At 27.4% G+C, this 57,671-nt stretch carries 53 protein-coding genes and 1 pseudogene; 17 read left to right on the top strand and 37 right to left on the bottom strand.

Features of this window, described 5'->3' with window-relative positions:
- Window positions 1-431: 431 nt before the first annotated feature.
- The 9 genes from BUB01_RS08940 to BUB01_RS08905 all read right to left on the bottom strand — a co-directional run bounded on the left by BUB01_RS08940 (window position 432) and on the right by BUB01_RS08905 (window position 10,068).
- Window positions 432-1,523, bottom strand: a complete 1,092-nt coding sequence (locus tag BUB01_RS08940) for a BMP family lipoprotein (RefSeq protein ID WP_072986367.1) — start codon at window positions 1,521-1,523, stop codon at window positions 432-434.
- Between the two features lie 535 nt (window positions 1,524-2,058).
- A complete protein-coding gene (locus BUB01_RS08935) occupies window positions 2,059-2,352 on the bottom strand; it encodes a peptide maturation system acyl carrier-related protein (RefSeq protein ID WP_072986366.1) in 294 nt (97 codons plus the stop codon).
- Between the two features lie 11 nt (window positions 2,353-2,363).
- Window positions 2,364-3,485 (bottom strand): TIGR04066 family peptide maturation system protein, encoded by a 1,122-nt coding sequence (locus BUB01_RS08930; protein ID WP_072986365.1) that lies wholly within the window; start codon window positions 3,483-3,485, stop codon window positions 2,364-2,366.
- Window positions 3,486-4,949 (bottom strand): Cys-rich peptide radical SAM maturase CcpM, encoded by a 1,464-nt coding sequence (gene ccpM / locus BUB01_RS08925; RefSeq protein WP_072986364.1) that lies wholly within the window; start codon window positions 4,947-4,949, stop codon window positions 3,486-3,488.
- A gap of 139 nt (window positions 4,950-5,088) precedes the next feature.
- Window positions 5,089-5,256, bottom strand: coding sequence for a hypothetical protein (locus tag BUB01_RS23150; RefSeq protein ID WP_159433222.1), 168 nt, complete (start codon window positions 5,254-5,256; stop codon window positions 5,089-5,091).
- Between the two features lie 21 nt (window positions 5,257-5,277).
- The gene (locus tag BUB01_RS08920; RefSeq protein ID WP_159433221.1) at window positions 5,278-5,460 is read right to left on the bottom strand and encodes a CLI_3235 family bacteriocin precursor; all 183 of its coding nucleotides are present in this window, start codon (window positions 5,458-5,460) and stop codon (window positions 5,278-5,280) included.
- Between the two features lie 128 nt (window positions 5,461-5,588).
- On the bottom strand, window positions 5,589-7,355 hold the full coding sequence (locus BUB01_RS08915; protein WP_072986362.1) for an ABC transporter ATP-binding protein: 1,767 nt from the start codon (window positions 7,353-7,355) through the stop codon (window positions 5,589-5,591).
- 601 nt (window positions 7,356-7,956) lie between these two features.
- The gene (locus BUB01_RS08910; protein ID WP_072986361.1) at window positions 7,957-9,360 is read right to left on the bottom strand and encodes a sensor histidine kinase; all 1,404 of its coding nucleotides are present in this window, start codon (window positions 9,358-9,360) and stop codon (window positions 7,957-7,959) included.
- Between the two features lie 9 nt (window positions 9,361-9,369).
- Window positions 9,370-10,068 (bottom strand): response regulator transcription factor, encoded by a 699-nt coding sequence (locus tag BUB01_RS08905; RefSeq protein WP_072986360.1) that lies wholly within the window; start codon window positions 10,066-10,068, stop codon window positions 9,370-9,372.
- Between the two features lie 164 nt (window positions 10,069-10,232).
- On the opposite strand from BUB01_RS08905, the gene BUB01_RS08900 reads away from it, so the two are divergent.
- The 3 genes from BUB01_RS08900 to BUB01_RS08890 are packed head-to-tail and all read left to right on the top strand — an operon-like array spanning window position 10,233 to window position 12,465.
- Complete coding sequence (locus tag BUB01_RS08900) at window positions 10,233-10,958, top strand: ABC transporter ATP-binding protein (protein WP_072986359.1); 726 nt, start codon at window positions 10,233-10,235, stop codon at window positions 10,956-10,958.
- Window positions 10,959-10,960: 2 nt separating this feature from the next.
- Window positions 10,961-11,719, top strand: coding sequence for an ABC-2 family transporter permease (locus BUB01_RS08895; protein WP_072986358.1), 759 nt, complete (start codon window positions 10,961-10,963; stop codon window positions 11,717-11,719).
- A gap of 2 nt (window positions 11,720-11,721) precedes the next feature.
- Entirely contained in the window at window positions 11,722-12,465 is a 744-nt protein-coding gene (locus tag BUB01_RS08890) for an ABC transporter permease (RefSeq protein ID WP_072986357.1), read from the top strand.
- A gap of 203 nt (window positions 12,466-12,668) precedes the next feature.
- On the opposite strand, the gene BUB01_RS23145 is transcribed toward BUB01_RS08890, so the two are convergent.
- The 6 genes from BUB01_RS23145 to BUB01_RS08865 form a co-directional block, all read right to left on the bottom strand.
- Window positions 12,669-12,839, bottom strand: coding sequence for a hypothetical protein (locus tag BUB01_RS23145; RefSeq protein WP_159433220.1), 171 nt, complete (start codon window positions 12,837-12,839; stop codon window positions 12,669-12,671).
- 17 nt (window positions 12,840-12,856) lie between these two features.
- Window positions 12,857-14,257 carry a HAMP domain-containing sensor histidine kinase gene (locus BUB01_RS08885; protein ID WP_072986356.1) on the bottom strand — a complete coding sequence of 467 codons (1,401 nt, stop codon included), beginning with the start codon at window positions 14,255-14,257 and terminating at the stop codon, window positions 12,857-12,859.
- 1 nt (window position 14,258) lies between these two features.
- Complete coding sequence (locus tag BUB01_RS08880; RefSeq protein ID WP_072986355.1) at window positions 14,259-14,978, bottom strand: response regulator transcription factor; 720 nt, start codon at window positions 14,976-14,978, stop codon at window positions 14,259-14,261.
- A 123-nt stretch (window positions 14,979-15,101) separates the two neighbouring features.
- Complete coding sequence (locus BUB01_RS08875; protein WP_072986354.1) at window positions 15,102-15,821, bottom strand: ABC transporter permease; 720 nt, start codon at window positions 15,819-15,821, stop codon at window positions 15,102-15,104.
- A 23-nt stretch (window positions 15,822-15,844) separates the two neighbouring features.
- Entirely contained in the window at window positions 15,845-16,579 is a 735-nt protein-coding gene (locus tag BUB01_RS08870; RefSeq protein ID WP_072986353.1) for an ABC transporter permease, read from the bottom strand.
- A complete protein-coding gene (locus BUB01_RS08865) occupies window positions 16,573-17,484 on the bottom strand; it encodes an ABC transporter ATP-binding protein (RefSeq protein ID WP_072986352.1) in 912 nt (303 codons plus the stop codon). Before BUB01_RS08865 ends, BUB01_RS08870 begins: the two co-directional genes overlap by 7 nt.
- A gap of 371 nt (window positions 17,485-17,855) precedes the next feature.
- Between BUB01_RS08865 and BUB01_RS08860 the strand changes: the two genes are divergently transcribed.
- A complete protein-coding gene (locus tag BUB01_RS08860) occupies window positions 17,856-18,326 on the top strand; it encodes an 8-oxo-dGTP diphosphatase (protein ID WP_242958387.1) in 471 nt (156 codons plus the stop codon).
- A gap of 215 nt (window positions 18,327-18,541) precedes the next feature.
- Here the strand turns inward: BUB01_RS08860 and BUB01_RS08855 are convergent, their stop codons facing one another.
- Window positions 18,542-19,057 (bottom strand): GNAT family N-acetyltransferase, encoded by a 516-nt coding sequence (locus BUB01_RS08855; RefSeq protein WP_072986351.1) that lies wholly within the window; start codon window positions 19,055-19,057, stop codon window positions 18,542-18,544.
- Between the two features lie 107 nt (window positions 19,058-19,164).
- A complete protein-coding gene (locus BUB01_RS08850; protein WP_072986350.1) occupies window positions 19,165-19,467 on the bottom strand; it encodes a hypothetical protein in 303 nt (100 codons plus the stop codon).
- A 306-nt stretch (window positions 19,468-19,773) separates the two neighbouring features.
- Here BUB01_RS08850 and BUB01_RS08845 point away from each other — a divergent pair, with 306 nt between their 5' ends.
- Window positions 19,774-20,310, top strand: coding sequence for a GNAT family N-acetyltransferase (locus tag BUB01_RS08845; RefSeq protein ID WP_072986349.1), 537 nt, complete (start codon window positions 19,774-19,776; stop codon window positions 20,308-20,310).
- A gap of 164 nt (window positions 20,311-20,474) precedes the next feature.
- On the opposite strand, the gene BUB01_RS08840 is transcribed toward BUB01_RS08845, so the two are convergent.
- Window positions 20,475-20,711, bottom strand: a complete 237-nt coding sequence (locus tag BUB01_RS08840; RefSeq protein WP_072986348.1) for a zinc ribbon domain-containing protein — start codon at window positions 20,709-20,711, stop codon at window positions 20,475-20,477.
- 15 nt (window positions 20,712-20,726) lie between these two features.
- Window positions 20,727-21,314 carry a TetR/AcrR family transcriptional regulator gene (locus BUB01_RS08835; RefSeq protein ID WP_072986347.1) on the bottom strand — a complete coding sequence of 196 codons (588 nt, stop codon included), beginning with the start codon at window positions 21,312-21,314 and terminating at the stop codon, window positions 20,727-20,729.
- Window positions 21,315-21,500: 186 nt separating this feature from the next.
- Between BUB01_RS08835 and BUB01_RS08830 the strand changes: the two genes are divergently transcribed.
- Window positions 21,501-22,094, top strand: coding sequence for a GrpB family protein (locus BUB01_RS08830; protein ID WP_072986346.1), 594 nt, complete (start codon window positions 21,501-21,503; stop codon window positions 22,092-22,094).
- A gap of 242 nt (window positions 22,095-22,336) precedes the next feature.
- Here BUB01_RS08830 and BUB01_RS23465 read toward each other — a convergent pair whose 3' ends face one another.
- Window positions 22,337-23,545, bottom strand: a complete 1,209-nt coding sequence (locus tag BUB01_RS23465; RefSeq protein WP_072986345.1) for a peptidoglycan-binding domain-containing protein — start codon at window positions 23,543-23,545, stop codon at window positions 22,337-22,339.
- A gap of 829 nt (window positions 23,546-24,374) precedes the next feature.
- On the opposite strand from BUB01_RS23465, the gene ctfA reads away from it, so the two are divergent.
- The 3 genes from ctfA to adc all read left to right on the top strand — a co-directional run bounded on the left by ctfA (window position 24,375) and on the right by adc (window position 26,511).
- Window positions 24,375-25,028 (top strand): butyrate--acetoacetate CoA-transferase subunit A, encoded by a 654-nt coding sequence (gene ctfA, locus BUB01_RS08820; protein ID WP_072986344.1) that lies wholly within the window; start codon window positions 24,375-24,377, stop codon window positions 25,026-25,028.
- Window positions 25,028-25,693 carry a butyrate--acetoacetate CoA-transferase subunit B gene (ctfB, locus tag BUB01_RS08815; RefSeq protein WP_072986343.1) on the top strand — a complete coding sequence of 222 codons (666 nt, stop codon included), beginning with the start codon at window positions 25,028-25,030 and terminating at the stop codon, window positions 25,691-25,693. Before ctfA ends, ctfB begins: the two co-directional genes overlap by 1 nt.
- 71 nt (window positions 25,694-25,764) lie before the next feature.
- Window positions 25,765-26,511 carry an acetoacetate decarboxylase gene (adc, locus tag BUB01_RS08810; RefSeq protein WP_072986342.1) on the top strand — a complete coding sequence of 249 codons (747 nt, stop codon included), beginning with the start codon at window positions 25,765-25,767 and terminating at the stop codon, window positions 26,509-26,511.
- Between the two features lie 244 nt (window positions 26,512-26,755).
- Here adc and BUB01_RS08805 read toward each other — a convergent pair whose 3' ends face one another.
- The 5 genes from BUB01_RS08805 to BUB01_RS08785 all read right to left on the bottom strand — a co-directional run bounded on the left by BUB01_RS08805 (window position 26,756) and on the right by BUB01_RS08785 (window position 32,251).
- On the bottom strand, window positions 26,756-27,736 hold the full coding sequence (locus BUB01_RS08805; RefSeq protein WP_072986341.1) for an NPCBM/NEW2 domain-containing protein: 981 nt from the start codon (window positions 27,734-27,736) through the stop codon (window positions 26,756-26,758).
- Between the two features lie 297 nt (window positions 27,737-28,033).
- Window positions 28,034-29,599 carry a DUF2207 domain-containing protein gene (locus BUB01_RS08800; RefSeq protein WP_072986340.1) on the bottom strand — a complete coding sequence of 522 codons (1,566 nt, stop codon included), beginning with the start codon at window positions 29,597-29,599 and terminating at the stop codon, window positions 28,034-28,036.
- A gap of 22 nt (window positions 29,600-29,621) precedes the next feature.
- The gene (locus BUB01_RS08795; RefSeq protein ID WP_072986339.1) at window positions 29,622-29,804 is read right to left on the bottom strand and encodes a hypothetical protein; all 183 of its coding nucleotides are present in this window, start codon (window positions 29,802-29,804) and stop codon (window positions 29,622-29,624) included.
- Between the two features lie 175 nt (window positions 29,805-29,979).
- The gene (locus tag BUB01_RS08790) at window positions 29,980-30,984 is read right to left on the bottom strand and encodes a WYL domain-containing protein (protein ID WP_072986338.1); all 1,005 of its coding nucleotides are present in this window, start codon (window positions 30,982-30,984) and stop codon (window positions 29,980-29,982) included.
- Complete coding sequence (locus tag BUB01_RS08785) at window positions 30,968-32,251, bottom strand: WYL domain-containing protein (RefSeq protein ID WP_072986337.1); 1,284 nt, start codon at window positions 32,249-32,251, stop codon at window positions 30,968-30,970. The genes BUB01_RS08790 and BUB01_RS08785 overlap by 17 nt, the downstream gene beginning before the upstream one ends.
- A 261-nt stretch (window positions 32,252-32,512) precedes the next feature.
- Between BUB01_RS08785 and BUB01_RS08780 the strand changes: the two genes are divergently transcribed.
- Window positions 32,513-33,109: a hypothetical protein gene (locus BUB01_RS08780; protein WP_072986336.1), complete on the top strand. Its 597-nt coding sequence runs from the start codon at window positions 32,513-32,515 to the stop codon at window positions 33,107-33,109.
- Between the two features lie 97 nt (window positions 33,110-33,206).
- Here the strand turns inward: BUB01_RS08780 and BUB01_RS08775 are convergent, their stop codons facing one another.
- The 3 genes from BUB01_RS08775 to BUB01_RS08765 all read right to left on the bottom strand — a co-directional run bounded on the left by BUB01_RS08775 (window position 33,207) and on the right by BUB01_RS08765 (window position 38,025).
- Window positions 33,207-34,427, bottom strand: a complete 1,221-nt coding sequence (locus BUB01_RS08775; RefSeq protein WP_072986335.1) for an RtcB family protein — start codon at window positions 34,425-34,427, stop codon at window positions 33,207-33,209.
- Window positions 34,428-35,001: 574 nt separating this feature from the next.
- Window positions 35,002-36,432, bottom strand: coding sequence for a TROVE domain-containing protein (locus tag BUB01_RS08770; RefSeq protein ID WP_072986334.1), 1,431 nt, complete (start codon window positions 36,430-36,432; stop codon window positions 35,002-35,004).
- Window positions 36,433-37,365: 933 nt separating this feature from the next.
- Window positions 37,366-38,025 (bottom strand): glycosyltransferase family protein, encoded by a 660-nt coding sequence (locus tag BUB01_RS08765; protein WP_072986333.1) that lies wholly within the window; start codon window positions 38,023-38,025, stop codon window positions 37,366-37,368.
- Window positions 38,026-38,414: 389 nt separating this feature from the next.
- Here BUB01_RS08765 and BUB01_RS08760 point away from each other — a divergent pair, with 389 nt between their 5' ends.
- From BUB01_RS08760 to BUB01_RS08745, 4 genes are read left to right on the top strand one after another with little or no spacing between them, the layout of a single operon-like run.
- Window positions 38,415-39,092, top strand: a complete 678-nt coding sequence (locus BUB01_RS08760; protein WP_072986332.1) for an amino acid ABC transporter permease — start codon at window positions 38,415-38,417, stop codon at window positions 39,090-39,092.
- The gene (locus BUB01_RS08755) at window positions 39,061-39,738 is read left to right on the top strand and encodes an amino acid ABC transporter permease (protein WP_072986331.1); all 678 of its coding nucleotides are present in this window, start codon (window positions 39,061-39,063) and stop codon (window positions 39,736-39,738) included. The genes BUB01_RS08760 and BUB01_RS08755 overlap by 32 nt, the downstream gene beginning before the upstream one ends.
- A 13-nt stretch (window positions 39,739-39,751) precedes the next feature.
- Window positions 39,752-40,504 (top strand): amino acid ABC transporter ATP-binding protein, encoded by a 753-nt coding sequence (locus tag BUB01_RS08750; RefSeq protein ID WP_072986330.1) that lies wholly within the window; start codon window positions 39,752-39,754, stop codon window positions 40,502-40,504.
- Window positions 40,505-40,532: 28 nt separating this feature from the next.
- Complete coding sequence (locus BUB01_RS08745; RefSeq protein WP_072986329.1) at window positions 40,533-41,405, top strand: cysteine ABC transporter substrate-binding protein; 873 nt, start codon at window positions 40,533-40,535, stop codon at window positions 41,403-41,405.
- Between the two features lie 163 nt (window positions 41,406-41,568).
- On the opposite strand, the gene BUB01_RS08740 is transcribed toward BUB01_RS08745, so the two are convergent.
- On the bottom strand, window positions 41,569-41,934 hold the full coding sequence (locus BUB01_RS08740) for a hypothetical protein (protein WP_072986328.1): 366 nt from the start codon (window positions 41,932-41,934) through the stop codon (window positions 41,569-41,571).
- Between the two features lie 357 nt (window positions 41,935-42,291).
- On the opposite strand from BUB01_RS08740, the gene BUB01_RS08735 reads away from it, so the two are divergent.
- Window positions 42,292-42,480 carry a YvrJ family protein gene (locus BUB01_RS08735; RefSeq protein ID WP_072986327.1) on the top strand — a complete coding sequence of 63 codons (189 nt, stop codon included), beginning with the start codon at window positions 42,292-42,294 and terminating at the stop codon, window positions 42,478-42,480.
- A 97-nt stretch (window positions 42,481-42,577) separates the two neighbouring features.
- On the opposite strand, the gene BUB01_RS08730 is transcribed toward BUB01_RS08735, so the two are convergent.
- The 6 genes from BUB01_RS08730 to BUB01_RS08705 form a co-directional block, all read right to left on the bottom strand.
- On the bottom strand, window positions 42,578-43,693 hold the full coding sequence (locus tag BUB01_RS08730; protein WP_072986326.1) for a 4-hydroxybutyrate dehydrogenase: 1,116 nt from the start codon (window positions 43,691-43,693) through the stop codon (window positions 42,578-42,580).
- 239 nt (window positions 43,694-43,932) lie between these two features.
- Window positions 43,933-45,168, bottom strand: a complete 1,236-nt coding sequence (locus BUB01_RS08725; protein ID WP_072986325.1) for an MFS transporter — start codon at window positions 45,166-45,168, stop codon at window positions 43,933-43,935.
- Between the two features lie 155 nt (window positions 45,169-45,323).
- Window positions 45,324-45,797 (bottom strand): MarR family transcriptional regulator, encoded by a 474-nt coding sequence (locus BUB01_RS08720; RefSeq protein ID WP_072986324.1) that lies wholly within the window; start codon window positions 45,795-45,797, stop codon window positions 45,324-45,326.
- A gap of 225 nt (window positions 45,798-46,022) precedes the next feature.
- Window positions 46,023-50,888, bottom strand: a complete 4,866-nt coding sequence (locus BUB01_RS08715; RefSeq protein ID WP_072986323.1) for a pullulanase X25 domain-containing protein — start codon at window positions 50,886-50,888, stop codon at window positions 46,023-46,025.
- A 692-nt stretch (window positions 50,889-51,580) separates the two neighbouring features.
- Window positions 51,581-52,648, bottom strand: a complete 1,068-nt coding sequence (locus BUB01_RS08710; protein ID WP_072986322.1) for a sugar ABC transporter substrate-binding protein — start codon at window positions 52,646-52,648, stop codon at window positions 51,581-51,583.
- A gap of 303 nt (window positions 52,649-52,951) precedes the next feature.
- Entirely contained in the window at window positions 52,952-54,178 is a 1,227-nt protein-coding gene (locus BUB01_RS08705) for a LysM peptidoglycan-binding domain-containing protein (protein ID WP_072986321.1), read from the bottom strand.
- A 224-nt stretch (window positions 54,179-54,402) separates the two neighbouring features.
- On the opposite strand from BUB01_RS08705, the gene BUB01_RS08700 reads away from it, so the two are divergent.
- The gene (locus BUB01_RS08700; RefSeq protein WP_072986320.1) at window positions 54,403-55,203 is read left to right on the top strand and encodes a M55 family metallopeptidase; all 801 of its coding nucleotides are present in this window, start codon (window positions 54,403-54,405) and stop codon (window positions 55,201-55,203) included.
- Between the two features lie 233 nt (window positions 55,204-55,436).
- Here BUB01_RS08700 and BUB01_RS08695 read toward each other — a convergent pair whose 3' ends face one another.
- Both BUB01_RS08695 and BUB01_RS08690 read right to left on the bottom strand, forming a co-directional pair.
- Window positions 55,437-55,841, bottom strand: coding sequence for a hypothetical protein (locus BUB01_RS08695; RefSeq protein ID WP_072986319.1), 405 nt, complete (start codon window positions 55,839-55,841; stop codon window positions 55,437-55,439).
- A gap of 233 nt (window positions 55,842-56,074) precedes the next feature.
- Window positions 56,075-56,551 carry a hypothetical protein gene (locus BUB01_RS08690; RefSeq protein WP_072986318.1) on the bottom strand — a complete coding sequence of 159 codons (477 nt, stop codon included), beginning with the start codon at window positions 56,549-56,551 and terminating at the stop codon, window positions 56,075-56,077.
- A gap of 269 nt (window positions 56,552-56,820) precedes the next feature.
- On the opposite strand from BUB01_RS08690, the pseudogene BUB01_RS08685 reads away from it, so the two are divergent.
- Window positions 56,821-57,671, top strand: a pseudogene (locus BUB01_RS08685) (hypothetical protein); the annotation flags it as partial.

Genomic DNA, 57,671 nt, shown 5'->3' with positions numbered 1-57,671 from the left:
CTTCTCATTCCATTCGAATGAGTAAGTTCGAATTACCAAATCTAAGATTTGGATTCTTACTTATATGTTCTTATATCATGGCTTAAATTATTCATATAATTTGTTTATTTTTAATAACATTATTAACTTTAATAGTGCTTATTGTAGAAAAAATCTCAAAAAAATAGTAGCCCCTACCGCAATTGAAAGCTACTATTTTTCTTATAAAATAAACATTAATTTTTAATATTTTATTTATTTTATCAAAAAAATACCTTTATTACATAACACCTCTCTGTAATATATATTTAATGATATCTTTATTATATTCAGATTCTTAATATTAAGTAACTTATCATAGATTTTATTGTTATAAAAATGACTAAATATACTCATGGTTATTTTAATAAGATTTATCATTAATTAAGATTTATATATAATTTTTATGTATTTTAGTCTAATAAATTTCCTTTTTCAGAAGATACTTTTATCTCTCCTACTTTTATTTTTTCATATATTTGATTAACTTTTTTTATTGTGTCTTCACTTAAATTTGGATTTTCTTTTGGTATACCTACCCCATCATTTTTAATACCATAAATTAAAGTTTTTCCACCTTGAAAATTACCTTGAGTAGCTGATTTAATAACATCATATGTTGCATTATCTAAATTTATAACAGCTGAAGTTAATACGATTGACTTCTTTCCTGCATATAGTCCACTTTCATATTGATCTTTATCATAACCAACTATCCAAACTTCTTTACCGGAAAAAGCTCTTTTCTTAGCTTCATTCATAACTCCAATGCCTGATTCACCAGCAGCAGTAAATATAGCTTTAACACCTTTATCATACATTTCGTCAGCTAACTTTGCACCTTGTTCGATGTTGTTGAAAGATCCTACATATCTAACATTCTCTGGTTTTAATTCTATCTTAGTACCTAAATTTTCATTTGCATAGTTTATACCTTGTTGGAATCCAAAGTTAAATCTTTGTATTGCTGGTATTCTTAATCCTCCTATAAAACCTACATTGCCCTCTTTTATTTGAAGAGCTGTTGCTACACCTGCTAAAAATCCAGCTTCATCTTCTGCAAATAAAATTGCAACTGTATTATCTGCAACCTGTATTTTCCCATATAGTGATTTAGGAGTAGCATCTACTAGTACAAATTTTACATCTTTATACTTTTCTTGAGCTTTTGCTATAGCTGTTTCAAATCTAACTCCTGGTGTCACTATAAGGTTGTACCTAGAGTCAACTAAATTATCAATTGCTTTAATATATTGTGTTTCTGTTGCTTCAATTGGTTTTAAATATGTGCTAACTAAGTTAAATTCTTTAGCTGCTCTTTCTACACCTTCCCAAGTAGCTTGGTTGAATGATTTATCATAAATAGTACCTGCATCTGTAACCATTCCTACCCTAATTCCTTCTAATTCTAAAGTGTGAGCTTTTGTATTCTTATAATGGTTAATTAATATACTGGTAACTACCAACATAGAAGCTATTTTAGCTATAACCCTTCTTCTATCCATATAAAATCCTCCTAAAAAATTGACTCTAATCACATATATAATTTATAAAATTATATAATTAATATTTAAGGTATACTTAAAGGAAACTCCTTCTCATTTCATTCGAATGAGTAAGTTCGAATTACCAAATCTAAGATTTGGATTCTTACTTATATGTTCTTATATCATGACTTAAATTATTCATATAAATTATATAATATAATTATTAAAGAGTAATTTTTATTAGTTAATTTATCAAATAGATGAATTCAAGCTATAAAATTAAGTTTTGTAGTTTTATTTAAAATTATAAATGACCTTACATAATTTTCGTCAGCTTAAATTATTCTCTAAAGCAAGAAAATCATATAAGACCATTCTTTAAATTATAGTATTATTAGGTATCAACATTAAACTTTTCTATTACATATTCATATATTTCATCAATGTTTATTTTTTCATTAAAACTAAAAAAAATCCTATACCAAATTTAGTATATTTACTATATAGTTTTTCATTTATTCCATCGTCAATGATAGCTATATGGATGTTTTTTTCATGCTGGTTCTGAAGATATATTGTTTAACTGCTTATTTATGATTTTAACAATATTATTAAAAGTTTTAAAATCCCCATTTATAATATTTTCTTCAGGTATTTTAATAAAAAATTTTTCTTCAACTTCGAAAAATAAATATACTAAATCTCTAGGCGTAAAGCGCCAAATATTGCCCAAAAGGTTACTATCATAATTTTTTTCCGTCATATAATTAGGATCAATGTTTAATGAATTTATAAAAATATCTTTTAACTTTATTTTAATATCTTCCTCTTTAAATATTTTATTCATATATACCTCCATTAAATTGATTCTATAGATGAGTTATCAGCTAGATTATCTAGTATTAAACTTCCTATTAACTCACTAGAATTGGGATTTAATACATTTAATATATTCTTATCTAAATTTGAAAAATTAGATATTTTTTTATCTATAAAAAATGAATCTAACATATTATATACTAATCTTCTTTGATCTTTAGAAGTTAGCCAATCAAGTTGTGTATTTGATTGGTTAAAACAAGTAACTTCAAATCCAAATTTGTATCTTATAGAATTTGAAATTTGCTCAAAGTATTCAGGATAATAATCTTCATATAATACACTAAAAACTGCTGCATCTGGCTTAATTCCTAGAGAAACTTCTAAGGCTAGTATTCCAAATTTATGAGTGAACATTTTATTTATTGGGAAAGTTCCTCCTGGTATACCTACAATTATTACATCTGGCTTTTCGGCTTGTTCAATATCTTTTATAAGATAGTTGAAAGATATAATTTTTTCATTCTCAGTAATATTTGGATCAAACATAAATCTTGGGAAAGAGTGAAAACCAAATATTTCGCAGTAATTTTTTGTTCCGATTTGGCTAACTTTATAACCTTCATTTAGAAATTTATCTCTTAAAGCAAGTTGTATATTAAATTTATTTGTTCTTTCAGTAATACCAAGAACAAAAATTACTGGGACATTGATTTCATAAATTTCTTCGCTTGTAATTTTACTATTATTTGAATTAAGATGAGGAAAGTTATATTTAAAAGATACATTATTTTCTCTACATCTAAGTTTTATTTTGCTTAAAATATCATTTTCAAGTTCAAGATTACAGATAATGTTCTTTCCTGCATCAATTGATTTTAAAATCTTAGGATATATAACTTTATTGAAATCTAACTTATTTTCAGATTCAATAAATATAACTGTATCGCATTTATCAAATAGGTTTTCTAATTTGTCATTAACAATTATACCAATGTTAGGACCACCATCAGCACTACTGGCATCTTTATTATTTAGTCCCCAACCTTTGGGCGAAACTACACCAATTATTTCATAATCATTTAAAAGGTGTCTATATCTTAGCAAAGGAGTACTTTGTATATCATAAGGATAAATTACTATTTTATTCTTTATCTTCATTTAAGCTTCCTCCATATTAACACTATTTGTAGTGGCAAATGTCTTATTATCAAAAACATATCCAAATTCATTTAACATTATAAAGTCTTTGAATAGTTCTTCTGTATTTAGTTTCACTTTAACACATTCAGCCTGTTTTTTATCTGAATTTAGTCCATTTAAATCATCAGCATAAGCAGCACACAAAGTGCAAAAATTAGTTGCCCAACAGTTTTTACAGCTTTTTTCTGTAAGAGTACCAATATTTAAAAGTTTTCTACATTTTTCTATTTCAAAACCATCTTTAATATTACCTATTTTCATCATTTTTGAATTTTCACTTACTTTTTCACAAGGGAACAAATTACCATTTACATCTACAAATAATCTATTAACGCCAGGAATACAAGGTCCACTATGATGTCCGTATTCAGGTAGCTTAGTAGTTGGTTTTCTATAATCAAACATATATTGCTTAATATGATTAAAATATTCTAAGGAAATTGCAGATACATATTTTTTATCAAGTCTTTTCAAAATATGTAGAAAAACCTTAAAGTCTTCATAACCTTTTTCCAAAATAAAGTTTTCGTTTGTGGTATGATTTTGGTTATTTGTATAAACAGTAGAAAGACTACTTACATTTTTAGTAGAATTTTTAATAGTTTCATATGTTGTAAAAAATTCATCAATACATTTAAAACTATTTTCGGTATTCATTACAACACTAAAGGTAATCCTTTTGTGAAACTCCGGATATTTTTCTTTTATTCTTTCAATATTCTGCATAACAGTATTAAAGGTTCCACATCCGTTACCTGCAAATTTTCTGCTTTTATCATGAACTTCTTTTGGACCATCTAAACTTATCATTAAATAAAAATTATGATCTATTAAGAATTCTACGATTTCATCAGTTAATAGTGTTCCATTTACAGTTATATTAAAGATAAATTCTTTACCTTCAGCATTTTCTTCTAAGTATTCTACACATTTCTTTATTAAATCAAACTGGAGTAGTGGTTCTCCGCCATAAAACCCCAGAGCTATATTAGAAGAATCTCTTGAATGCGAAATTAGAAAATCTATTGATCTTTTTGCCACTTCAAAAGTCATCTTTTTATTATTATGACCTCTATTTAAATATCCTCCTGAGTATACACAATACTCGCATCTAAGATTACATTGTTGAGTAACTTGAAGTGCCATTAGACTTAATTTATTATTATAATAATACTCAAGGGTTTCATCAGCCCAATGGGTTATATATTTAAATCTTCTTGATGAAAGAAAACCATTTTCTTCAAATCTTTTGATTTTTTTATTTACTATTTCATTAGTAGGGCTTTCATTATTATTTAATACATTTGATAAGTTATTAAAAACATCTATATCTGTTTTTAAAATTTTATTAGTATTTACATCATATATATAGTTTCCTCTTGGAGTTTTAAATAAATGAATATGTGGTTTTTCTTTTAACATATAAACCTCCTAATTAAGTTACATTGCAAAGAGTTCAAAACCCTCTGCAATGATTTTTATAAGCTTGTACAAGCATAACTGAATTAATAATGTTTCATATTAATTTAGTTACTTTTAAGGTTTTTATAATAAATAAGAATTACAAATTTCCTCTATTTACAGCTTTACCTTCTGAGTACATACCAGCTTGTGCAGAAGGTGAATTATAACAAATAGAGCAGCTACATCCACAACTATGTGTAGAAATAGAAGCATAAGCTTCAACTGTTTCTTCTATTTGATTAAATTTTTTACTTAATTTTTTCATAAATTATACCTCCGTTTTTTATTATAGTGGTATAACAGAATACCAACCACTAACTACAGCATTACCCTCTGAGCTCATACCAGCTTGTGCAGAAGGTGAATTGTAACAAATAGAGCAGCTACATCCACAACTGTGTGAAGAAATAGAAGCATAAGCTTCAACTGTTTCTTCTACTTGATTAATTTTTTTACCTAATTTTTTCATAAATATCTCCCCCATCTTTTTATTTTGTTTAACATAGAAAGCTCGCGATTTCTTTCTTTGTTATTTTAATTTATTAAAATCCATGCTTTTATCTCGAGAATTCAATTCATGGAATTTAATCTTAATTATTAAATAATATCTTCATTTCTAGTAATATCATTTATACTAATCATATCTCTATATAAAGTATTTCTGTTTAATAATTCATCGTGGGTGCCAATATCAACAATTCTTCCTTTATGAAGTAATAAAATTTTATCCATTTCTTTTAATATGTTTACTTTATGTGTTATTATAATTACCGTTTTATCCTTAAAGTTGGTTAATAAGAGCTTGTTTAATAAGGCTTCTGATTCATTATCAAAATTTGAAGTTGCTTCATCAAAAACTATTATTTTTGAATCTCTTGCGAAGGCTCGTGCAACTGCAATCTTTTGTTTTTCACCACCTGATAGGTTTGAGCCATCTTGTCCAACTACAGTATCAAATTTTAATGGGAGTTCAGAAATAAAATCTAATGCCCCACTTGAATTTGCTGCTTTGTACATTTTGCTTTCATTTTTTTTAGAAAATAAGGTTATATTATCTTTAATAGAAGTATTAAAAAGATATAAATCTTGACTTACAACGGAAATTAACTTTCTGAAATCCTTTAATTTAATTTTAGAAATATCCATATTATCTAGTAGTATTCTTCCTTTTTGGGGTTCATAAAACCTTAAAAGAAGATTTAATAATGTACTTTTTCCGGAACCGTTGTGACCAATAATTGCAAGTTTTTCACCTTTATTTAGAGTGAAGTTTATATTTGTTAAGGTTTTCTCTCTTTTTAAATAGGAAAAACAAACATTTTCAAATGTTATAGCACCTTTTATTGAAGTGGCATCTAAATTAATTGTTTTACAGTCTGTTAAATTAGATTCTGTTTCCATACCTAAAAAATTGAATAATCTTTTTGCCGCTGGAAGGATGCCAGACAAAGCATAGCCTATATTTAATATAGAAGAGATAGGGGTTGTTACATAAACGCTATAAGTAATAAAGGCAAAAAGTTCTCCTACTGTTATGCTATTTTGGATTATTAGATGAGCACCTAATATATATAGTGCATTTATAATGATTTGAAGGATTATGGATTCAGAAATTTCATTTATTTTATCTACAAATAGCAACTTAATATTTGTTTTAATTATATTTCTTTGTTTTTTTGTAAATATACTTATTTGAACTCTCTCTAAGTTCCAAAGTTTAATTTCTTTTATTCCACGTATAGTATCACCATACCAAGCAGAATAATCTTCATTATATTTCATGTATTCTTCAAAAGAAGTTCTTCTTTTTTTAGATAAAGATTTTACTAATATATAACGAATTGGAAGGAATAAAAAAACTATTATGGTTAATCTCCAATCTATAATTAAAAGTCCAATTGTTCCTCCAATCATTTTAAAGATTTCTGTTATTATATAAAACATACCTTTATCAGCTATTTTTGAAACATTACTTATATCAATTGAAATATTATTCATTGTTTGCGAAAAGTTAGTATTGTTAAAATATTGTAATTTTAGATTCATCAAATGTTTAAAAGCCTTGTTATTAAGAGTATAAGGTAACATTGAATTTATATATGCAAAATATTTTGTTTCTAATAACTCTAATAATTGTTGAAAAATTATAATTAGAAAACAGAGAGTTACAGTGGAAACAACAGTTTTAAAGTTTTTTCCTATTAAGCCATCATCCATAATCTTTTTGCCAAGCATTGGCATTATCATAGTTGCAATTGATGATATAATAATACAGACTAATATGACTAAAACTTTCTTTTTATATGGTTTAAGTAAGCCTATTAATTGTTTTATTAGATACTTGTCATTTGGGGGTATAAACATTGAATCACCTCAAGTTCTTAATTAATATTACAAGTTTATATGTATGAAACATAATATTATGTAAAGTGGATTATGTAAAGAATTTAAAGAAATATTTATTATAGAATAGAAAATTTAGAATTTAATATGTAGTTAATTAGAATATTTTAATAGTAATTTGGAAATGTTTTAAATTATACTCTTACTAAATATTACTATATAAGTAAAATGTTTTCAATATATTATTTGAAATCAATTTGTTATGCTAAGAGTTTAAAAACACTAAGCATCTTATGGATTCTTCTATTTTTCACATTGAATATAATTGCTTATATATTATTTAATTTTGATTCTAAAGTGAAATTAAAACTTCAGGAATTTTAAAATAATATTCTTATTAAAAAAGCTATATTCAAATTAATTTCTGTAGTTAATTTGAATATAGCTTTTTATTATTAATTTAGCTTTATATAATTTTTATGTATTTTAGTCTAATAAGTTTCAATTTGTATAGTTTATACCTTGTTTTAATCCAAAGTTAAATCTTTATATTGTTGGTATTCTTAATCCGCCTATAAAACCTACATTACCATCTTCTATTTGAAGAGCTGATACAAATATTTTATGGATTTGAATTTAAAAGTATTTCTAATCTTGTACCAACAGATACTTCACTTTTAATAGAGCATTTTCCTTTATGCAAATTAATAAGTTTATTTGCTATTGCCATTCCAAGTCCTGAACCATTAGGGTTACTAGTTGTATTTGTCCCTCTAAAATACTCTTCAAATATATTATCTAAATCTTCTTTAGTCATTCCTCGACCATTATCTTCTAAAGTTATTCTTATAAAGTATTCGCTTTTTAGTACATTAATAGATATTTTAGCATCTTTATCATTATAAATTAGAAAATTTATTATCAAATTAGATAATGCCCTTTTCATTAATTGAACATCTATAGAAGTTATAATTTCTTCGCTATTACTTGAAAAAGAAATAGATTGTCCTTCAAATTTAGGATCCGAAAGCAACTCATCAATGAGACTTTTTAGAAAAATTACAATGTTAGTATCTTTAAGGTTTAATTCAACAGCACTATTTTTTAGCTTATAACTAAAGTTTAAATCATTTATAAGGTCTTCCATATAGTTTGCTTTATCGTACATTATATTAGAATATTCTTTGATTTCATCTTGTGAAAAGCTATAATTATCATCTTTTAATAACTCAGCAAAACCTTTTATAGATGATAAAGGGGTTTTCATATCATGACTTACATATGAAATCCATTTTTCTCTTGATTTATCTAATAACTCTTTCTTTTCTTTATTTTCTTTTAATGTATCCCTTAAATTATCTAGACAATTAAATACTTCTTTATATAAGTTTTTTTTATCTATTTGAAAATTAAAATCTCCTTTAGATAGTGCAAAGATATAATCAATAATTTTTTGTATTGGTTTACCAAATTTCTTTGAAAAATACAAGTATGAAAATGCAAATATAATTATTAAGTTAATTATTAAAATAAATATAAGATTTCTAATCAAAGCTCTTACTGCAGTAGGGTTAAAGGTTATATTGTGTTTATTTACAATATCTGTTGGAAAGCCTAGAAAATATGAGTATCTTGAATTTTCTACTTGAGTTTCGAACATAAAAACTGTGCTTTTACCTACATCATTTTTATATGAATGTATGAAATTTATAGGAGTATACGAAGTAGGAATATCAGATGGTTTGTTAAAAGAATATACCTCATTTAAAGAATTATCTACAAATTGAATCCATAGATTATCTTTTTTAAGTAAGTCTTTCCCTTCTTCATTCAAAATAAGTTGTCCATTTTCCTTTTTTATGGTTTTATCAATAAACTTTCCATATGAATCAGTACTAAATGATAATTTAGAACTATTAAATAGGTTTGCAATTATAAACATATTAGGCAAGAATAAAATAAGTATTAATATTATTAAGCTTTTAATAAATATAGATGAGATTTTAATATAAGGTGCTTTATTCATATAATTCTCCTAAATGCTAAATTTATATCCTATGCCTTTAACTGTTTTTATATAATTAGGCGCTGAGGGGTCATTTTCTAGTTTTTCTCTAAGCTTTCTTATATGAACCATTAAGGTATTATCATATCCATCAAAGCTTTCTCCCCAAACCTTTTCTATAATCATATCCTTAGGCAATATGTTATTCTTGTTAGTTACAAGGAGTTTTATTAATTTTAGCTCTTTAGCCCTTAGTTCATATGTATTGTTTCCCTTAGTGATTTCTCCATTTTTAAAGTCAATAGTAAAGTCTTTTGTATGGAGTTTTTCATCATCATTATTTAAGGATTCTTTAATCCTTTCAACAATTCTTAAATGAGCTTTTATTCTAAAAGCTACTTCTTTAGGAGAAAATGGTTTAGTGATATAATCATCTGCTCCAAAGCCTAAACCTAATATTTTATCTACTTCATCAGACTTTGCAGATAAGAAAAGTATAGGAACGTCAGTAAATTTACGAATTTCACTAAAAACTTCAAACCCACTCATAGTAGGCATCATTATGTCTAAAATTATAATATCTGGTTTATATGATTTGCATACTTTTATAGAAGATATACTGTCATTTATGGCTTTTATATTATTGAAGCCTTCTTTGTTTAGAACAGCAGTTAATAGTGTTAATATAGCTTCTTCATCATCTACAATCATAATTTTTTTATTAGTCAAAGCCTATCCCTCCTCTTTCACACATTATAACATATTTTACCTAATAATCTTGTTATTGTTACATCTTTTTTATTTAAGGTTTAGATAAGGTTGGGGTTATTTAGAGCTAAGGTGTACTTGATATTATTAAGATACCAAATAAAAAGTTTAAAGGGAGGAAAATTATGATAAATAATGTGGTATCTATTAATAATTTAAATAAGTCATATAAAGGAAAAAAGGTTCTTGATAATGTAAGTTTAAATGTTAAAAAGGGAAGAATATATGGATTTTTGGGGCCAAATGGAGCTGGTAAGTCTACAACAATTAGAATTATTTTAGGACTGATAAAAAATTATACTGGTAATGTAGAAGTATTTAACTCTGATATAAAAAAGAATCAAACTAAGATTTTAAGTAAAATTGGTGCATTAGTTGAATCGCCTTCTTATTATGATCATTTATCTGCATATAAGAATTTAAAGATTTGGGCAACTATGAAAGGAGTAGACTATTCAAGAATTGATGAAGTACTTAAGATAGTAAATCTTGAGCGTGCTAGGGATAAAAAGGCATCAAAATTTTCTTTAGGTATGAAACAAAGATTAGGTATAGCTCAAGCTCTTATTGGAAATCCAGATTTTCTAATTTTAGATGAGCCAACTAATGGACTTGATCCCATGGGAATAAAAGAAATAAGAAATTTAATTATTACATTAGCAAAAGATTATAATAAAACTATTTTTATAAGTTCTCACCTACTTAGTGAAATGGAGCTTATGGTAGATGATGTTGGGATAATTAATAATGGAAGGTTATTGTATGAAGGATCATTAAAAGATTTAAGGAATAAATACCCTGATATGAATAATCTAGAAGATATATTTCTTCTTCTTGTAGAAAGGAGTTAATTATGAGTCTTTCAAAATATATAAAGTTAGAATTTATAAAAATAAAAAACAGCAATATAAAGTATATAGTTATATTGCCAATTATACTATCAACTTCTATGATTATTTCAGATATTATACTTAGAAAAAATATAATACTTTCTAAGTATAATCCTATAATAAATGATGGATTTCAAAGCCTTTTAGTAGAAAATCATTTAGCTTTGATTTGGCCAATTATACTAATGTTCTCGATTATTATAAACAGTATTTGTATTTTCTATATAGACTTAAAAAATAATTCGCTAACACATATACTTTCTTGTTTAGGGAGTAGGAGTAAGTATTATTTATCTAAACTAATCACTATATTAATAGTTGGAGTTATATCAATCTTATTAGAAGGGATAGTTCTTATAATATTAGGTTATTTATTTAAGTTATCACCTAATATAGATGTACCCTTAGTTATAAGATATATGTGGATGCAGCTATTTGCATTGTTAGCTCTTATAGCCTTACAGGTATTCTTGTTTAGCCTTACTAGAGATGCGATGTTTTTAACTACTATAAATATAGTAGCTATCTGTGTTTCAATAATAGTTATTAGATATAGCTCAATTAATGTTTTTATTCCATACCTTCAAATATCAAATTCTATGAGTCTTACTGTACAAGGAAGTACAATATTAAAATCAATGCTTTTTTCTTCTATAGAATTTATATTATTTACATCATTGGGATTAATTATATTTAATAGAATAGATATTAAGGGGGAATAGGTGTGGTAGAACTTATCAAATGTGAAATAAATAAGGTAAAAACTTTAAAGTCACTTGTTTTAGCTTTTATAATACCATTATTTATGACACTTTTAGGGCTTATAAATATATATAGAGGAATTGTTGAAACAAAGGATTTGTGGGATGCTGTTTATAATCAAACATTAATTTTATATTCAGCCTTAATACTTCCACTTTCAATAACAATAATAATTGCACTTCAATGGAGGGTAGAATATAAGCATAATAATATAATTAATTTATGCTCCTCCCCTATTAAATTAAAGAATATTTATATTAGTAAAATATTGACTACTTTAATAATAGTTTTTATCAATTTTCTTATATTGATTGGATTATTATTAATTTTTTCAAAGATATTAATTCCTAAAGAGAGCTTTAGACTATATATAATATATGCACCACTTATAGCATTTGTATGTTCTATCCCTTTTATCTGTCTTCAACATATATTTTCTATGAGTTTTAGAAATTTTATTTTAAGTATCTCTGTTGGAATACTAATTTCCTTTTCAGGATTTATATTAAGCCATACTACAATAGGGATATTAAACCCTAGTACTTATATAGTTTGTGGGAGTTTTGTAGGTGTAGCAAAATATGATATTTTAAAACTTTCACCTATAACATTTCCTTATACAGATTTACTAGTGCTTGTAGTACCAATTTTAAGTGCAATATTGTATTGTATTGGAGCTAGTATATTTAATGGAAGGGAATTTTAAATAATGATAAAAAAAGCTTATATTAAAAGATTAGATGTTTTTAATATAAGCTTTTACGCTTTTTAGTCTAATAAATTTCCTTTCAACTTTATAGGTAAAATTTAAATATTCGTTATTTGGCAGTATAGTATGTAACTATATTTATTTAATAATATACTAACCGAAGTTGTATTTGAAATATTTTACAATATTAATTAACAATTTTAATTTGAACAACAAAACAATAAAAAGCCCCAAATATACATAAATGTAATACAACATATTATTGTGTTAATTATAGTTGGTTTATCATTTTTTACTTTTTTTAATATAGCAACAGAATTTGTTACAAATACTATTATAGCGATAAATCCTAAGATAACATATATAGCCATTTATTTTAACACTCCCCTTATTTAAAAGCTATTACTATACTTGTAGCTTCATTTAATTTACTAGAAACATTTATTGTTCCACCGTGAATTTCTATTATTTCTTTACTTATAGCCATACCAAGTCCTGACCCTTTATGGCTTTCACCTGTATTACTTGCCCTATAATATCTATCAAATAAGCTTTTTAGATCTTCTTCACTTATTCCATTTCCGTTATCTTTTATTTCTAAAGTTATTCCATTCTTTTTATAAATATTTATATCTATTACAGTATCTTTCGGATTATGAACTAAAGCATTAAATAAGAAGTTGTTTAATGCTCTCTTTATATATCTTTTATCACAATTTAAAATTATATTTTCTTCATCATAGTCAATATTGATTTCCCTATCTTCATAAAGTGGATTGTTAAGTATATCTATTACGATATTCCTTACTACCTCCACAAGGTTTTCATTTTGAAGTTTTAATGGGACTACCTTGTTCTTAAACTTATATACTAATGAAAGATCGCTTATTAAATCCTCTATATAAGCAGCTTTGTCTGTTATTATTTCACCATATTTTATGATTTCAGCTTCAGATACAGTATAATCTTCATCCTTTAAAAGCTGAGCATATCCATTTATTGAAGCTAGTGGAGTTTTTAAATCATGAGCTATATTTGCTATCCATTCTTCTTTTTGCTTCATGGCATTTTCTCTTTCTTTTTTTACTTCAATTAATGTGTTTGCTAAATTGTTTAAATTATTGTTTACTTCTTTGTAAACACCATGTTTCTTCTTGAATTTAAGATTGTAATCCCCTTTTGCTAGAGATTTTATATCATCTATTATACTTGCTACAGGTTTAGCAAGTCGTCTACTAAATAGATATCCAGCTACTATTGTTAAAATAAATCCCAACCCTATTAAACCTATATAAAACTTAAAGCTTTCATTTGTAAAACCAAGGGTATAGCTCATAGTTTGGTTACCGGGAAAACCCATAATTAAGCTATATTTTTTATCATTTTTATCAAGGGTTCTAGCAACTATTGTAGAGCCTGTTGGCATCTCATGAGATGCCTTTGAATACCTAATTAAATCTGCAGCTAAGTATTCTGATGGTATTTCAGCTGGTTTATTTATAGTCTTAATTTCTTTGTTAGTATTATCTAGTATCTGAATCCAAATATTATTATCAGTTAAAACCTTTAAATCATCTTCATTTAAGTTAAAATTTTCATCACTTTTTTCAAAGCTTGTTTTATATTTTTCACATACTTTATGAGGACTAAAAGCAAAGTTATAAAAGTCTTTTGAAAAAGAAAAACCTCTTTGAACGCTTAGTATGTTTAATGAGAAAAATAAAAATTGAATTATATATAATACGATTATATTCCAAAATAAGAATTGAAGAGTTAATCTTTTTTTCATACTACTTAATTACAAGCTTATAGCCTAGTCCTTTCATAGTTTTTATATGGTTTGGACTACTTGGATTATCTTCAAGCTTTTCTCTTAGGTGTCTTATATGGACCATTATAGTATTATCGTAACCATCATAATCAAAGCCCCAAATATTAGAACAAAGAGAGGATTTGCTAAAAATTTTATTTGGATTTTTAGCTAAAAATAGAAGTAATTGATATTCCTTGGCGGTTAGGATTACTGCTTCTTTAGATTTTGTGACTTCTCCAGTATCTTCATTTATTACAATATTACTAAAACTTATGATTTTTCCTTTTGTATCTTCTACTGAAGGTATATAGCTATTTCTTCTAAGTTGAGCTTTTACTCTTAAAACTACTTCCTTTATATTGAAAGGCTTAGTTACGTAATCATCCCCGCCAGCTCCTAAGCCATTTAATTTATCATCATCATCACCTTTTGCGGTAAGAAATATTATAGGACAAAAAGAAAAGTTTCTTATTTTATCACAAACCATAAAGCCATCTATATCAGGCAAATTAACATCTAACAGGATTATATCTGGATTTATATCTTTGGAATTTAATAGTGCATCTACGCCAGTAGTTGCTGTATATATGTTTTTAAAGCCTTCTCTTTTTAGAACATCACTTAAAAGATTAAGTAACTCTTGTTCATCATCTACTAATAATATCTTTTTTTCTAATAAAGTATCTTCTGCTATCATTTAATATTCTCCTTGCATAATTTAAACATATTATATTTATAATAACATAAATTATGGAGTAAGTTTGCATAAAATATCGTTGTTGTAAATTAAGGGTGATTAGTTGAGAAGTAATATTTAATATTATATAATGTCTTTTTTGTTGAAGCTTATAATGTCAAAGGAGAAGATAATAAGAAACAATACTAGGCTAACAGTAAGTAATGGGAATATTTCTTTTGTAAAATTTAATCCTTCAGCACAAATACCCATAGCATATGTCCAAGGTGCATATATCCAATATTTTGATTGAACTATCATTAAAGAAGATAATGTGAATAGCATACCAATAACTAAAGGAATAGAAATAGAGTTAAATCTATTTGATAAGAAAAATAATAAAGCTATAAAAGGCTGAGCAGCTAAAAATACGTATGTTGTATTTATAAAGATATCTTTTGGGATAAAGCCTGTAGCTCCTAAAGTGTATGCTACTACTCCATATTGAACTAAGTAAGAAACTAGACAAATTACTAATAATGATATTAAAACCAGGTATTTAGTTATATAAAGGTCAATCTTTTTTATTGGCATACATAAGACCTGCTTCCAACAGTTATTTGTATTTTCGATTTTTCCCATAGTAACAGTAGCATATATTATAAACATAGGAAGTAAGATCCCTATAAAGAAAGTAGCAGAACCAGAATATAAACCTTCCCAAGGTGTTAAATTAGGTGCATTTTTTTTAATAACTCCAAAGAACTTTATGCCGATTAATATTGAAAGGGTTGGAATACATAACGCTAATGTAAAGATAGATGTATTTTTAAGTTTTAATAATTCCGATTTAAAAAGTTTCATGATAAAAGCCTCCAATTTATATTTTAATAACTTTCTTTTATACTAAAAAGTTTACAATTAATGATTAAGCCTACTATAAATAGAATTGTAGATATCAAAATTACTTGTAAAAGGTCTACACCTTGTACTATACAAGATGAAAAAGCAAAGGAGTAAGGATTATAACTGCTAAAGCTTAATAAGTTTTGAGATATAACGCAAAATACTCCAGCATATCCTATGGATACTAAGGTATTTTTGTATTTTAAGGCTAAAAATAAGTGTATAGCTATAATTGAAAGTGCTCCTGAAAGTTTCAGAAGAAAACTTTTTACTATTAAACTAAAACTAAAAGCCTCTGGAAATTTCATTAGAAGACCTATTGCGACTAAACCAAATGAGTTTATGATAAGCATAATTAACACAAAAATTATAGTAGTTATAGTTTTTGATAAAATTATATTTTTCTTTTTTATAGGTTCTGTTAAAGTTAGCGTCCATCCATTATTTTTATATTCAGTCTCAAATATAGAGCCTATTATTATAGCTACAAAAAGTGGTAAAAACTGATTAAAAAGCACCATCTTTTCTTCATTTAAAAGCATCTGCCAAGATGTCATTCCTTTACTTATGGCTACTCCATATAAATAATTTTTATATCTTATAAAGAAATCAATGCCTAAAAGCATGGTTGTTGCAATTGGAATTAGTATAACCATAAACATCAATATTGTTCTTTTTTGCTTAAATATATCATTTAAAATAAGATTTTTTAACATGCTTTGCCCTCCTTGGTTAAGCTTAAAAATATATCTTCTAATGATTTATCTTCTTCTGATAAATAATTTACATCGATACCTGCTAGAACTAATTCTCTACATAATTTACAAGCTGTTAAATTTTCAGCTTTTACTACTAGTTGATGGTTTTTTTCTAAAACTCTATAATTTCTCTTTTTTAATAAGTCCATAGTAAGGTTCTTATCTGAGACCTCAATTATAATATTACTTTGATTATTTCTTCTTAAGTTTTCTATACTTCCTTGATATATAAGTTCACCTTTTTTTATGATACCTACTTCATCTGCCATAAGTTCTATTTCACTTAGTATATGACTAGAAATTACAACTGTTATATTTTCTTTTTTTGCAAGGGATTTTATAAGTTCTCTTATTTCTTGGATACCTGAAGGATCTAATCCATTAGTTGGTTCGTCTAAGATTATAAGTTTTGGATTTCCAATTAAAGCTTGAGCTATACCAAGTCTTTGCTTCATACCAAGCGAAAATTCCTTAACTTTTTTGTCTTTAACTTTACTTAAGTCTACCAGATTCAAAACCCTAGTTATTTCAGCTGTATCAAGGTTTAGAATCCTTCTTGTAATATCTAAATTTTCGTAAGCTGTCAAATGACCATAGTAGGATGGACTTTCGATTAAAGCTCCTACATTTTTTAGTATTTCTTCTCTACTGTCCTTTATATTTTTTGAGAATATAAAGGCTTCTCCTTCGCTTGGTTTTATTAGACCAAGTAGCATTCTTAAGCTTGTAGATTTACCAGCACCATTTGGTCCTAAAAATCCATAAATAGTTCCTTCTTTGACTTTTAAATCAATACCTTTAACAGCAATAAAATCTTTAAAATCCTTTTTTAAATTTCTTGTTTCAACTATATATTTACTCATATTAACGCCTCCGTTTATTTAAGTGAAGTTTTAAATTTTTGATTTAGGTAACTGAAGTTGAGTAAGCAGCTAAATTTTGGATTTAATTAATACGAACTTACTCTGGTAGACTACTCCTATGAATGATAGTGAGTGGAAGTTTCATTTAACCTATGAGTAAAGTATATAATCTCTAATTTAATTCTAAATTCAGTTAACCTTAATTCTATCTTAATTAAAAAATGATAGTTTGGTTAAAACACAAATAATGTTTTAGCAAACTAAAATAGCTATTTAAGATTAACCATAAAAACTATATATAAACCTGTACTATTTATTGATATAATTAATAGTATTACGAATGAAACATATTTATATTTGGGGGTAAGTATATGATGAATAGATTTTCAAACGTACTATTATTTAATATGTGTATGATAGTTGATGAAGAAGCAAATAAGGTACTAGTTCAAGACAAAAAGGATGAGGAATGGGGGGGCATTACGTTTCCAGGTGGTCACGTAGAGAATGCAGAAAGCATTATTGCTTCTACTATTAGAGAAGTTAAAGAGGAAACAGGGCTAATTATTAAAAACTTAAAAAAATGCGGGCTTATTCATTGGTATAATTCTGACAATAATAAACGTTGGTTTATTTTTTTATTTAAAACTAAAGATTTTGCTGGAGAACTTATAAATGAGACAGAGGAAGGTAAAGTTTTTTGGGTAGATATCAATGAACTACCAAAGATGAATCTAGCTCCAGATTTTAGTGTATATTTGAAGTTATTTTTTGATGAAAATTTAAATGAGGCATATGGTACTTGGAATAGTGAGAGTTCAAATGAACTTACTATTTTATAAATAGATTAATAATGAGTATATATATGTAAGATATACAAAATATTAGTATACTTTTTTATTTATATTAATGTTTATAAAATACAAATATATATGTAAACAAATATGTTTGTGTAAGATATTCAGTGATTTATAAAAGAAGCAGCTAAAATATATAAATTTTAGTTGCTTCTTTTTTTTCTATAATCATACATATCGTCTTCTATGCAAATTGGTATCTATATACTATATTTATATCTACGAATTGGTCGCTCAACACCTTGATAGTTGGCCAGTCCTTCATATTCCATAGCAAAGCCACACTTATCCAATACTCTTTGTGATGCAATATTTTCGGCAAGGCAAATTCCATAAATATTTGATATTTTAAGTTGTTTCATTATCACTGGCAAAAAAGCAATTACTGCTTCTGTTGAATATCCATTGCCCGTATATGATTTAGATACATGATATCCAATTTCCCATCCATTTTTTATTTGCACTGCTTGCACATATCCAATGTTTTTTCCGTCTTTTAGCAGCATTGGATATACAAAAGGTCCTTCATTAGTTTGATAACAAGAAATAAGCCATTTTACAGTTTCACGTGTTTCATCAACCGTTTCAAATACCTCATCTGGCACAAAACGTCTATTATCATCATCTAATGAATTCAGATGTACGCTTTCTATCATACTTTCATTTAATTCAGTTATAAGTAATCTATCTGTTTCTATCAACATTTTATTATTCATTTATAATCTCCTATCTGAATACCTATCCGTTAAATTCATGTATACTGTATAAGTTAATGGCGTTACAAAATAGAAAAGCAATATTTATTAAAAGATTATATATAACTTTAATCTATTTTATAGATATAAACCCATTTATATTCAAAAGGTAAACTAAGTATTGGCATTTTATATAATTTTTTCATACCTCCATATGGCTCACCTAGTTTGCAACTGTATTTAATATTATCTATTCTTATTAATGGTTCCATTGATTCTTCTATAATTACTAAATTTATATTTTCATTATTTGCATATCTAAATAATTCATTAGTAAAATCGTTAGAATTTATTATAGGCTCAACTGGTTCAAAATATAAATCGTAATTAGGGTCTAATAATTTCATTGTATTAGGATTAAATAATTTCATTATAAATTCCCCATTTCATGTTATAATTAACCTTATGTACATATTTTTTAAAATTATACCATGGATAAGCCAAAATTACTATATTTTAATGATGGTTGTACTTATTTGAAAATTAAAAATATATAGTGTTTTCTTATATTAATAAAAATATTTGATTAGGTATAACTATATATCCTTTTACTTTATATAAAAAAATGAATTTACAAATATAATACAATTGTGAAAATATTTGAGAAGTGATTGTAACATAGTATAATAAGCTAATGAATAATAAAAGTTTATACCTAAGCAAAGGGGGAAATGAAATTGATAGATTTTTGTATAGAAACACCTAATTTGATTCTTAGAAAGTTTTCAGAATTTGATACAAAGGATATAGTACATTATAGTCAGCAACCTAAAGTAGCATATTGGATGGCTGATATGGTATTAAATAATGAAGAGAAGGCACTTTCTTGGATAAGTCGAGTAAATAAAAGATTTAACTCTGGTGAACCTTTTATAATATTAGCAATTGAACATAAAATAGAAGGTATATGTATTGGTGTTGTTGGTGTTATTCCGAAAGATGAACTAGAGGATGAATTTGAAATCTTTTATGGTATTTCTGATGAGTATCAAAGGAAAGGATATGCAACTGAAGCATGTAAAACATTTATTCAGTGGGTTTTTGAGAATACTAAAATAAAGTCATTAACTGCAATGGTAAAACCAGAAAACATAGCATCTAAACTTGCAATTGAAAAGTTTGGTTTTAAATATTTTGATTCTAAAGTAATACCGTATAATGGTGGGGTGTGTAAGTTTAATTATTATAAATTATATAATAACTCAGTAAAATAAGCTATTTTATTTAATATTGAGATATATGTTTTCTCTATATTTATGGTAAACTCAAAGTGAACTACTCCCCTATTTATTTAATAGGGGAAGTTCAAGGCATCAATAGCTTATTTTAATTTGTGTTTTAAGTTGCTATTTTACCAAAAATAGTTTTGATAAAAACTTTAGTTTTTCCAAGCAGGAAGCTTAGAAAGCATTTCTTTAGCAACATTTTTAGCGACATCTTTATCTAAGCCTTGAGTTTTAATAATAAACCCCGCCATAGATTCTAATTTTTCTTCATAAGATTGCATTGTACCATCTGGTTTTGCACAATGAATGCAATAATCCTTAGTTTCATCTCCCATAGCAAATTCCTCTTTAGTTTTCATTGGCATTCCACAAGCTATACATGTTTTCATAATATTACTCCTTTCTTAGTTAGCAATTAGATTTAAATAATGATTAATTAGTTTATCTCCGTAGGTTTTTAAAACTGAGTTTTCTTTAGTAAATAAATCACTGTTTATTAAATAGTGATGTACTAAACCTATCCATGTGTTGAAAAGTAAATCAACAGGCATTTCTCGTATTTTACCCTCTTTCATTTCTCTTTCAGCAACTTGAATAATATGAAATGATACAGCGGATTGAATCATTATTATTGAATTACGAGCATCTTCATTTAATAGACGACTTTCTAAAATTAATCTTGTATAAAATTCTTCATATTCACTAATACCTTGTAAATGAGCCTGAAGAACTTCTTTCATCTCACAATTGCTACTAACTAGCTCATGAAGTCTACTAGTAATACGTCTGCCAAATTCTTCGATAACTTCTCCTAAAAGTATTTCTCGTGTTTCAAAATGAGCAAATATAGTACCATGAGATACTTTTGCTATAGATGCAATATCAGCTGTACGAGTAGTGGTTAGTCCATCTTTTGCAAATTGCTTTAGAGCTACTTCAATAATATTATTTTTTGTTTTAAGTTTTTGTTTTTGTCTTTGTGATTCTAACATTTCATTGACTCCTAACTCATTGAGTATGTACTCATTGTAATTCTTTTAACTATGAATGTCAATAAAATTATTGAATATTTTACAGTTTTACAATAGGAATATTGAAAATAAGTAAAGTTAAGGTGAAATATGTATATTGAATAATGTATAATAAATATTATTTATACTTTGTGAATGGAGGTATATATGGGAAAAGAATTATCAGAAATGACTTTGGAGGAATTATGGGAGCTATTCCCTATAATATTAAAAGAACATAATAAGGATTATAAAGATTGGTATGAGATTGAAAAACAAAGACTTTTAAGTTGTATCGATAAAAAAGATATTATAAGAATTAATCATATAGGAAGTTCTGCTGTTGAAGGATTGATTTCTAAACCAACAGTGGATATTTTATTAGAAATAGCTAATGAAACTAATATTGAACAATTAACAAATACACTATTGCATAATGATTGGCTACTAATGTCATCTGTGAAAAGTCCATATATGAAAATGGCATTCAATAAGGGTTATACAAAAAATGGATTTGAAGAGAAGGTATATCATTTACATGTTCGTTATAATGGTAATTGGAATGAATTGTATTTTAGAGATTATCTCATTGAACATGAGGATGTTTCTAAAGAATATGGTGAATTAAAGTTAAAATTAATAAAAGAATATGAACATAACCGGGATGGTTATACAAATTCTAAATCTGATTTTATTTTAAAATATACGGAAAAGGCAAAGAAAGAATATGATGACAAGTATAATCCCAAAAAACGATTATAATATAAAGTAAAATCAATGTAAAACCTAGTATATCTTTATATTAATAAGTAAATTAAATTGAAATATAGATTTTAAGGTGTGAATATCAAAAGCTTACTTTAATATAGATAAATAAAAAAGGATGTATTAAAATTTGATACATCCTTTTCTAAATAAGCATTCAAAAATTAATTTGAATATTAGGATAAAATTTTTTATTGTTTTATTAAAATTAATAGATTTCTTGAATGTGATTGCTATAGTTATTTAAATAAAGCATTCCAAGTTTGAGGACCTACAATTCCATCTTGATCTAAACTATGAGCCTTTTGAAATCTGATTACAGCTGCTTTTGTGTTATTTCCAAAATATCCATCAGCAGTACCTGCATTATAGCCTAAGGAATTTAATTTTTCTTGTAGTATTTTTACGTTTGAATCATATTTATTAACAAGAGCTGTGCTTAATAGATATCCTGGATAAGGTACAGTAGTTGGAGTAGAGCCGCCTGCTTTTCTAAACCCTATATAACCTTTACTACTTAATTGGGAAGAAGACCATGAAGTTACCATAGCTTTATAAGGAGTTTGTTCATAGCAAGTGAAGTTGCTACCATTCCTAGATGCGATTAAAAAAGTATGCTCTGCGCCACTGGTATTTGTTACTACCCCATCACCAGCAGTTAAATCGCTTATATTTACCCTTGAAAGAGTACTTCCTATTTCTTCTTCTAATTGCCAGGTATTATGTCTGCTTAATCCATATGCAAAGCTAACAAAACCAGAACAATCACTTCCGTATCTTGGCATAGATCTACCATTACTTGAGACAGTGCTGTAAAAATCACTATATCCTAGGGCGGCAATAAATGAATTTTCATCTGTTTGAGTCCATTGACTATAAGGGATACCTGTTTGCTGTTGATTTGCTTTAAAAACGTAATTTCCCCTCCAACCAACTAAATCTTGTCTTGGTGTCCATCTTACATTTATCATAGCTTCTGCTTTTCTTAAAATATCACTTGGTTGAAGACTTCTAGGTTGTCTAGTTATAGTGTTATTATTATTAACTTTGACTTTTATTGTTTTTTCAAAACCATCGCTTTTTAATGTAATAGTGCTTTCACCAATACCTACAGCTAAAAATCTTCCTTGCTCTTCAATAGGTAATATTACATTTTTATTGGAAGATTCTAAAGTTAGTTTTTGAGGTTTATTCTTTGTTAATATCTCATCTACAAATTTTGATTCTCCTACGTTTTGAATAACTATATTAGATTGAATATCTTTAGATGCTTCTTTAGTTAATGAAAGGTCCTTTGTATTGCTAGATAAAGTTAAACTACTGGTGTTAGTATAGCCAGTGCTATCTACATTTAGCTTGTCCATAGTTGAAGCTTGAACATTAGCACTGCTTAATGCTCCACTTAATATAACTGTTGATAATAAAATAGTTAAACTTGTTTTTTTCATAAATACCCCTCCATATAAATTAATAATATATTAAAAAGTTATTTTTAAAACTTTTTATATCATATATGGCACAATAGAAAATTGATTTTATCAACTATTAAAATACTTTTATTTAAATATATAACATTAAATACAATTTAATACAAAGTAAATGTTACTGTAAATGAATTCATAAAAAATTTAACATTGTTTAACATAATCTTTTTAAAACTGTAGCATTAAATTACCAATTTAATTAAAAATAAATATAAGTTTTTAAATTTAAATTAGTTATCATTAGTTTAAGTTGTCTAATTATTATATATTTTAATAAAAAAGGTTTCTGAAATTAATTCAGAATCTTTTTTATTGAAATTCTATTCTTCTTGTAATGGATAGATTGCTAATATAACTGAAAACCCTTTAATTATGTAAAGATATATTTTTCAATTCTTTTAATTTTTAGAGAATTAAACCTATAAATCTTTTTAGGGATTATAGAATAAAAATAGATTTTATTTACTTAATTTGGTAACGTTGTAAATACTTGTAGTTAATTTTCTCGTGGGTATATGTTTTTTTGCCTTAAATTAGTGGTAATATTCTATTTGTACAACATCAAAGAATCTTATTTACTAGAGAATAGTTAGCGTAAAATAAATTACGTTTCTTAATGTTGATTAAATTTTGTAATTAAGGAGGAAAAGTATGAGAAAAGATTTATTAATGGTATCATAAACAGAAGATTTAATGTAATAACGAATGTCAAAAAAATTATAATCGCATTGATTTAGTGACTAACTACATTCCTATCAAAAAATTTTATATTATTTAGAAAGGAGATATTAATATGAATAAAATGGTTAAACTGGAAGAATTGAAATCTATTTTTAAAGATGGAATGACAATTATGATTGGTGGTTTTTTAGATTGTGGATCACCTGATACTATAATTGATATGTTGGTTGATTTAAATATAAGGGATTTAACTGTAATTGCAAATGATACAGGTTTTCCTGATAAAGGTATAGGAAAATTGGTTACAAATGGGCAAGTGAAGAAGTTAATTGCTTCATATATTGGAGCTAATCCCGAGACTGGAAGAAAAATGAGTACTGGCGAAATGAAAGTAGAGCTTTCGCCACAAGGAACATTAATTGAAAGAATTCGTGCAGCTGGATCTGGTCTAGGTGGTGTACTAACACAAACCGGGTTGGGTACTACTGTAGAAAATGGGAAAAAAAGAATTACTGTTAGTAATAAAGATTACTTGTTAGAACTTCCTTTAGAGGCAGATGTTTCAATCATAAAAGGTAGTATAGTAGATGAATTTGGTAATACCTGCTATAAAGAAACTACAAAAAATTTTAATCCTTATGTTGCAATGGCTGCAAAAACAGTAATAATAGAAGCTGAGAATTTAGTAAAATGTGAAGAATTAAGAAAAGAAGATATAATGACTCCTGGTGTACTTGTAGATTATATTGTAAAGGAGGCAATCTAATGATTACAGATAGTAAGTTAGCAAAAGAAATTATTGCAAAAAGAGTTGCAAAAGAATTGAAAGATGGCCAACTTGTAAATCTTGGTATAGGACTTCCGACTTTGGTGGCAAGCTATGTGCCTGAGGAAATGAAAATCACTTTTCAATCAGAAAATGGCATGGTTGGCATGGGACCAAAGGCAAGACTAGATGAGGAAGATACAGATTTAGTTAATGCTGGGGGACAGTGCGTAACAGTCCTTCCAGAGGGGTCTTTTTTTGATAGTTCTATGTCTTTTGCACTTATTAGAGGTGGGCATGTTGATGTTACTGTGCTTGGAGCTTTAGAAGTAGATGAAGAAGGAAATTTAGCTAATTGGATTGTTCCAGGGAAAATGGTACCTGGAATGGGCGGTGCTATGGATTTAGCAATAGGTGCAAAGTTAGTAATTATAGCCATGCAACATACTGGAAAAGGAAAACCTAAAATTCTTAAAAAGTGTAGACTACCACTTACTGCAAAATCTCAAGTAAATTTAATAGTTACAGAACTTTGTGTAATAGAAGTAACAACTAAAGGTCTACTTTTAAAAGAAATACACAAAGATACAACAATTGAGGAAATTAAATCTGTAACAGAAGCAGATTTAATTATTTCAGATGATATAAAGATTATGGATGTATAGATATATATTTAAAAATTCATTAATATAAAAATTTATTTATGATAAAAAATAAGAAAAGAGAGTGAATATTTATGTTAAAAAGTGAAATATCTAAACAAATTACAACACCACTTACTGCTCCAGCATTCCCAAAAGGACCGTATAAGTTTCATAATAGAGAGTATTTAAATATAATGTATCGTACTGATTTAGAAGCTGTTAGAAAAATGATACCAGAACCATTAGAATTAGATGAAGATGAACCTTTTGTTAGGTTTGAAGTGATGGCTATGCCTGATGTAACTGGATTGGGATCTTACACTGAATGCGGACAGGTTATTCCAATAAAGTATAATGGAATTAAAGGTGATTATCTCCACATGATGTACTTAGACAATCATCCAGCCATTGCTGTTGGAAGAGAGCTTAGCGCTTATCCTAAGAAACTTGGTACTCCAAAGCTATTTGTTGATTCAGATACCTTGGTTGGTACATTAAACTATGGTTCATTAAGAGTTGCTACTGCTACAATGGGATATAAACATGAACCTTTAGACATTAAAGAAGCATATAATCAGATTTCTCGTCCTAGTTTCATGCTGAAAATTGTACAGGGGTATGATGGAAAGCCAAGAATTTGTGAGATTATATGTACACAGAACAAGGATATTACTATACATGGAGCATGGACCGGTTGTGCACGCTTGCAATTATTTAGCCATGCGTTAGCTCCTTTAGCGGATTTACCAGTCTTAGAAGTTGTAGCTTCATCACATATTCTTACAGATTTAACTCTTTCACCAGCCCATGTTGTGTATGACTATCTTACAAATAATTAAAAAAGATAATTTCATGATATTTAGATATGACCAAGTATAAAAAAGTGGTAGTATCAAAATAAATTTGATACTAGAGAATAAAAAAAGAGGACTCACTAAAATAAAATGGAATCCTCCTTTTTGAACAGAATATCTATATGAAAAAAAGTTATAAATGTTAATAAAATAGTATTAACAATAATTTTTTTATATTATACCTAAAAGTATACTTAGGATAATTGTATAGGCATATATAAGAATGTTTTTAATTTATAACCCTAGCATTAGCCCAATCAGCATGATCATTATTTAAACCATCTCCAGCATCAGTAACTACAAGCTTTAACTTTTTAACGCCAGTTACATCTACGCTTATTGGTTTAGCTGTTGTAGCGCCAGTCATAACTCCGCTGTCATAAAGTTTAACGTTATCTCCAAATACTTGGAATACTACACTACCGTTATTTCCAACCTCGCTATCAACTCCTATAGTAGATCTGAAAATCGAGAATTGTGCAGAAAGGTCATAAATAGTTTCACTTACAGTATGTGTACCAATTCCTTTTGTGTAAGTCTTCCCATTAAGTGTAATTGGTTGTGAGTATACACTTTTATCCTTTTGTGTTGGAAGTGCAGGAAAAGTTGTGCTCGCGGAGTCCCAATCAGTATCACTTAGATAGGTAGAGGTATTGTATAATCTAGCATTAGCCCAATCAGCATGATCGTTATTTATACCGTCTCCACCATCAGTTACAACTAATTTAAGTTGTTTAATTCCAGTTACATTTAATCTTACTGTTTTAGCTGTTGTAGCCCCAGTCATAACTCCACTGTCATAAAGTTTAATACCATCTCCAAAAACTTGGAAAATTACACTGCCGTTATTACCAACTTCACTATCAACTCCTATATCAGTTTCAAAGTTTGTGAAGTTTTTTCCAAGGGTATAAATAGTTTCACTTGAAGCATGTGTACCAATTCCTTTTGCATAGGTTTTTCCATTAAGTGTAATTGGAAGTGAATATACGCTTTTATCTTTTTGTGTTGGAAGTGAAGGGAAAGTTGTGTTTGCAGAGTCCCAGTTTATATCACTTAAATAGGTTAAATCAGTAAAAGCATTTACGCCTGAAGAAGTTGATGGTGGAGCTGCTTTTACAGATAGTGGTGGAGTCATTACAAAAGCTCCACAAAATAACGTAGATGTAATTAGAGACGTAGCAAGTAATGTTTTTAATTTTTTGCTCATTTAATTCCCCTTTTAATTTTCATTTATTTACATGAAAAAGTATATAATTATTTACATTAAATGTCAATAAGCATATTGAATAAAAATTTGTTTAATATTTAGTTAAGTAGTAACTTAAGATTTATATATACTTTGATAATGATATATTGTGGTATTATTACCCTTATTTTATAGATATTTCTAATGTACCTATTAACATTTTACTTTATTATAAAGAAAATATTTTACAGAAATTATGTAAACATAAAGAAAAAAGTATCCGTATTAATTTTTAAAGTTAATACAGATACTTAATTATTAGAAGGCTCCAGAGCCTCCACCGCCACCACAATCTCCGCCTGAGGAGGTAAAGGTGCTTGTGCTTGAAGTATTAGGTGATACTCTTCTATCGATATCATTATATACATCTTGATGATATATAGTCATTAGAGCTATACCATTTAAAAAGCTATAATCTTCAGGAAGATTTATATTTATAAAACTTTCTTCTAAATCAAAGGCTACTATATAGTTTATATATTCTTTACAAAAGTTTAAATCTACTTCAGTGCTAGTTTTCTTTATTATATATTTTTTAAAAGCTTTCAAGCGTAGTTTTTGATCATAGCTTTTATTATCTAATATTCTACGTCTAACTATAATTACATAATTAATAAGATTCTCACCTTCATCAATTACTAAGCTAGTCCATTCATTGAATTTATTTTTAAAGTTTTTAGCATCACTATAGTCTTTTGTATTTTTTTCTATATCATATATAGAAAAACTACCATTCTTACCATACTCACTAAACCATTTTATTATAAACCTTTCGTACTTCAAAAGATTAGTAAAGTTATTAGAATTTATAGTGAATTTAAAGTTCTTTTTATCATCTTCATTTTCTCCAACCGTATAGGTTAATGCCCCTTTATTTACTAAGTCTAGAAGTGTTACCATTAAGCATTTATTATCTATATCTTCATTTAATATATAATAAGCAAGGGTAGCATTTAAATCTCCAGGCTTTTCTTCTAAGTAAGGCTTATTGAAGATAGCATATTTAGCTCTATACTCTTTAAGTTCTTTATTATATTTTTTCTTATCATTAAATATAAAGCCACCTATTAAACCAATTAATATTACTACAAGTGGAATTGCATAAAAAAGTTCTTTATAACTATTTTTATATAAATTATCTTGGACATTTCTATCTTCAATTTCAGAAACACCAGTTAAATAATTAGAATCAAAGGAAAGTTTTGATCCAAATAATTCATTTTTATTTAGGTTTTTTACTTTAAATAAAAAGGTATTATTATTTAGAGATTCTGCACTACCATTTTCAGGACCTACCCCCAAATATTTAACTTCTCCATTTAGCTCATCTTTGAATACCAAATTAAGACTTAAATTAGTTATGTTTACATCATTAGTATTTTTATAAAATATCCATTTAAGATTACCTTGATTGTTAGCTTTATAAGCAGCATCTATTATTTTATACTTTATGGTAAACTTAGTTTTACAATCTTTATTTCTAGAATAAATTTTTAGGTTTTTAGAGTTATTTGGATTTTTTAACTCAAAGGTATTTTCGTCTTTGTTATCATTAATTTTGAAGCTTATGGTGTCATTTTTTATAACCTCAATACCTTCTACATCTTTTGCTCCATTGTAATCAATATCTCTAGTTATGCCATTAAAGCTTCCCTGAAAGTTGTAATAGTAATCTTCAGTTACAGAAAGATTACCATCTTTATCTAAGATAGCATTAATTTTTAGCTCATCTATAGAGTATTTTTTTTCGCTTGCAAGTACAGTAAAAGTATTTAGAAGTATTATACATAGTGTTACTAAAATTAAAGATAAAAATTTTTTCATAATACACCTCTTATTCATTAAATCATTTGTTTTTTCTATAAATCTTTATTTTATCAATTATTATATCTACAAGTAGACTACCTAGGCCCATAAGTAATATTTTTATAATTGTAAAATGTAAAGATTTAAAAAGAGCACCCATTGTAAAAAATACAAAAAATATAATAATATACTTTACTATACGTTCTTTAGTAGAAATATTCATTTTAAGTAAGCTCCTTTATTGTAATTTTTTAATATTATGACTATTACTAAAATTAAATATAAATTGCATCCTTTTTATAAAGTATAAGGGGAAAATTAACTTAAGAGAATTGAAATTTTTTAAAAACATAATTTTAGTCATCAAGATGTCATAAATAGGAGTTTAAATATCATTTTTATAGCTCTAAAGCTAGTACCAATCTATCTATTATTTTTTTCCTAATTCTTGCAGGTTCTATAACTTTAACAAAATGTCCAAGGCTTAATATTCTTCTTATAACTTCATCTTCATCAAAAGTATAGTAATAAATCTTTATTTCATAAAGATTTTCACCTATTACCCTAGCTGTTCTTTCAAAGGAGGAAAAGCTCATAAAACATCTTTCCATAGCTTCCTTTTCATCTTTTAATTCAAATACTATAGGCTCAGTGCAATATTTCTTATCCTTTAAGCTTTTGAATATTTCTAATTTTGTTAAATTACATTCTTTATCTTCTTTGATTTTTATATTAGATAAAGTATGTAGGTTTATCATTACAGGTCTATTTTCTTCAATAAAATATAAGGATATTCTTATTATTTCATCTTTCATACAATGCTCTATCTTTAGGGGAAGGCCTCTTAAACCTTTATATTCATTACCAAATTTATCTTTATTATCATAAACTATTTCTTTATCTTCTTTTATTGCATTAAGAATTTTAAGAAAATTATTATAGTAACCTTCATTTAAATGATTATTATTTCTCTTTACTACATTAGTTTTTTCAATTATGGAAGTCATATTCATATCTTTTAATTCTTCTAGTTCTGTATCTAAAATCACACAAATTTTATCACCTAAAAGATTTCTAAAATTTGAATCCTTTAAAAGTTCTTTCAACCATTGTTTTTCTATATTAGTAAATCTAATAGGTACTGGATTAAATCCATTTTTACCTATTACAGGATAATATTTTTTATTTTCAAGCTTAAGTAAGTTCAAATTATTTTCTTTAGTATATTTATTTAATAATAACCCTTCAAAGGATTCAAAATCCTTTCCTATAAGCTTTTCCTCATATTCACCATCTGCAATTAAAATTTTAAGATCACTTTCATTTAAGCCATTACTTGCTAAGTTAAGTATTTTTGAAACTAAGGAAAAATATCTGTTTTTATTTTCATGAAATAACTCCATAGTTTTTTAATACCTCCTTTAAATCCTTATCTAATCGTCTTTTTAAGTATGTTGGAGAATTTACTTTTATATAGCCTGTATATTCTCTAAGCCAAGGTATCATTTCAACACCATCATTTACTTTAGTACTAAAAATATATAGATCATTTTCTTTATATACTTCATAGTTCTTTAGTTCGCATTTTATTTTATCTATTATGTATAAATCTTTAGTATCTTTTATAATTACTGAAAAGTTAATATTCTCTGGCTCTCTTTCTCCATTTAAAGGGACTGCTGACCAACTATAATTCATAGTTTTTTCGTATAATTCGTCTAAGAAATTTAAAGATTTATTTGATTTCTTACTTTTTAAGTTTGAGATTCTATCTAATCTTGTATTGATACATTTTCCGTTAGTAGTAAAGGAAATAAGATAAAGTCTTCCGTATTTCAAATCATATCTTATCCTATAAGGAAAAAGTTCTTCAATTTTTCTAGAATTTCTTCTTTTAATTTCAGAATCATAATTTATGGTATGTCCATTATTTATGGCCTTAATAATATCCCAAACTAAATCTTCATCAATTACAGGATGAAAATGAAGACCTTTATATTGAAATATATCCTTATAATCTAATTTTAAGTTTCTTTCAAAATCTATGTAACTTTTTAATGTCTCAGAGAAATAATGCCCTACAACTGTTGGCATAGCAATATTTTTATATAAATCTATAATATACAAAAGATGTTCTACCTCAAAATCTTCTAAATCCTTTAAAATATCTTTAGAAATTTCATAACACTTGCTTCTTTTGGGTTTTGATACATCTAAAATTCCTAATTCTAGACTCATCTCTTTAAGTTTTCTTTCAATAGTTTTACTAGATATATTTAAAAGACTAAAATTTTCGTTAATCATTAAAAAATCTTCAAGCTCATTTAAACACAAAGGCTTTTCGTTAAAGTTAAGAGCTAGAAGTATGTAAAAGTATAGAATCAAATCTGCTTTAGTAAAGCTTTTATTATAATAAGTATTAACTAGAAAATTATTAGGATTAGAAATAGGATCATAACTTAAATTTAAAAGTTTATTTCTACCGTCTTTATCAACTTTTACAAAATCTTTTTCAAGATATTGTTGAATTCTTCTGATTTCATAGCTTATTTTTCTAGAACTCAGAGAAGTTTTCCCTTCTAAAGCTTCTCTAGAAAAGCAGCCATATAAAAATACATTTCTTAAAATATCTCTAATATTATCATAATGTTTAATAAAGTCACTAAACAAAAAATCACCTCATCTCTATTTCATAATATTATAAAATCAAAAAAATAAGCCGTATAATTTATAAGATGTAGTATTATAAATTATATCTTATAAAGTTATAAATTTTAATATAAATATAGATTTTAAATTTAAATATATAAATACTAATAAAAATTTATGATGTTAACAAAATGTAAAAAATGTAAAAAATGTAATTATAGGAAGGAAAAGTTAAATTTAAAGTGAATATATTAAAAGAAAAATTTTTATGGAGGCGAGAAAATGAAAAAATATCTATTAAAAACAATGACATTTTTAGTTTTGGCAGTATTGTTAGTATTTCCACCAGTTAGTGCAAAGGCTTTAGATCTTAATGCTCTTCCATCAGTTATTGGCGGAGGTCATATGCAAGATTTTGGCTGGGAAAGTATAAGCTATAATACTGTAGGAGGACGTGATGATTCTAAAAGATTAGAAGCTATAAAATTAAATACCCCAGGAGAGTTTAGCAATAAATATCATATAAATTATAAGATGTATGTGCCAAGGTTTGGTGGATGGTTACCTTGGGTTTCTAGTGATGTTCAATTTGATGCAAACAATACTAATACTTATGCAGGAACAACAGGACAGTCAGCAGAAGCTAAAGGTGTACAGCTAGAAATCCGTGATAATAATGGTAATTTAGTAACTGATAGAGCTGTTATAATATATAGAGTAAAATTAAATAATGGACAATGGTTAGATTGGGTTAGTACACCTTCTAACTATAAAAACATTAATTATGATGGTACTTGGATAGATGGTGATTATTATGCAGGCTCAATAAGAAGTGCAAATTATATAACAGCATTCCAAGCTAAAATATTAATACATTAATTACATTTTTATAAAATAGCTATATTCATGTTAAATATTAAAACTTTAACATGATACAGCTATTTTTATTTTTTGTAAGTAGTTTTTTTACCATAATTTAGTTAGCTTTAAAGTTATATATAGGTTTTATTATTTTGATATTATCAACTGTTTCTCCTATATATTTTAATATTTCATTTATAGGTTTATAAGCCATTGGTGCTTCATCTATAGTCGCATCATTTATAGAAGTTGTATATATTCCCTCCATAGATTTTTTAAAAGCTTCTAAGGTTAAAGTTTCTTTAGCTTTCCTTCTACTCATTAGTCTTCCAGCTCCATGTGGTGCAGAGTAATTCCACTCTTCATTTCCCATACCAGTACATAAAATACTTCCATCTCTCATGTTAATTGGAATAAGTAGCTTTTCATTTTTATAAGCTGATATACTACCCTTTCTTATAATATTATCTTTAAAGTTTATATAGTTATGGGTTGTATGAAAAAAGCTATATTCCTCTAAATCTTTAGAAAACATTTTATTTAATATAATCTTTGCCATAGTTTCTCTATTAAGAAGTGCATATTCTTGACAAATATTCATATCTTTCAAATACATTTCTCTATACTTACCTGTTAAATAGCATAAGTCTTTTGGGTACTTGGGTTGAAGCATATCATAAGATTTCTTTAATTTTTTTAGTTCAGTTTCTATTTCTTTTCTTCTACCAGCAGCTTTATACTCTTTTATTAATGCTTCTTTCTCATCAAAAAACTTTTCTTTACCACTACAAATATCTATTGCAAGTGTTTGATAATATTCAGCAACTTGTTTTCCTAAGTTTCTACTTCCAGAATGTATTATTAAATAATGATTACCTTCTTCGTCCTTATCAATTTCTATAAAATGATTTCCTCCACCTAAGGTACCGATACTTCTTTCAATTCTTTTAGTTTGTTTAAGTACTCTATAGCAATTTAATTCTTGAAGTTTATCAAAACGAACTATTCTACCAGAGTGAGTGTTCTTACCTGATGGAACATATTCATTTATAATTTTATCTAACTTTTCTAAATCTAAATAGTCTTTTCCAATTTCTACAGTAAGCATTCCACAACCTATATCAACACCAACTATATTAGGTATAACCTTATCGCCTAAATCGGCAGTAAAGCCTATAACACAGCTAGCTCCAGCGTGAGTATCAGGCATTATCCTAACTTTACAATCTTTGCTAAAGCTTTGATTACATAAATCAGATATCTGAGCAAGAGCTTCTTCTTCTATATTATCAGTAAATATTTTTGCGTTAGTATATTTTCCATTGACCTCTATCATTTAAGTTCAACCCCTTTTAATTCAATATTTTGTAATTATATTTTAGAATATATTTTCTATAAGTTACAGACAAAATATTTGCAATAAAGAAAAAAAGATAATTTAAATAAGTGTTTTAATTATATGGGGTATTATTTGTTTACTTCGTTTTTTCTATAATCATCTGTATCATTTATTTGAACGTCTATATCTATAAGTTCTTTTTTTTCTGTTTTGACCTTAATATCCATTATAAAATAGTAAAAAATCAGTAAAGCTTGCTACTGATTTTTTTATAATAGGGAGAAAAACTATTTAAGCATAAGCAATAAGTGCTCTACCAACTGAGCTATTACGCTAAATCTTAACGTAAGCTGGAATTGAACCAGCGACACCTTCGTTTCAATCGATGCAACTTAAATATACACTACCCTATAACTATTCAAATAAGATTTTTATTCACTATCTTTTTATAGGCTGAAATTTGAGTTATCCAAAGTTAAGTCCTTCTCATGTTCATTTGAAGTTAAAGGAAACTCCTTCTCATATTCATTCGAATGAGTAAGTTCGAATACCCAAATTAAAATTTGGATTCTCACTTAAAGTGATAGCTTTCAATTGATTTTTGTAAGGTATCTGTACCTTGTTCTGCTTTTGGTATAAAATCTAGTACCTTTTCATTCCAACCTGCTATGATATTTGTTTTAGGACCTTTAAATTGTTGAGTACCATAACCCATTAAATCTATAGCATGAACCCATACATCCTTATTTATCTTCTTTCTGTATGACTCTATTAGATTTTGGCATACTCTATCATAACCATGGTTGATTTCATTATCTGAAAGAATTATTATTCTATCTACTTTTACATTATTGTTAAGTAAATATTGTATAGGTAAACCTAGGTTTGTACCTCCCCCTGTAACTCTTACAGAATTTGCATTTGTAATTATGCCACCTTCACTAGCCATAGGAACTGATTCTAACTTAAAATCAAAGGTAACAGTTATAGCATCTTCGCAAATATGATTTGCCATAGCCATTAATAGTATTGCAATTTCACCGCAGGTTGTATCACCATTTCGGCTTAAGGAAGAATTCATAGAGCCAGATACATCAGCTGCTATTAAAGTTGTTCCTTTTAAGGTTTCTATATTTTTAGTGGATGCTTTTATAGCTTTTTCTAAAGAACTATATGGCTTTGAAGATATAAACCCTTCATTCTTTAAGGCTTTATATGCTGTATAATATCTAAAAGGCAATTGTTTGCTTTTTAGGACTCTATTTTCATCACTTATTATATCATAGACCTTATCTATATTATTAGGCTGCACTTTAGCTATATTTCTAAGATTACGAAGCATAGCCATATAGCCAAGTTTACCATTTTGTATAAGATATTCCCAAGTTTCCTTAGTATTTCCGTGAGCAGAAAGCTGAGTCTCCCAAGTTATTGGTGTTTCTAACTTATCTTCTAAAACTCTTTTAAATAAGTGTTCTTGATCTTTATTTTTTGGTTTAGGATGAGTTAAACATAAAATATCTTTTAGTTTAATAGCACCTTGTCTATTATATTTTGCTAAAGAGTATTCATCAAAAGTAAGAAATTTATCTGCTAATCCCTTTTTTAAAGAGTTAGGGATTGGCTTTCCATAGTTATTAATATAACAAGCAAGTATTTCATTCATATCATCTACTCTTTCAACTATATTATTAACTACTTCTCTCACATAAGGTTTACCCTTGTTTGATTTAGCTAATTCAGATACTAATACATGAGAGATACTTCTTAAATGAAATTCCTTTCTTACATATATACAAAGGTTAGCTACGAATTTTGGATCTTCTTCAATAGCTTGTCTAACATCCTTTAATATATCTTCTGAGTTATCGCCATAAAATTTCTTTTCATTAAACAAACTAGTTAAAACCTCTGTTACTAGCTTTTCCTTCAAAGTCATTTTATAAGCTACATGACCTGATTTATTTTTAGTTAAACCAAGCTTTAAATTAAATTTCCCCATTTTCATAGCCTCCATTCTTTTAAATTTATAGGGAGAAAAACGATAAGTGTAACGCTCAAAAACTTGAGCCTTGCAGATTTGAACTGCCAAAACTAAACTAATTAAAGTCTAATTTTCCTAAGCCAATATAGAAGTAACACTTATCTGCACTACCCTTTTTAAAGGAAATTCCTATTTACTATCGTTCATAGGAGTAGTTTATATTAATCAAATTAAAATTTGGATGATATTTAAATAAACTCCTTCTTATATACAATCGAATGAGTAAGTTCTAATACCCAAATTAAAATTTGGATTCTCACTTATAGGGAGAAAAGCTATTTAAGAACACAATGCTCTATCCTGACTGAGCTATTCTTAAAGGTACTTAAACCTTTAAGAAGCTGGATTCGAACCAGCGACCTTTCGTTTGGAAGACGAAGTAGCTTAAATATGCACTGCCCTATATGTAAATCTTTATCTTACAATACTTAGTATAATAACCAGTAGTTAAATATTACAGACAAAAAGTTTGCAATATTAAAAATAAAAGGAAGTCAATTTGGACTTCCTTTTTTGATGGCATTATTATTGGATTTTTAAATTTACAAATTAAATGAAAATTAACAACACTGTAAGTTATAATATCTACCATATCATTCAAAAAATAAAATATTACAATTTTAATTATATCTTTTATATATATTATTTTGCAAAATTTTTAGTATTCTTATTTTTACATTTAAACCTAAAATTTTACAGAAACCATTTAAATTCTACTTCATTATATAAGGAAGATGTTTATAAGAATGGGATTTCAAAAAGCTAAAGTATTTGTTTACTTATTAACTGACAATTCAAAACTCACAAGGAAATCTTCAATATAATCATTACGTTTTAGAGTTTGATTTAGACGATATTATTAAGGCTGAAAATTTTCCGCTATTGATATATTTATTTTTTATAAGTTTCTATAAATAATTCTCTATTTTCTTCATACCCATTTGTTACATTAACTATTCCGCAATCATGAATACACCAACATACTTGTTGATTTGGAACAACAACTTTATAACCCTTTTTTCTAAATTCCATACACTGGGATAAATCATAAAAATGCCATCCTTTAAAGACATCCTCTCTCCAAGGAATATCGTATTGAGTTATCATTATTAAACCATCAACACCTTCAACTTCCTCAAATTCTCCATCTATATTATTAAAGTTTAATAAGGAAAGATTTCCAGTGTGACTATCATATACTTTGCCTACTAATCTAGGACTTTCCCACCATATGCCATTATCAGGAATAGATGTAGCACCACACATACCTATAAGCCCTATATTAATATCTAAATTAAATAAATTTATTATATCATTTATAAAATTGGGATTTATTATGAATACATCTTGATGAAGATATACTTTATATTTGCCATTGGATTTATTCATACCAAGGTTATATGCATTAGTTAAAGAAATGGCATTTCTTATAGGAATTATCTCTACTTCAAAGTTATCAGGCTTTATTATCTTATTGATATGGACACTACATTTATTAAAATCTATTTCATTATTAACAGCAACAATAAAGCTTATTTTATTAGGATTCATATTTTCACCACCTTATAATATCTTGTTTACAAGTATTTACATGAAATATATTTCTAAATTATCGAATACTACATTCTATATTATTTAAGGCTGATTTAGCACAAAATTTTATTAATATATTATCTTTCAGAAAATACTTCTATTATTCATTCAAATGAGTAAATTTTTGTTACTAAAATCTAAGATTTAGATAATCACCTATTACTAAATTAAATCTTAAAAACAATTATTTAGGATTAGATTAGATATTATTTTTTATACCAAATTATATGTAAAGAAGATATTGACAAGTAAATAATTTTAAATTAATATTAATACATACTATTCCTATAAGAATTATATGAATAGTTAAAGCTTTTAAGTTTTAGACAAAAGAGGTGATTTAGTTTATGAATATTAATTTTGAATTTATTAAAGAAAATATACCCTTATATCAAAAAGCAGCTTTAATTACTTTAAATTTAGCTTTTTGGAGTATATTGTTTTCTATATTACTTGGAATTGTATGTAGTCTAATACAGTATCATAAAATTAAAATTTTGAGAAATGTAGTACAAGTCTATATAGAGTTATCTCGTAACACACCACTGCTTATTCAGTTATTTTTCTTATATTATGGCTTAACTAAGTTTGGCTTGAAACTAAATGAAAATACCTGTGCTATTGTAGGACTGACTTTTTTAGGTGGTAGTTATATGGCTGAATCTTTTAGAAGTGGAATAGAAGCTGTTAGTAAAACCCAAATTGAAGCAGGTCTTAGTATAGGACTTTCTAAGATACAACTTACAAGGTATATAATAATGCCCCAGGCTTTTTCAATAAGTATTCCAGCTATAAGTGCTAACTGTATTTTTTTATTAAAAGAAACTTCTATTGTGGGAGCAATATCAATTTTGGAACTTATGAATGTAACAAAGGACCTAATAGGTATGTATTATCAAACTACTGAAGCATTACTAATGCTTGTAGTATCATATTTTATATTAATTTTACCTTTATCAGTTCTTCTTACATTTATAGAAAGGAAGGTACGTTATGCAGAGTTTGGACATAAAAATGCTTTTTGATGGATTAAATCTCCAAAGATTACTTTCTGGTTTATGGGTAACTGCCGCAATCTCTTTTTCTTCAATCTTTATAGGTACTTTTTTAGGTATTATTTTTGGAATTATTAGAACATCAAAATCAAAATTTATAGCAATTATTAGTCGTTTATATTTAGAACTTTTTAGAATAATTCCTATTTTAGTTTGGCTATTTGTTGTATATTTTGAAGTTACCACAGCCCTAAATCTACAGTTAAGTGGAGAAATAGTTTCAGTTATAGTGTTTAGCCTTTGGGGAGCTGCTGAAATGGGAGATATAGTTAGAGGTGCTTTAGAATCTTTACCTAAGCATCAAATTGAATCAGGGAAAGCTATTGGTCTTTCAAGGCTTAATATTTATAGATATATTCTTATACCACAAGCAATAAGAAGAATGTTACCTTCAGCTATAAATTTAGCTACAAGAATGATTAAAACTAGTTCTTTAGTTGTTCTAATAGGAGTTATAGATGTTGTTAAGGTAGGTCAACAGATTATAGAACTTTCTCGTTTTAAGGTTCCTACTGCATCCTTTTGGATTTATGGTTTTATATTTATGCTATATTTTATAATTTGTTATCCCCTATCAAAGTTATCAAAAAAACTAGAGAAAAAGTGGCAAGTATAAGGAGGTTTTGGTTATGGAAAGTAATGTTTTAATTGAAATAAAAGATTTACAAAAACAATTTGGAGATAAAAAAATACTAAATGGAATAAACCTTGATGTCCATAAGGGTGAAGTAGTTGTTATATTAGGGCCTTCTGGTTGTGGTAAGAGTACTTTTCTTAGATGTTTAAATGGACTTGAAAGTGTACAAGGTGGACATATCAATTTTTATGATAAGGATCTTACAGAAAAAAATGTTAATTGGGGAGAGATTCGTCAAAGAATAGGAATGGTTTTTCAAAGCTATGACCTTTTCCCTCATATGACTGTTATAGAAAATATACTTTTAGGACCAGTAAAGGTTCAAAAAAGGGCTAAAGATGAAGTGCTAAGGGAAGCTGAAGAATTATTAGATAAAGTTGGATTATTAGAACGCAAAAATGCCTATCCAAGGGAGCTTTCAGGAGGTCAAAAGCAAAGAATTGCTATAGTAAGAGCATTATGTATGAAGCCTGAAATAATGCTTTTTGATGAGGTGACAGCTTCGTTAGATCCTGAAATGGTTAGAGAGGTTTTAGAGGTTATATTAAATTTAGCTAATCAAGGCATGACTATGGTAATCGTAACTCACGAAATGAGTTTTGCTAAAGCTGTCGCAGATAAAGTTATCTTTATAGATGGAGGAAATGTAGCTGAAGCAGGAACTCCACAAGAATTTTTTTCAAATCCTAAAACTGAAAGAGCTAAAAGATTTTTAAATATGTTTGAATATGAGAATTTAGCCTAAATATTAATTTTAGAAAGGAAGATATATTATGAAGAATGTAAAAAAAATATTAACATCATTAATTGTTGTAAGTTTAATAGGCGGAGTATTAATAGGTTGTGGATCTTCAAATACAGCTAAAACAGATACTAAAAAAGAAACAGCTAAAAGCTCAGTTGAAGAAATCAAAAAAAGAGGGACTATAAAGATAGGTGTATTTAGTGATAAGGCTCCCTTTGGCTATTTAGATGCAAATGGTAAAAATCAAGGTTTTGACGTATATATCGCTAAAAGATTTGCTAAGGATCTTCTAGGTGATGAATCAAAAGTAGAGTTTGTACTTGTAGATGCTTCGAGCAGGGTTGCTTATTTAGAATCAAATAAAGTTGATATAATAATGGCAAACTTTACTGTTACAGATGAAAGAAAGAAAAAGGTTGATTTTGCAAATCCTTATATGAATGTTTCTCTTGGAGTAGTATCTCCAGATGGAGCTAAGATAACATCAGTGGATGGGTTAAAAGGTAAAAAGATTATAGTAGCTAAAGGAACTACTGCTGAAACTTATTTTACTAAAAACCTTCCTGATATACAACTAGTAAAATATGATCAATATTCAGAAATATTTGAGGCTTTAAAAGATAAACGTGGAGATGCTATAGCTAATGATAATACAGAAGTTATAGCATGGGCAAAGAAGACTCCAGGGTTTACAGTTGGAATTCCTGAGCTAGGAAGCAAGGATACCATAGCCCCTGCCGTAGCTAAAGGTAATAAAGATCTTCTTGACTGGATCAATAATGAACTTGAAAGTTTAGGAAAAGAAAACTTTATTCATAAGGATTATGATGAAACATTAAAAGACACTTATGGAGAAGAATTCAAAGATAGCCTTGTAATTGAAGGTGGAAAAGTAAAATAGTTTAATAAATATAAGTGTAAATTATAATTAATAAAGGAAATTCCTATTCATTTCATTCATATGAGTAAGTTCGAATTAATCAAATTAAAATTTGGATTCTTACTTAAAGAAGCCCACTGTGAAATGTATTTTCACAGTGGGCTAATTCAATATAATAAAATATTTACACCAGCTCTACGTCACTAAGCTCACGATGTAATACATTATTTGCTTGTCCAATTACAAATGGTAGAGCAGTTAATCCGTAACAATTAAATATTATATCATTATCAAAGGTATATACAAACCTTATTTCATAAAAAGATACACTACTTAAACTAGCTGTAATATTTTGGAAGGTATCTGGCAAAATTATCACAGGATTTGGTATAGATGTTGTTAATTGAACAGGAGAACCTGAAGTCCAATCAAAAACAAATACTGATACATTTGCTGAATCATCTGAGTCAACATTAACTAAAGTTATTCCTGCTAAGGTTGTGGTAACATCTTTTGCAAGAACTCCAGTAGATAATTTTTTTATAGTCATATATGACACTTCCTTTTAAAATTAAATAAATAATAATTGTCTAGTATAATATATGAATTTATATTTAATTCTGTTACATTTATTAAATGTATAAATTTTATTTAAGAGTATTAATTTTTAATTATATAATAATAAAGACTCAAATTGAATTCCAATTATCTAGTCAATCCCTTCATTAAAGTATACTAATAATATATTTGCTGTTCTTGTAATTTATAAATATATGCAATATAACTTTGTAGGATTTTCTAAAATACATATTTAAATTTTATAATTAATAAAATTTCTAAAAAAACACTTTAAATCTAAAAAATACCCTAACTATTGTATATATAGAGAAAGAAGGGGGTGGATAAAATGGAGGTTAAGGATTTTGTTAATTTAGTAGCTAATGTTGGCTTTCCTGTTACTATAAGTGCTTATCTTCTTATAAGGCTAGAAAAGCAAATAGTAAGTTTAGCAGCATCTATAAATCGGCTTAACACTATAATATCTACAAAACTTGGAGTAGTAATTGATACTACGGATAATTTTAAGGCTTCTTAAAAACATATGAAAAAATAGACTCGGAACTAAATAATAACCAAAAATATAGACACAAAAAAATTTATTTTTTGTGTCTATATTTTTTATATGAATTAAACTAAAATAAAGAAGTATATATGTTTTTTATATCCTCTCTAGTCATATCTACATAGTTGTTTTGTAAAAGTCTTTGTTGAGTTTCTATAACACTATCAGTAAATAGCTCAATTTCTTCTTTCTTCATACCATAGGTGTTTAAATTTTTTCTTACTATTAAGTTATTTAGAAGTTCTTCTAATGATTCATATACTTTATCCTCTGAAACATTAAGTATGTTAGCCATGAATGTATTTACCTTTTTAATTTTTCCATCTGGATTCATTTTTTTATAGAACTTAAATACTTCTATAAAAAACGCATAATTTGCTTCACCATGAGGTACGTGATATTTTCCACCTAAAGGATATGATAAGGCATGAACTGCTCCAACACCAGTGTTTTGAAATGCTATACCAGCATAGTTACTAGCAATAAGAAAATCTTCTATTATTTTTTTTCGATAATTAGTACCTTTTTCTATTATGGCTTTATATCCGTTTATTATAGTTTTAATAGCTTCAAAACTAAACATCTCTGTATATGCATTGGCTTTTGGAGAAACTAATGATTCTATTGCATGTATAAATGCATCTATTGAACTATACACGAAAAATTCATAAGGAAGTTCTCTTACAAGTTCAGGAATTAATACTGCATAATCAGCAAAAAGTTCTTCTGTAGCAAGTCCCATCTTTGTTCTTTTTGCTTTTATTTCTGTTATAGATATATTAGTAACTTCGCTTCCTGTGCCGCAAGTTGTAGGAATTATTATAAGAGTTTTTTCTTTTATTACAGGTATTTTTCTTTCAAATAATTCTTTAGTAGATATTACATTCTTTAATACAAGAATTTTAGCAATATCTATTATAGATCCGCCACCAATAGCAATAACTCTATCTATATCCTTATATTTTATTTCACTTAGTATTTTATCTATTATGTCATCTGATGGCTCTTTTAAATTATAATCCTCTTGAAATATGTAGTTACAATTTATATCTAAACTTTTAAGAAATCTTTCATATAAAAATTTATTTGTAAATATTAAATCCTTATTGTTTAATTTAAATTCATTTTTAAATTCTAAACAGTCATTAAACTTAAAGATTTGAGGTCTTAATTCTAAAAGTTTCATTATATACTCCTCCTTGAGCTTCTATTTATTTAGTTTATTTAACTATACTATTCCAATATAATCTTGTATGTCAATATTTCTCCTTTTTCATGGCATTAAATTTACTCTGAAAATATTTTAAACAGGATTGCATAATTTATGTCTAGGTTCAAAAATCCTATTATTATATGTTATTAAAATAACTTTTCATAGAAAGCTTCTAGAGGATATTAAAAAAGCTCAAGAACAAAGTAGTTAGTTTATATATTTACATAAGTACCCTTATATAAAACGACTATTGCTGCTACTATAAGTATCATCCCCATAAAAGCAGGTGCAGCATGTCCAAGTGATATATAAATTTGACCTCCAATGACAGGCCCAATCATTCTTGCTAAAGCCTGAATAGATTGACTACCTCCTTGAATCCTTCCTTGTTCACTAGAATCGACAGACTTGGAGAGCATCCCATTAAATGAAGGGCCAAAGATCGAATCACCAAAGCCAAATATAAACATTCCAGCTATAAAAAGAGGATAGAATGTGAACAAAGCCGATGCTGCAATAAGACTGTAGCCTATAATCTCCGAAAACATTCCAAGAATTGCTATCTGCTTATCGCTAAGTTTTATCAAAAGCTTTGGCATTATGAACCCTTGTGAAATGATATCTTGGAAGCCAATAATTGAAAACATAAGTCCGATTAGTGCCGGCTGAAAGCTGAAAGTATCCATTATAAGTTGTGGAAAAATTGCCTGTAAAGATCCATTGGGTATCCAAAGTAAAAAAGCTGAGACAAGTAGCATTTTTAAGCTTTTCATGGAAAGTATGTTTGCAAGCTGTGTAAATGGATTCAGTCTTACAAAAGTAATTTCTTTCAGTCTATTGTTCTTGTCAAGACTTTCAGGCATAAAAAAGAATCCATAAACAACATTCAATAAAGTTATTATTGCTCCAAAATACATAGGTACAGAATAACCAACCTTGGCAAGCAATCCTCCTAGAGTTGGTCCAATGACAGTGCCTACACCTACAACCGCACTCGCCCACCCAAAGTATTTGGTTCTCTGCTTTGGAGGAATTATGTCTGCAAAATATGCTAAGATAGTGCTTATGTCCCCGCCTGTTATACCATCTATTATGCGCCCAGCAAATAGTATCCATATAGCTCCGCCCATACCCAAAACTAAGTATCCAATTGCAGAACCAAGAAGGCATACTAATAGTATTGGACGACGGCCATATTTGTCGCTCAAGGTTCCAAGTACTGGGGCTGCAAAAAACACGCAGACTGCATAAATGGAGGTAAGCAGCGTAACAACTATAGCTTGTTCTCCAGGAGTTCTTGTATAAGGCTGAACTAAGAATGGGACTACAGGTGCTACAATAGTGAAGCCTAATCCGCAAAGAAACATAGATACAATACCAAATATTAAAGCCTTCTTATCTACGGTTTCTTCTATGTTCTGTTCATTGTGTGATCTAAATTTGAACATTTAAATTTCTCCTCAAAAATCATATTTTACTTCCGTGGAAGCAAAAATATCATATCATCATTTTGCTTCCTTGTCAACAAAATAATAGCGATAAAAAAAGCAGCCTTTTCTCAATAGAGTTTGGCTACTTATGGTTTCATTTTCATTATTCAAATTTATTCCGACTTAATATCTATATCTAGTTTCTTTATTTCTGCATCTAAATGATTACTATACTTTTCTACGAAGCTAAGCATACTATCAAATTGTTCTTCGCTTACCTGATCAAATATTACTTTATCCCGCTCTTGAAACTCTTTGTGCAAATCTTCATGAATTTTATAAATTACTTTGCCTTGCGAAGTCAAGCGAAAATAGATTTCTTTCTTGTTATCAGGCTTCTTGTAGCTTTCGATAATGCCTTTTTTTATGAGCTTCTTAGTTAATTTGGTTATGGCACCTGTAGTCATATAAAAGGACGCCGCAAGTTTTGTTACGTTGGAATCTACATTTTTTTCAATGTATTCAATGCAATGTACTTCAGAAGATTTATAATCTTTAAGACTATCTTCCATCTTAAACTTATTAAGCCAAACCATCTTGTTGTATACGTCCCTAAAACCCCTTATGACCTGTTCTGCTTTGTTCATGACCTGTCCTCCCACACGTTGATACATTAACAATAGTATATTAAATTTTTGTTTCTATTTCAACAATATTAAAATAATTATTTTAGAAATTGAATTATACTTGAAAAAAGAGAGGCAAAAGCGTCTAAGTACCGAGTAAATAGACGCTAGTTATCTAAATAAGATTGAGATAGTTATTTGTAACTAAGTTACTCTACTTGGCTAGTGGTTAGCTTATAACATTGTTTAATTTAGCTTCTTTTTTCTTCTAACAATAACTACTCCTGTAGCAAGAAGCAATATAGAAACTATAATGCAAGTTGTAGCAGATACGCCACCAAGCTTAGCTATATTTCCTTTATTAGCATTTGATTTATTTTCTTCTATTTTATTAGTAGAGTTATTTGTATTGCTCGGATTAACAGGTTTAGATGGATCTACTGGTTTATTTGGATCTACTGGGATTGGGTCAGTAGGTTTAACATTAGCAGAATCAACTTTAAGAATTTTATCTGTAATAAAGTAATCACTAAAGTGATCTACTTCAAAGTCGATAAAACCATTTTCATCAATAATACAGTCAGCTATTTTAGTTGCTTTACCATCGTTTGCTAGATAATAAACATAGACTTGTTTAGAAGCTATATCCTTATTAATTAGAACCTTTATATTAATCTTTCCACCAAAATCTATATTTTCAAAACCATCTACATTAAAATTGTATTTTGATAAAAATTTTATACCTTCATTAGCCTTTTGTAGGGCTTTAAGACTAGACTCGTTTTTTAAAGTGTTAGTAGATAGTAGCCTAAAATCGAAGATACCTAAAGATTTCAATTTATCATAAACTGCTGGGTCTTCAAAAATAAATACTGTACCATTTTCAGCCTTCACAGATAAAACCACTTTATTTTCTTTTAAAACATCAAGTACTGGTCTTGATATAGATTCATTACCTGTTAAAGAGATTTCTATCTTTTTATTTTGATTATCTTTTATTTCTTTAATTAGATCTGCTTCTGGTTTTGGAATATTTCTATCCTTAACTATACCTTCTTTATCATAAATATCTTTTAATGGAGAATAGTTTGGAGTTACCTCAATATAATTTTTAACAAGTATCAATCCATTTAATGGGTCTACAGCTACAGTAACTTTACCATCTTTAACAGTATATTTATTAGAGTTATTTAAAGCGTCTGTCAAAATAGTACCATCTTTAATATCGCTAACACTAATAGAAACATTAGTTAGTTTTTCAACTTTTCTATTTGCAATTATAAGTGCATAGTCATCTTTATTTGATCTTTCAAAGGCTAATACATCATTTTGTATATCTTTATCTAAAGTTATAAAATTAGTACTACCTGTTTTTAAAACTTCATATTTATTTCTTGTTGTTCCAAGTAAAGAATACCATAGAGCTAATTCTTTATTACCTTTTCCCCAAATCATACCACGTCTATTATCTGGATCATCGCAGCCAGGGGTACCAGCTTCATCACCATAATAGATTGTTGGAGCACCTTCTAGCGTCATCTGAAGAAATGGTATTAATCTCATTTTATTCAAAGCTTCCTTAGATGGATCATTTGCAAAACCTCTTTGATTCTTTTTTACGCCATCTAAAGCAGATATTATTCTTTGAGTATCATGAGAACCTACAAGATTCATCATTGCATCTAGTGCTTCCTGTGGATATTGTTCCCTCATTTTCTCAAGTTCTTTAGTCGCATCTAGTGCTGTATAAGAACCCTCTTGACCATCTAAAGTCTTTCCATTAACAAAGTTTCCTATAGCACCTCTAAATCTGTAGTTCATTACCGAGTCATACATATCTCCAAGTATATATTTAGAAGCATCAGTCCATATCTCTCCAACTATTGCATTGTCTTTATTTTCTTCTTTAACTGCAGTTCTAAAGTGCTGCCAAGTCTCATCTGAAACTTCGTTAGCTACATCAAGTCTCCATCCATTACTTCCATTTCTAAGCCATTTTCTTGTAACAGAATCTTTACCATCTATTATTTCATTTGCCCAGGAGTTAACTTTATATTCTGAACCGTTTAAGGCCTTGATAACTGGCATTGAATCATAGCCCCACCAGCCTTCATAATAATAATGTTCTTTATCCTTAGGTAATGGTTTATTATCTTTATCCTTAGTAGCCCATACATTTTCAACATTAAACCAATCTTTGTAGTGTAAATCAGTTATTTTAAGTGCTTTAAAATGTTCTACTGCTTTAGCCTCAGCATCAGATTGATTTATATTTTCTTTTTTCATTGTATCATATACATATTCCCAGTACTTATAAGCCCCTAATGGCTTTTCCGGAGTCATGAATTTACCATATCTATCAAAATATATTGAATCATCAGAAACATGATTAAATACACCATCAAGAATTATATGCATATTTCTTTTTTTAGCTTCATTAACAAGGTTTACAAAGTCGTCCATGTGGCCTAATAATGGATCTACATTATTATAATCTGAGGTATCATATCTGTGGTTTGAAATAGACTGTCCAATTGGGTTAAAGTAAAGAATAGTAACACCTAAGCCTTGAAGGTAATCAAGTTTCTTTTGGACCCCTATTAAATCTCCCCCATACATTTCATTTGCCCATATACCATCGCCCTTTGTCCCAGCGTATTTGCCTCCATCAGAAAGCTCTAAATCAGGATTTTCAGTAGTATTATACCAACTCTTGTAGAACTCGTAGGCTACATCTCCCCTAGCATATTTTTGAGAATAGTCATTTAAGCTGTCCCCGTTAAAGAATCTGTCAGGAAAGATTTGATAGATTATACCTTGTTTTAACCAATCTGGAGTCTTAAAGTTCTTATCAAATACGTTAAATTCATAATTTTTAACCTTTCCAAGGTCATTACAAATTCCAGGGCCAAAGAAACCATCATCATCTCCATAAGCTTTTACATCAGAACCATTACTTATTACAAAATAATAGCTATAAGTTCCAATAGTAGAAGGTTTTAAATTTAATGTCCATTTATCATTGCCATCATCAAAAGAACCATTCTTATTCATTTCTAGCTTCTGAACTCCACTTGCTTCAGTAAGGATCATTTTAACTTGAGAAGCCATATCCTTCTTTATTTTCAAATTAAAATCTACTGAAGCATCTGTTTTAATAGCTCCAAAAACAGATTTGTATTCTTTCTTTTTTGAATCATAGCTTATGCCATTAATATCTAATTTATTGTCTGAAGAATCATTAAAAACAAACTCTGTAGCAGGATCGTAGCTTATCTTTACTGATTTATCTTGAGAAAGTTCTATTTTTCCTACAGGAACTTCTTTTGAAGCATCTCCTTCTTTTACAGTTAAGCTTAAGTCATCATAAGCTCCTTTCTTCATATCTAATGTAGCAGAATAAATACCTGTTAAATTTGTATCAGTTAATTTTGTAGATGTTATACTTTTTCCATGTAGATTTATATCTAAAGCTTTATAATTAATATTATCCACCACCCTATGAGAATCATCATTATATAAAAATGTTATATCTTGCTTTTTAGGTATAGTTATAGGTATATTAGACCCATGCTCTACACCATTTAAGCCATAATTTTCAGGTTCCCATTTGAAATTTATAGCTATTTTATATTCATAAGAACCAGGGGAGGCTCCTTTAAGAACATATTTATATAAACCATTACCTAAATAAGAAAATTGAAAATCCTTATCTGCTGGTTCCCATGCAGTTTTTCCTATAGCAGTTTGTATAGAGCCAGGAAGTGTTATTGCTCTTCCATTAAAACCATTAAATTTTATTATAGAATTTTCTCCATTTGGATTTTCATTATTTGGATCCTGATACATTTTTCCATCTACTAAAAATTTATATTCTATATTTTGAGGCTTATCACCTATTCTAGTTATAAGACTCCAGATTCCCTCATCCTTATCTTCTAAAATCATTTGTCTTTTACTAGTTTGTGAGTTAGTTATATTACCTACTAAAAAGACGTCTTTAGCTTCCTTATTTTTATACATAAATTTAATTGTTCCATTATCTAATACTGTAGCGCCCTTTACTTCTATAGGTTTTTTTGTAAACCCTAGAATTTCACAAACTTTATTATAATCATTTGCACTATCATATAACTTCTTATTTGAAAGATCTAAGATAAATACTACATATTTATTATCTTCTTCTATAGTTAAACTTTTATTATCACTAGGATAAGATTCTGACCAATCATAATTTATACAAGCTTTATAAGAATAATTTCCTTTTTTAAATAGCCCAGTATAAGCAAAAACTCCATTGCTATTCAAAGGATAGAACTCCCAACCTTTAACATTTTGCTCCCAATCTTTTTCACCTCTTAAGGTACCTATAAGAGATGGAATCTTATTTGTATTAAGAGAATTTATTGAATCTGTAGCAGAGTTTTGAAGGTAATTACTTAAGAAGGAGATTTTTTTAGTATTTGCAGGAATTTTACAAGTTATATCGTTTCCTACTTCTCCGTTATTCCATTCACCATTATAAGCAATTTTATAATTAAGATCATATTGTTTTTTAGATGCAGTTTCTTTTATGTCAAAAGTACGTGAATAGAAGCCACCACCTATATAATTAAGGGCTTGTTTATCATCTTTAGGATTCCAATCAGAAGCATTTTCTATTAGATTTCCTATAGTTCCAACTAATGTGGCTTTACTCTTAAATTGCTCTGGATTGTTTACAGAATCATAAACCTTTTTGTTTAAATAATCTAATCTAAAATAAACTTTACTTTTATTTGTAAGTTTTAATGATATATTGTTACCTGAATTTCCATAACTTTCATCCCAAGTACCATTTATAGCTATTTTATATTCATAATTTTTGGGCTCAAGTTCTAAAAATGTTTCATAAATACCTTTCGAATATGTTTTCATTAAACCTTTTAAGTTGTCTGGCTTCCAGTCTAATTTATCATTACCAAAGAAATTACCTACTACTACAGCATAGTTATTAATATTCGGCTCTTGGGATGAAGCTTTTGCTATAGTTGAGGTGTTAACATTAATTAAAGAAAAGATAAAGAATATTGAGATAAATAGGCTTAATACTTTTGAAGCGTTCTTTCTCATAATTTCCCCCCTACTTATATTAAAGCAATCGTTTGCAATAAGTGCTATACTTACACTTAAAAATTAAACGACTGTATGTACTATTAAAGATAATCTTTAATAGATTTTATTTGCATTAATTAATATATTTTATGACGATAGATTGTTAAATATTAATAATCTATTACGTGTATATGAAATTTAAAATTGTTTATAAGTTGTCTTTTTTATATAACTAAGAAATTATAAAATTTATAGAATAATAATTTGAAACTAATATAAAATTAGCTATATTAAGAAACTTTATAGTTTTCAAAGGAGAACTATATTTATATAAACCTATAAAAATAAGTTCAAAAAGATAAATCTAAGATTTAGATTATTTTCTTGAATTTAAATTTATATATTCACTTAAACACTAATAGACTTTTGGGATATCCCAAAAGTCTTATATTAAAAAAGGGATACTTATAGAAATTTTTTTACTACGTAGCAAGCTCCAAGTCGTCAAAAATTTCTATTAGCCCCCTTCGAATTTTAAAAGGAAGCGCCTATTCATTATAATCAGGATATTATTACTTAATAATGTATAGCCATAGTTTATTCATTCCTTTAATATATATTACATTTACATAATATATATACATAAATTTCAAAAACTTTTAAACTTATTCTAAACATAAAAAGTAATCTTAATAAAATCTTTAATTTATCTATTTTAGGTAATACTCCTTGCTGTAAACTTCGTTTAGCTTTAAATATCCACTATCTACAATTATATCTCTAATATTATTTTTATCTACAGCTATTGGTTCAAGGATGACTGAAGGTACATCTATTTTACCATTGTTTATATAATTAGTTGTATATATAGGCTCGTTATTAGCTAATTTTATTGCAAGATCTATAGCTGTTTTAGCTTCTTCTCTGACATCCTTAAATACTGTCATTGATTGGGTTCCTCCAATTATTCTTTGAATAGCATCTAAGTAAGCATTTTGTCCTGTTACTGCTACCTTACCTGCCAAACCTTCTTCTTTCAATGCTTCAACTACACCAGATGCTATACTATCATTTGGTGCTAATATAGCATCAATTTTATTATTAGTATTTAAAATATCTTTCACTATATTATAAGCAATCTTTGGATCCCAATGTTGTACTGCTTTATCTGCAACTATCTTTATATTGCCTATATCAGCTAGAGGTTTTATATACTTCATTGCACCATCTTTATATATCTTAGAATTAAAATTTCCTGGATCTCCAGAAAGAATAATATAATTTCCCTTTGGAATTTTTTTTGTAAGATACTGCCCTTGAAGTTCACCAACTTTAGTTCCATTAAAAGAAATATACGCATCTATATCACTATTTGGTATAAGAACATCATAGGCTATTACCTTAATTCCTGCTTTGTGAGCCTTTTCAACTAAATCGGCTCCAACTAAAAAATCTACAGGTACTAAAATTAATACATCTATACCCTGTGATATTAGTTTATCCACTTGTTCAGCTTGTTTAACTATGTCAGCATCATCAATTTCCATCTTAAGTGTAACTCCATTTGATTTGGCGTATTCTTCTATGAATTTGCTATCTATAATCCATCTTGGACTTATTCGATCAGGTAAAGATACACCTATTACTAAATCCTTTCTTTCTATAGTTTTGTCTATTGAATTATTATAAAATTTGTATTCTTGTATTTTTATTTCTAATATATGTTTTTCTGCATAATAAACTGGTACTAAAAAAATATTAGGTATTGATAGATACATATTTACCACCTATTAATTATTCATATAATATATAATACATAATACATAAAATATTCATAATAAATATATTTATTTATAATTAATTTATATTGTGGTTTTTATTATTGTTTTAGTAGAAACTTCCACAAACTCATATACTGTAATTTGTGGAAGAACAATTTAATATAATTTATTATATCTTAAAATTATCTTTATATATTATGTTGCAATTTAAAATCTACATTTATATCAATATATATGTCAAAGCCAAAATAAAGGCAAAATTAAATTTAATTTGTAGAAATCATATTGCAATATATATATTTAAATTTTTAAAACTTGGCCAGGATATATTAAATCAGGGTTGCTTATATTATTAATTTCAGCTAAATGTTGCCAAGTAGTTCCGTACATCTCTGCTATGCCTGATAAAGTATCACCAGATCTTACGGTGTAGGTACTTTGAGAACCAGTACCTATAATTAAAACTTGGCCAGGATATATTAAATTAGGATTACTTATATTGTTGATTGAAGCTAGATGTTGCCAAGTAGTTCCATACATCTCTGCTATGCCTGATAGGGTGTCACCAGATTTTACAGTGTAGGTATTTTGTGAATCAGTACCTATAATTAAAACCTGACCAGGATATATTAAATTAGGATTACTTATATTATTGATTGAAGCTAGATGTTGCCAGGTAGTCCCATACATCTGGGCTATGCCTGATAAGGTGTCACCAGATTTTACTGTATAGGTATTTTGCGAACCAGTATCTATAATTAAAACTTGACCAGGATATATTAAATCAGGGTTGCTTAAATTATTGATTTCAGCTAAATGTTGCCAAGTAGTTCCATACATTTGAGCTATACTAGATAAGGTATCGCCAGGTTTTACTGTATAGGTGTTCTGAGGATCTGGTGGTGGAGTTGGCGGAGTTGGAGTACCATCCAAAAGGATTCCGTCCATAAATACATCTAAGTCACAATTACCATCTATACCATTTACATGCCCAGTATCTGAATATTGAAATCCAACCCAACTATCCCATATTGGATTATCATCAGGAGCATCAACTTCATAATGTGCTATCCATAACGGATAAACTGAAAGTATTGTTGTTAGGTTATTTTGAGCAAAATTAGTATAGGTGTAAACTACAACACCTTTTCCAGATAATTTTTCTACTTCTTGTAAAAATTCTACACACATATTAGACAATAAATCTGGGTCACATCCTTCATTCTCTTCTATATCTAAAGCTAATCTACACTCAATAGTTTTTCCATATATATTATCGACGAAAAATTGTGCTTGAGCTTTTGGATCTATATTGGCCTTAAAATAATGATAAAAACCTACTAATAAACCATTATTTTTAGCTGCTTCATAGTAATTATCTAAATAAGGATCTGCATAGTAATTTCCTTCTGTAGCTTTTATATAGACTATTTCAATACCATCATTTTTAGCACCTGTAAAATTAATATTTCCTTGCCAGTTAGATATATCTATTCCTTTATATTTTCCTTCACTTAATGATTTCATAAAAATCAACTCCTAAAAGTATAATCATAAAATATTTTATGCAATAAATAAATAAAAGTTAATTATATACGTTAGTTAGTAATTAATAATATATCGAAATTTATTATTAAAAAAATATAATACTCTTAATTTATAAAACAATTTACAAGATTTATAAAGCAATTTACAAGTTGTATGAGGAAGGTTAGAATAAATTTAACTACTAAGTTTGAGAGGTGAAGATGATGAAGTTATATATTAGTGCAGATATTGAAGGAATAACAGGGGTGACTACTTGGAGTGAAACTGAAAAAACTAACAGTGACTATGCTGAATTTAGAATACAAATGAATAAAGAAGTTAAGGCTGCTTGTGATGCAGCAGTAAACTTTGGAGTAAAAGAGATATTGGTAAAGGATGGACATGATACAGCAACAAATTTAGACCACAGTTTATTGCCAGAAGAAGCCATTCTCCATAGAGGTTGGCAAGAAGATCCTAAGTGTATGATGAGTTCTTTAGATAGTAGTTTTGATGGAGTTTTATTCATAGGTTATCATTCAAGAGGTGGAAGTGTACAAAATCCAATTTCTCATACTTTAATGCCTTATATAGAATCTATAAAAATAAATGGCATATTTGCTAGTGAGTTTCTAATAAATGCTTATACGGCAGCTCTTTATAATGTACCTGTTTTGTTTTTAAGTGGAGATAAGGGGCTTTGTGAGGAAGTTAATAGTATTAATCCTAACATTTTAACATTAGCAGTAAAAGAAGGTATAGGTGGAGCTACTATAAATATGCACCCAAATAAGGCTATAAGAGACATAGAAAATTTAGTTTATAAAGCTTTAAATTCCGACTTTAATTTATGTAAAATAGAGTTACCGAAAACCTTTGATGTAGAAATTTGTTATAAAGATTTTAAAAAGGCGTATAGAAATTCTTTTTACAATGGAGCTAAACTTATGAATGAAAGAACTATATGCTTTAATACCGAAGATTATTATGAAGTACTTAGATTTTTACATTTTACAGCTTGTTAGATGGGAAATTAATGAAGATATTAGCTTTTATTTATAATTATATTGTTTTATTTAATTAAAAATAGAAAATCTAAATAATCTAAAGACACTCTATTCATAGAGTGTCTTATCTGTCATCATATAATTTTTATAATTCCACTAGCATGCTTAATTAATATAATGTATATTATCAGAAAAGATTTTATAAATGATATATATTTAGTTATTAAACATACTTATTACTTTGGCTAGTGTTAATTTGAATAAGTTCTGTAATATTTGTTTTGTGAGTTACATGGATCAAATTCATCACATGGATCAAATTCATCACGTGAATTACAAGAGTTACAAGAATTACATGGTGTAGGTTGCTCTGGTGTATAGAAGAATACTTTAACTACAAAATCAATTTCTGATTCTACACCAAACAAAAATTGACCACATTCATCTGTAAAAGTAAATGTAATAGGAATTAAATCACAAGAGTCGCATCCTTTTTTCTTAAATAATTTAACTAATGCATTCTTTACAGGAGTACCATCAGGAAATTTAACCACTCCATGAATAGCAGCTCTTTTTTCTGGAGCTAATACTAAGACTACATCTTTTTCTTCATGAGGTTCTAATTTCAAATCTACTTTTTTTAATTTCCAACCCATTATTACACATCCTTTCGATATACTATACTTGGGGAAATATTGTTATTTAGTGCATAAAATAAATTCTTAAGTTTAGATAAAATTTTGATAAATTACAATTTTTAAGAACAATTGATTTTCATAAATTAATTTTTTCATTAGCTAAATACTTTTTAAATATAAGTATTAGGGATTTCATATCTTTTGTAAGTATATTTGTATTTGGTTTTTTCATACATAACTATTTTTCTTAGCTAGGTATGTAAAGGGCTAACTATAACTTCAAGTTCTACTGGCTCATCATTTGTTGCTTTTATTGATTGATTTAAATCAATATTAGTTTTAGAACCCCAAAAATTTTTAATATCAATTTTTAAAATATTTAATTCATTATTAGTATTGTTGGAATTTATGATAGGCTTACAGGTAGAAGAGTTACTTAGAAGATTTTTAAATTCTTCATTAGGAAGATTTATTTTATAATTAGTTAAAATAAGTTGACTTTTTAAGAAAGCCTGTATTGTAATAAGATGCTTATCAGAATTCTGTGAATTTGTGTAATAATTAAAAATAGCTACAGCTACTTCCTCAGGACAATTTTTAAATACAATATATGCTTTAATAATAGGCAGGTTTCTCGAAATATTTGCTGATAAAATATTCAATTTATTCTTTGTGTAAGCAAGTTGGATATTAGTATTCTCACAGAGTTCTTTTAGATAATCTATCATATAGGTCACCTCTCAAGATTATATTAAAATTACGTGCAGTAAAATAGGTGGTTATATATAGTTTGAATTATATTGTTTCTAACAATAATATTTTACACAATATAATTTAAAATGTTACAAACATACAAAAATCTTCAAATGCATTACATAATGAGATACTAGGGCGAAGGTAACATTTATACTTAAATAGCATATCATGTACTGTATAATATAGCGAAATAAGAAGTGATTATAAATTAATATAGATAAATTTAGGAGGCATGTAAAGTATGGATAAAATAAGATCATACAAAACTGATCAGCGGTTATGTGATGATAAAAATTCATGTAGTTATCATACACATATTTCCTGTGAAAATGAGTATGATAACAACTGTAAATGTACCTTTGATGAATCATCATTAGAACAGTTTTATTTCATTTTAGATTCCTTAAAAAAACAATTAGAAGATGTAGAGAGTCAATTGAACAGTCCATATTTTGGATTAGAGGAAATTAAGAAAGAAATCAAAGATATTGAACAAAAAGTGAATAATCCTTGTTTTGGATTAGAAGAAATTAAAGCAGAAGTAAGGAATATAGAAGAAACAGTAAAGAACCCTTCTTTTGGATTGAAGGAAATAAAAAAAGAAATTAAAGATATTGAATTATTATTAAAAAATCCTTGTTTTGGATTAAAAGAAATCAAAAATGAAGTAGTTAATATTGAGAATATAGTAACAGCAATAATTAAAGAGGTTACAAAAATTGAATGCAAATTAGATAGTCCAACCTTTGGACTTGCTGAAATAAAAACAGAAGTATTTGCAATAGAAAAGGCTGTTTTTAATCATAATTATGGCTTGAAGGAAATAAAGACAGAAGTATTTGCAATAGAGCAAGCAGTATTTGATCCTGATTATGGCTTAGAGGAAATCAAAACCGAAGTATATAACATTGAACAAATAGTTTCGAGTCCAACCTTTGGTTTAGCAGATATAAAAACTGAAGTTTTTAGTATAATTAATAGCCCAACCTATGGACTAATAGATATTAAATCCGAATTACTTGCTTCTGGATCTTCATGTTCAACTCAAATTTCAAGTCAAATAAATAATATAATAAACAATTCAACCTATGG

Source organism: Clostridium cavendishii DSM 21758 (assembly GCF_900141845.1).
Classification (GTDB): domain Bacteria; phylum Bacillota; class Clostridia; order Clostridiales; family Clostridiaceae; genus Clostridium_AG; species Clostridium_AG cavendishii.
Note: the sequence above shows the minus strand (reverse complement) of the source record. Positions and strands in the feature narration are given on the sequence as shown.

Excerpts from the sequence above, each read along its gene's own strand:
- BUB01_RS08940 (WP_072986367.1), bottom strand. The coding sequence starts at position 1,523 with ATGGATAGAAGAAGGGTTATAGCTAAAATAGCTTCTATGTTGGTAGTT.
- BUB01_RS08935 (WP_072986366.1), bottom strand. The coding sequence starts at position 2,352 with ATGAATAAAATATTTAAAGAGGAAGATATTAAAATAAAGTTAAAAGAT.
- BUB01_RS08930 (WP_072986365.1), bottom strand. The coding sequence starts at position 3,485 with ATGAAGATAAAGAATAAAATAGTAATTTATCCTTATGATATACAAAGT.
- ccpM (WP_072986364.1), bottom strand. The coding sequence starts at position 4,949 with ATGTTAAAAGAAAAACCACATATTCATTTATTTAAAACTCCAAGAGGA.
- BUB01_RS23150 (WP_159433222.1), bottom strand. The coding sequence starts at position 5,256 with ATGAAAAAATTAAGTAAAAAATTTAATCAAATAGAAGAAACAGTTGAA.
- BUB01_RS08920 (WP_159433221.1), bottom strand. The coding sequence starts at position 5,460 with ATGAAAAAATTAGGTAAAAAAATTAATCAAGTAGAAGAAACAGTTGAA.
- BUB01_RS08915 (WP_072986362.1), bottom strand. The coding sequence starts at position 7,355 with ATGTTTATACCCCCAAATGACAAGTATCTAATAAAACAATTAATAGGC.
- BUB01_RS08910 (WP_072986361.1), bottom strand. The coding sequence starts at position 9,360 with ATGAATAAAGCACCTTATATTAAAATCTCATCTATATTTATTAAAAGC.
- BUB01_RS08900 (WP_072986359.1), top strand. The coding sequence starts at position 10,233 with ATGATAAATAATGTGGTATCTATTAATAATTTAAATAAGTCATATAAA.
- BUB01_RS08895 (WP_072986358.1), top strand. The coding sequence starts at position 10,961 with ATGAGTCTTTCAAAATATATAAAGTTAGAATTTATAAAAATAAAAAAC.
- BUB01_RS23145 (WP_159433220.1), bottom strand. The coding sequence starts at position 12,839 with ATGGCTATATATGTTATCTTAGGATTTATCGCTATAATAGTATTTGTA.
- BUB01_RS08885 (WP_072986356.1), bottom strand. The coding sequence starts at position 14,257 with ATGAAAAAAAGATTAACTCTTCAATTCTTATTTTGGAATATAATCGTA.
- BUB01_RS08880 (WP_072986355.1), bottom strand. The coding sequence starts at position 14,978 with ATGATAGCAGAAGATACTTTATTAGAAAAAAAGATATTATTAGTAGAT.
- BUB01_RS08875 (WP_072986354.1), bottom strand. The coding sequence starts at position 15,821 with ATGAAACTTTTTAAATCGGAATTATTAAAACTTAAAAATACATCTATC.
- BUB01_RS08870 (WP_072986353.1), bottom strand. The coding sequence starts at position 16,579 with ATGTTAAAAAATCTTATTTTAAATGATATATTTAAGCAAAAAAGAACA.
- BUB01_RS08865 (WP_072986352.1), bottom strand. The coding sequence starts at position 17,484 with ATGAGTAAATATATAGTTGAAACAAGAAATTTAAAAAAGGATTTTAAA.
- BUB01_RS08860 (WP_242958387.1), top strand. The coding sequence starts at position 17,856 with ATGATGAATAGATTTTCAAACGTACTATTATTTAATATGTGTATGATA.
- BUB01_RS08855 (WP_072986351.1), bottom strand. The coding sequence starts at position 19,057 with ATGAATAATAAAATGTTGATAGAAACAGATAGATTACTTATAACTGAA.
- BUB01_RS08850 (WP_072986350.1), bottom strand. The coding sequence starts at position 19,467 with ATGAAATTATTTAATCCTAATACAATGAAATTATTAGACCCTAATTAC.
- BUB01_RS08840 (WP_072986348.1), bottom strand. The coding sequence starts at position 20,711 with ATGAAAACATGTATAGCTTGTGGAATGCCAATGAAAACTAAAGAGGAA.
- BUB01_RS08835 (WP_072986347.1), bottom strand. The coding sequence starts at position 21,314 with ATGTTAGAATCACAAAGACAAAAACAAAAACTTAAAACAAAAAATAAT.
- BUB01_RS08830 (WP_072986346.1), top strand. The coding sequence starts at position 21,501 with ATGGGAAAAGAATTATCAGAAATGACTTTGGAGGAATTATGGGAGCTA.
- BUB01_RS23465 (WP_072986345.1), bottom strand. The coding sequence starts at position 23,545 with ATGAAAAAAACAAGTTTAACTATTTTATTATCAACAGTTATATTAAGT.
- ctfA (WP_072986344.1), top strand. The coding sequence starts at position 24,375 with ATGAATAAAATGGTTAAACTGGAAGAATTGAAATCTATTTTTAAAGAT.
- ctfB (WP_072986343.1), top strand. The coding sequence starts at position 25,028 with ATGATTACAGATAGTAAGTTAGCAAAAGAAATTATTGCAAAAAGAGTT.
- adc (WP_072986342.1), top strand. The coding sequence starts at position 25,765 with ATGTTAAAAAGTGAAATATCTAAACAAATTACAACACCACTTACTGCT.
- BUB01_RS08805 (WP_072986341.1), bottom strand. The coding sequence starts at position 27,736 with ATGAGCAAAAAATTAAAAACATTACTTGCTACGTCTCTAATTACATCT.
- BUB01_RS08800 (WP_072986340.1), bottom strand. The coding sequence starts at position 29,599 with ATGAAAAAATTTTTATCTTTAATTTTAGTAACACTATGTATAATACTT.
- BUB01_RS08795 (WP_072986339.1), bottom strand. The coding sequence starts at position 29,804 with ATGAATATTTCTACTAAAGAACGTATAGTAAAGTATATTATTATATTT.
- BUB01_RS08790 (WP_072986338.1), bottom strand. The coding sequence starts at position 30,984 with ATGGAGTTATTTCATGAAAATAAAAACAGATATTTTTCCTTAGTTTCA.
- BUB01_RS08780 (WP_072986336.1), top strand. The coding sequence starts at position 32,513 with ATGAAAAAATATCTATTAAAAACAATGACATTTTTAGTTTTGGCAGTA.
- BUB01_RS08775 (WP_072986335.1), bottom strand. The coding sequence starts at position 34,427 with ATGATAGAGGTCAATGGAAAATATACTAACGCAAAAATATTTACTGAT.
- BUB01_RS08770 (WP_072986334.1), bottom strand. The coding sequence starts at position 36,432 with ATGGGGAAATTTAATTTAAAGCTTGGTTTAACTAAAAATAAATCAGGT.
- BUB01_RS08765 (WP_072986333.1), bottom strand. The coding sequence starts at position 38,025 with ATGAATCCTAATAAAATAAGCTTTATTGTTGCTGTTAATAATGAAATA.
- BUB01_RS08760 (WP_072986332.1), top strand. The coding sequence starts at position 38,415 with ATGAATATTAATTTTGAATTTATTAAAGAAAATATACCCTTATATCAA.
- BUB01_RS08755 (WP_072986331.1), top strand. The coding sequence starts at position 39,061 with ATGCAGAGTTTGGACATAAAAATGCTTTTTGATGGATTAAATCTCCAA.
- BUB01_RS08750 (WP_072986330.1), top strand. The coding sequence starts at position 39,752 with ATGGAAAGTAATGTTTTAATTGAAATAAAAGATTTACAAAAACAATTT.
- BUB01_RS08745 (WP_072986329.1), top strand. The coding sequence starts at position 40,533 with ATGAAGAATGTAAAAAAAATATTAACATCATTAATTGTTGTAAGTTTA.
- BUB01_RS08740 (WP_072986328.1), bottom strand. The coding sequence starts at position 41,934 with ATGACTATAAAAAAATTATCTACTGGAGTTCTTGCAAAAGATGTTACC.
- BUB01_RS08735 (WP_072986327.1), top strand. The coding sequence starts at position 42,292 with ATGGAGGTTAAGGATTTTGTTAATTTAGTAGCTAATGTTGGCTTTCCT.
- BUB01_RS08730 (WP_072986326.1), bottom strand. The coding sequence starts at position 43,693 with ATGAAACTTTTAGAATTAAGACCTCAAATCTTTAAGTTTAATGACTGT.
- BUB01_RS08725 (WP_072986325.1), bottom strand. The coding sequence starts at position 45,168 with ATGTTCAAATTTAGATCACACAATGAACAGAACATAGAAGAAACCGTA.
- BUB01_RS08720 (WP_072986324.1), bottom strand. The coding sequence starts at position 45,797 with ATGAACAAAGCAGAACAGGTCATAAGGGGTTTTAGGGACGTATACAAC.
- BUB01_RS08715 (WP_072986323.1), bottom strand. The coding sequence starts at position 50,888 with ATGAGAAAGAACGCTTCAAAAGTATTAAGCCTATTTATCTCAATATTC.
- BUB01_RS08710 (WP_072986322.1), bottom strand. The coding sequence starts at position 52,648 with ATGTATCTATCAATACCTAATATTTTTTTAGTACCAGTTTATTATGCA.
- BUB01_RS08705 (WP_072986321.1), bottom strand. The coding sequence starts at position 54,178 with ATGAAATCATTAAGTGAAGGAAAATATAAAGGAATAGATATATCTAAC.
- BUB01_RS08700 (WP_072986320.1), top strand. The coding sequence starts at position 54,403 with ATGAAGTTATATATTAGTGCAGATATTGAAGGAATAACAGGGGTGACT.
- BUB01_RS08695 (WP_072986319.1), bottom strand. The coding sequence starts at position 55,841 with ATGGGTTGGAAATTAAAAAAAGTAGATTTGAAATTAGAACCTCATGAA.
- BUB01_RS08690 (WP_072986318.1), bottom strand. The coding sequence starts at position 56,551 with ATGATAGATTATCTAAAAGAACTCTGTGAGAATACTAATATCCAACTT.